At 60.0% G+C, this 57,245-nt stretch carries 52 protein-coding genes and 5 tRNA genes (1 of these 57 running past the window's edge); 12 read left to right on the top strand and 45 right to left on the bottom strand.

What is annotated here, in order from left to right:
* Nucleotides 1–1,448 carry the 5' portion of an ABC transporter ATP-binding protein gene (locus AB5758_RS03035; protein WP_368155356.1) on the bottom strand. The gene continues 145 nt to the left of window position 1, outside the view, so 1,448 of the gene's 1,593 nt are visible here — the first part of the coding sequence; the start codon lies at nt 1,446–1,448; the stop codon falls past the left edge of the window.
* A 50-nt stretch (nt 1,449–1,498) separates the two neighbouring features.
* Complete coding sequence (locus AB5758_RS03030; protein WP_368141113.1) at nt 1,499–2,386, bottom strand: energy-coupling factor transporter transmembrane component T; 888 nt, start codon at nt 2,384–2,386, stop codon at nt 1,499–1,501.
* A gap of 199 nt (nt 2,387–2,585) precedes the next feature.
* Here AB5758_RS03030 and glmU point away from each other — a divergent pair, with 199 nt between their 5' ends.
* The 5 genes from glmU (at nt 2,586) to gltA (ending at nt 8,645) form a co-directional block, all read left to right on the top strand.
* Nucleotides 2,586–3,998, top strand: coding sequence for a bifunctional UDP-N-acetylglucosamine diphosphorylase/glucosamine-1-phosphate N-acetyltransferase GlmU (gene glmU, locus AB5758_RS03025; protein WP_368141112.1), 1,413 nt, complete (start codon nt 2,586–2,588; stop codon nt 3,996–3,998).
* 192 nt (nt 3,999–4,190) lie between these two features.
* Nucleotides 4,191–5,177 carry a ribose-phosphate diphosphokinase gene (locus tag AB5758_RS03020; protein ID WP_006235790.1) on the top strand — a complete coding sequence of 329 codons (987 nt, stop codon included), beginning with the start codon at nt 4,191–4,193 and terminating at the stop codon, nt 5,175–5,177.
* A 224-nt stretch (nt 5,178–5,401) separates the two neighbouring features.
* Entirely contained in the window at nt 5,402–6,031 is a 630-nt protein-coding gene (gene pth / locus AB5758_RS03015) for an aminoacyl-tRNA hydrolase (RefSeq protein ID WP_260699060.1), read from the top strand.
* A 374-nt stretch (nt 6,032–6,405) separates the two neighbouring features.
* A complete protein-coding gene (locus AB5758_RS03010) occupies nt 6,406–7,245 on the top strand; it encodes a sulfide/dihydroorotate dehydrogenase-like FAD/NAD-binding protein (RefSeq protein WP_006235793.1) in 840 nt (279 codons plus the stop codon).
* On the top strand, nt 7,236–8,645 hold the full coding sequence (gltA, locus tag AB5758_RS03005) for an NADPH-dependent glutamate synthase (RefSeq protein ID WP_022094914.1): 1,410 nt from the start codon (nt 7,236–7,238) through the stop codon (nt 8,643–8,645). Before AB5758_RS03010 ends, gltA begins: the two co-directional genes overlap by 10 nt.
* Nucleotides 8,646–8,771: 126 nt before the next feature.
* Here gltA and AB5758_RS03000 read toward each other — a convergent pair whose 3' ends face one another.
* From AB5758_RS03000 to AB5758_RS02945, 12 genes are all read right to left on the bottom strand, one after another.
* The gene (locus tag AB5758_RS03000) at nt 8,772–9,395 is read right to left on the bottom strand and encodes a cytidylate kinase-like family protein (RefSeq protein WP_368141111.1); all 624 of its coding nucleotides are present in this window, start codon (nt 9,393–9,395) and stop codon (nt 8,772–8,774) included.
* A 48-nt stretch (nt 9,396–9,443) separates the two neighbouring features.
* Nucleotides 9,444–10,082: an amino acid ABC transporter permease gene (locus AB5758_RS02995; RefSeq protein WP_006235796.1), complete on the bottom strand. Its 639-nt coding sequence runs from the start codon at nt 10,080–10,082 to the stop codon at nt 9,444–9,446.
* A gap of 3 nt (nt 10,083–10,085) precedes the next feature.
* On the bottom strand, nt 10,086–10,832 hold the full coding sequence (locus AB5758_RS02990; RefSeq protein WP_368141110.1) for an amino acid ABC transporter permease: 747 nt from the start codon (nt 10,830–10,832) through the stop codon (nt 10,086–10,088).
* Between the two features lie 25 nt (nt 10,833–10,857).
* The gene (locus AB5758_RS02985; protein WP_368141109.1) at nt 10,858–11,733 is read right to left on the bottom strand and encodes a transporter substrate-binding domain-containing protein; all 876 of its coding nucleotides are present in this window, start codon (nt 11,731–11,733) and stop codon (nt 10,858–10,860) included.
* An 8-nt stretch (nt 11,734–11,741) separates the two neighbouring features.
* The gene (locus AB5758_RS02980; RefSeq protein WP_022094215.1) at nt 11,742–12,473 is read right to left on the bottom strand and encodes an amino acid ABC transporter ATP-binding protein; all 732 of its coding nucleotides are present in this window, start codon (nt 12,471–12,473) and stop codon (nt 11,742–11,744) included.
* Nucleotides 12,474–12,759: 286 nt separating this feature from the next.
* Complete coding sequence (locus tag AB5758_RS02975) at nt 12,760–13,203, bottom strand: GatB/YqeY domain-containing protein (protein ID WP_006235801.1); 444 nt, start codon at nt 13,201–13,203, stop codon at nt 12,760–12,762.
* Nucleotides 13,204–13,257: 54 nt separating this feature from the next.
* On the bottom strand, nt 13,258–14,478 hold the full coding sequence (locus AB5758_RS02970; RefSeq protein ID WP_195503074.1) for a peptidylprolyl isomerase: 1,221 nt from the start codon (nt 14,476–14,478) through the stop codon (nt 13,258–13,260).
* A gap of 170 nt (nt 14,479–14,648) precedes the next feature.
* Nucleotides 14,649–15,116 (bottom strand): PTS sugar transporter subunit IIA, encoded by a 468-nt coding sequence (locus tag AB5758_RS02965; protein ID WP_195246382.1) that lies wholly within the window; start codon nt 15,114–15,116, stop codon nt 14,649–14,651.
* A 30-nt stretch (nt 15,117–15,146) separates the two neighbouring features.
* Nucleotides 15,147–16,613 (bottom strand): ATP-binding protein, encoded by a 1,467-nt coding sequence (locus AB5758_RS02960; RefSeq protein WP_368141108.1) that lies wholly within the window; start codon nt 16,611–16,613, stop codon nt 15,147–15,149.
* 275 nt (nt 16,614–16,888) lie between these two features.
* Complete coding sequence (gene purN, locus AB5758_RS02955) at nt 16,889–17,587, bottom strand: phosphoribosylglycinamide formyltransferase (protein WP_195544076.1); 699 nt, start codon at nt 17,585–17,587, stop codon at nt 16,889–16,891.
* Nucleotides 17,577–18,680, bottom strand: a complete 1,104-nt coding sequence (gene purM, locus AB5758_RS02950; RefSeq protein ID WP_117655823.1) for a phosphoribosylformylglycinamidine cyclo-ligase — start codon at nt 18,678–18,680, stop codon at nt 17,577–17,579. The genes purN and purM overlap by 11 nt, the downstream gene beginning before the upstream one ends.
* A gap of 157 nt (nt 18,681–18,837) precedes the next feature.
* Nucleotides 18,838–20,508 carry an amidophosphoribosyltransferase gene (locus tag AB5758_RS02945; protein ID WP_368141107.1) on the bottom strand — a complete coding sequence of 557 codons (1,671 nt, stop codon included), beginning with the start codon at nt 20,506–20,508 and terminating at the stop codon, nt 18,838–18,840.
* Between the two features lie 296 nt (nt 20,509–20,804).
* On the opposite strand from AB5758_RS02945, the gene AB5758_RS02940 reads away from it, so the two are divergent.
* Nucleotides 20,805–22,034, top strand: a complete 1,230-nt coding sequence (locus AB5758_RS02940; protein WP_035136531.1) for a putative ABC transporter permease — start codon at nt 20,805–20,807, stop codon at nt 22,032–22,034.
* Between the two features lie 106 nt (nt 22,035–22,140).
* Here the strand turns inward: AB5758_RS02940 and AB5758_RS02935 are convergent, their stop codons facing one another.
* The 9 genes from AB5758_RS02935 to AB5758_RS02895 form a co-directional block, all read right to left on the bottom strand.
* On the bottom strand, nt 22,141–22,557 hold the full coding sequence (locus tag AB5758_RS02935; RefSeq protein ID WP_368141106.1) for a molybdenum cofactor biosynthesis protein MoaE: 417 nt from the start codon (nt 22,555–22,557) through the stop codon (nt 22,141–22,143).
* Between the two features lie 55 nt (nt 22,558–22,612).
* Nucleotides 22,613–23,617, bottom strand: coding sequence for a class B sortase (locus AB5758_RS02930; RefSeq protein ID WP_195503079.1), 1,005 nt, complete (start codon nt 23,615–23,617; stop codon nt 22,613–22,615).
* A gap of 35 nt (nt 23,618–23,652) precedes the next feature.
* A complete protein-coding gene (gene purE / locus AB5758_RS02925; RefSeq protein ID WP_006235810.1) occupies nt 23,653–24,117 on the bottom strand; it encodes a 5-(carboxyamino)imidazole ribonucleotide mutase in 465 nt (154 codons plus the stop codon).
* Between the two features lie 613 nt (nt 24,118–24,730).
* Nucleotides 24,731–25,639, bottom strand: coding sequence for an ROK family protein (locus tag AB5758_RS02920; protein ID WP_089572591.1), 909 nt, complete (start codon nt 25,637–25,639; stop codon nt 24,731–24,733).
* A gap of 24 nt (nt 25,640–25,663) precedes the next feature.
* The gene (locus tag AB5758_RS02915; protein WP_089572592.1) at nt 25,664–27,151 is read right to left on the bottom strand and encodes a glycoside hydrolase family 1 protein; all 1,488 of its coding nucleotides are present in this window, start codon (nt 27,149–27,151) and stop codon (nt 25,664–25,666) included.
* A gap of 85 nt (nt 27,152–27,236) precedes the next feature.
* Complete coding sequence (locus tag AB5758_RS02910) at nt 27,237–27,578, bottom strand: PTS sugar transporter subunit IIA (protein ID WP_089572593.1); 342 nt, start codon at nt 27,576–27,578, stop codon at nt 27,237–27,239.
* Nucleotides 27,579–27,580: 2 nt separating this feature from the next.
* Nucleotides 27,581–27,859, bottom strand: coding sequence for a PTS sugar transporter subunit IIB (locus AB5758_RS02905; RefSeq protein ID WP_368155360.1), 279 nt, complete (start codon nt 27,857–27,859; stop codon nt 27,581–27,583).
* A 66-nt stretch (nt 27,860–27,925) separates the two neighbouring features.
* The gene (locus AB5758_RS02900; RefSeq protein ID WP_161155939.1) at nt 27,926–29,188 is read right to left on the bottom strand and encodes a PTS sugar transporter subunit IIC; all 1,263 of its coding nucleotides are present in this window, start codon (nt 29,186–29,188) and stop codon (nt 27,926–27,928) included.
* A gap of 184 nt (nt 29,189–29,372) precedes the next feature.
* Complete coding sequence (locus tag AB5758_RS02895; RefSeq protein WP_233502133.1) at nt 29,373–30,176, bottom strand: ChbG/HpnK family deacetylase; 804 nt, start codon at nt 30,174–30,176, stop codon at nt 29,373–29,375.
* Between the two features lie 252 nt (nt 30,177–30,428).
* Between AB5758_RS02895 and AB5758_RS02890 the strand changes: the two genes are divergently transcribed.
* Complete coding sequence (locus AB5758_RS02890) at nt 30,429–31,250, top strand: MurR/RpiR family transcriptional regulator (protein WP_368141104.1); 822 nt, start codon at nt 30,429–30,431, stop codon at nt 31,248–31,250.
* Nucleotides 31,251–31,270: 20 nt separating this feature from the next.
* On the opposite strand, the gene AB5758_RS02885 is transcribed toward AB5758_RS02890, so the two are convergent.
* The 3 genes from AB5758_RS02885 to AB5758_RS02875 form a co-directional block, all read right to left on the bottom strand.
* Entirely contained in the window at nt 31,271–32,659 is a 1,389-nt protein-coding gene (locus AB5758_RS02885; protein WP_161155933.1) for a glycoside hydrolase family 1 protein, read from the bottom strand.
* Nucleotides 32,660–33,021: 362 nt separating this feature from the next.
* On the bottom strand, nt 33,022–33,270 hold the full coding sequence (locus AB5758_RS02880; protein ID WP_368141103.1) for a hypothetical protein: 249 nt from the start codon (nt 33,268–33,270) through the stop codon (nt 33,022–33,024).
* 203 nt (nt 33,271–33,473) lie between these two features.
* Nucleotides 33,474–34,616 (bottom strand): PDDEXK nuclease domain-containing protein, encoded by a 1,143-nt coding sequence (locus AB5758_RS02875; RefSeq protein ID WP_089572600.1) that lies wholly within the window; start codon nt 34,614–34,616, stop codon nt 33,474–33,476.
* A gap of 120 nt (nt 34,617–34,736) precedes the next feature.
* On the opposite strand from AB5758_RS02875, the gene AB5758_RS02870 reads away from it, so the two are divergent.
* A complete protein-coding gene (locus AB5758_RS02870) occupies nt 34,737–35,594 on the top strand; it encodes a DMT family transporter (RefSeq protein ID WP_368141102.1) in 858 nt (285 codons plus the stop codon).
* On the opposite strand, the gene carB is transcribed toward AB5758_RS02870, so the two are convergent.
* The 12 genes from carB to rpsF all read right to left on the bottom strand — a co-directional run bounded on the left by carB (nt 35,557) and on the right by rpsF (nt 50,286).
* Entirely contained in the window at nt 35,557–38,871 is a 3,315-nt protein-coding gene (carB, locus tag AB5758_RS02865) for a carbamoyl-phosphate synthase large subunit (protein WP_368152504.1), read from the bottom strand. The two genes, AB5758_RS02870 and carB, sit on opposite strands and share 38 nt — an antisense overlap.
* A 1-nt stretch (nt 38,872) precedes the next feature.
* The gene (gene carA, locus AB5758_RS02860; RefSeq protein ID WP_368152501.1) at nt 38,873–40,312 is read right to left on the bottom strand and encodes a glutamine-hydrolyzing carbamoyl-phosphate synthase small subunit; all 1,440 of its coding nucleotides are present in this window, start codon (nt 40,310–40,312) and stop codon (nt 38,873–38,875) included.
* 207 nt (nt 40,313–40,519) lie between these two features.
* Nucleotides 40,520–41,485: a hypothetical protein gene (locus AB5758_RS02855; RefSeq protein ID WP_006235822.1), complete on the bottom strand. Its 966-nt coding sequence runs from the start codon at nt 41,483–41,485 to the stop codon at nt 40,520–40,522.
* Between the two features lie 19 nt (nt 41,486–41,504).
* Nucleotides 41,505–43,277 (bottom strand): ABC transporter ATP-binding protein, encoded by a 1,773-nt coding sequence (locus tag AB5758_RS02850; RefSeq protein WP_225094059.1) that lies wholly within the window; start codon nt 43,275–43,277, stop codon nt 41,505–41,507.
* 184 nt (nt 43,278–43,461) lie between these two features.
* A complete protein-coding gene (locus AB5758_RS02845) occupies nt 43,462–44,157 on the bottom strand; it encodes an NUDIX domain-containing protein (RefSeq protein ID WP_225094058.1) in 696 nt (231 codons plus the stop codon).
* A 21-nt stretch (nt 44,158–44,178) separates the two neighbouring features.
* Nucleotides 44,179–45,483: a phosphoribosylamine--glycine ligase gene (gene purD / locus AB5758_RS02840; RefSeq protein WP_225094057.1), complete on the bottom strand. Its 1,305-nt coding sequence runs from the start codon at nt 45,481–45,483 to the stop codon at nt 44,179–44,181.
* Between the two features lie 118 nt (nt 45,484–45,601).
* The gene (locus AB5758_RS02835) at nt 45,602–46,888 is read right to left on the bottom strand and encodes an adenylosuccinate synthase (protein WP_347479288.1); all 1,287 of its coding nucleotides are present in this window, start codon (nt 46,886–46,888) and stop codon (nt 45,602–45,604) included.
* A gap of 93 nt (nt 46,889–46,981) precedes the next feature.
* The gene (dnaB, locus tag AB5758_RS02830; protein WP_006235827.1) at nt 46,982–48,379 is read right to left on the bottom strand and encodes a replicative DNA helicase; all 1,398 of its coding nucleotides are present in this window, start codon (nt 48,377–48,379) and stop codon (nt 46,982–46,984) included.
* A gap of 218 nt (nt 48,380–48,597) precedes the next feature.
* Nucleotides 48,598–49,137 (bottom strand): 50S ribosomal protein L9, encoded by a 540-nt coding sequence (gene rplI / locus AB5758_RS02825; protein ID WP_022094073.1) that lies wholly within the window; start codon nt 49,135–49,137, stop codon nt 48,598–48,600.
* Nucleotides 49,138–49,152: 15 nt separating this feature from the next.
* Nucleotides 49,153–49,419, bottom strand: a complete 267-nt coding sequence (rpsR, locus tag AB5758_RS02820) for a 30S ribosomal protein S18 (RefSeq protein WP_006235829.1) — start codon at nt 49,417–49,419, stop codon at nt 49,153–49,155.
* A gap of 72 nt (nt 49,420–49,491) precedes the next feature.
* Nucleotides 49,492–49,944, bottom strand: a complete 453-nt coding sequence (locus AB5758_RS02815; RefSeq protein WP_006235830.1) for a single-stranded DNA-binding protein — start codon at nt 49,942–49,944, stop codon at nt 49,492–49,494.
* 48 nt (nt 49,945–49,992) lie between these two features.
* Nucleotides 49,993–50,286, bottom strand: a complete 294-nt coding sequence (rpsF, locus tag AB5758_RS02810; RefSeq protein WP_006235831.1) for a 30S ribosomal protein S6 — start codon at nt 50,284–50,286, stop codon at nt 49,993–49,995.
* 504 nt (nt 50,287–50,790) lie between these two features.
* On the opposite strand from rpsF, the gene AB5758_RS02805 reads away from it, so the two are divergent.
* From AB5758_RS02805 to AB5758_RS02790, 4 genes are all read left to right on the top strand, one after another.
* Nucleotides 50,791–50,881: transfer RNA gene (locus tag AB5758_RS02805), tRNA-Ser, on the top strand.
* A gap of 48 nt (nt 50,882–50,929) precedes the next feature.
* Nucleotides 50,930–51,020 (top strand) — tRNA-Ser (locus AB5758_RS02800).
* A gap of 366 nt (nt 51,021–51,386) precedes the next feature.
* Complete coding sequence (locus AB5758_RS02795) at nt 51,387–52,076, top strand: trimeric intracellular cation channel family protein (protein ID WP_226812580.1); 690 nt, start codon at nt 51,387–51,389, stop codon at nt 52,074–52,076.
* A 107-nt stretch (nt 52,077–52,183) separates the two neighbouring features.
* Nucleotides 52,184–53,329: a bactofilin family protein gene (locus AB5758_RS02790; RefSeq protein ID WP_368141477.1), complete on the top strand. Its 1,146-nt coding sequence runs from the start codon at nt 52,184–52,186 to the stop codon at nt 53,327–53,329.
* Nucleotides 53,330–53,458: 129 nt separating this feature from the next.
* Here AB5758_RS02790 and typA read toward each other — a convergent pair whose 3' ends face one another.
* The 7 genes from typA to AB5758_RS02755 all read right to left on the bottom strand — a co-directional run bounded on the left by typA (nt 53,459) and on the right by AB5758_RS02755 (nt 57,245).
* On the bottom strand, nt 53,459–55,297 hold the full coding sequence (gene typA / locus AB5758_RS02785; RefSeq protein ID WP_368141476.1) for a translational GTPase TypA: 1,839 nt from the start codon (nt 55,295–55,297) through the stop codon (nt 53,459–53,461).
* A 117-nt stretch (nt 55,298–55,414) separates the two neighbouring features.
* On the bottom strand, nt 55,415–55,864 hold the full coding sequence (locus tag AB5758_RS02780) for a hypothetical protein (RefSeq protein WP_035136509.1): 450 nt from the start codon (nt 55,862–55,864) through the stop codon (nt 55,415–55,417).
* Nucleotides 55,865–55,894: 30 nt separating this feature from the next.
* Entirely contained in the window at nt 55,895–56,251 is a 357-nt protein-coding gene (locus AB5758_RS02775) for a hypothetical protein (RefSeq protein ID WP_368141475.1), read from the bottom strand.
* A 33-nt stretch (nt 56,252–56,284) separates the two neighbouring features.
* On the bottom strand, nt 56,285–56,785 hold the full coding sequence (locus tag AB5758_RS02770) for a bifunctional nuclease family protein (protein ID WP_368141474.1): 501 nt from the start codon (nt 56,783–56,785) through the stop codon (nt 56,285–56,287).
* Nucleotides 56,786–56,944: 159 nt separating this feature from the next.
* A tRNA-Ile gene (locus AB5758_RS02765) sits at nt 56,945–57,021 on the bottom strand.
* A gap of 4 nt (nt 57,022–57,025) precedes the next feature.
* A tRNA-Ala gene (locus tag AB5758_RS02760) sits at nt 57,026–57,101 on the bottom strand.
* Between the two features lie 67 nt (nt 57,102–57,168).
* A tRNA-Ile gene (locus tag AB5758_RS02755) sits at nt 57,169–57,245 on the bottom strand.

Genomic DNA, 57,245 nt, shown 5'->3' with positions numbered 1-57,245 from the left:
GCCTTCGCATGGTCACGCAGGGCGCGGGCGATGGTGCGGCGACTCTCCAGGTCCAAGCCCTTCGTGGGCTCGTCAAGCAGCAGCAGCTCGGGGCCGATCAGCAGCAGCTTTGCCAGTGCGAGCAGCTGGCGCTGTCCGCCCGAGAGGTCGTAGGGGTGGCGCGTCTCCAGGCCGTCCAGCCCCAAGCTCGCCGCGCGCTCCCGCGCCACGGTCTCGTCATATCCGCAGGCTGAAGCCCATTCCATCAGCTCGTCGCACACCGTCTCGGCAACCAGCAATGCTTTGGGATTCTGAGGCAGCAACGCCGCCGAGGCCGCTCCGCGCACCATGCGGCCGCGCTGCAGCTTGGCGGTCTTCGCCAGCACCGAGAGCATCGTCGACTTACCGCATCCGTTGCCGCCCACGATCGCATGCACCGCACCGGCCGAAAACGACGCATCGAGCCCACGCAACACCCAGCCGGACGCTCGATCGTAGCGAAACCAACCTTCCGACAGGGTGGTAGCCGACCCAGCGTGCATTTTTTGGAGTATTCTGCTTCCATCCGTGCGCGAGAAGGCTTCCAAGCCGTTCTCGAGCGACGTTTGCGCCACAAATTCGGACGATTTGTCCAATTCCAAACTTTTTTTCGCGCTCGATACGCCCCCGGGCGGCTCCAGAGAGCCCAAATTGTCCTCACGCCTGCTGAATACTCCGTTTTTTGCACATCGGATGGCACCCCACCCCAACGTGTCATCGGAAAACAGCGATTCTCGGCGTCCCAAAGATGCCATATCCGCCGCCTCGTGCACGCGGCCATCCTCAATCCGGTACGCACACGTCGCGTATTCGAGCATTGGGCGCGGCTGATGCGTCGCCACAACAACCGTGCAGCCCAGCTCGCGATTCACACGAAACAGCGCGTGCAGGAAATTCTTCTCGGCAACGGGATCGAGCTGAGACGTGGGCTCGTCGAGCAGCAGCACGTGCGGGCGCAGCGCCAGAGCGGCCGCCAACGACAGCAACTGTTTGCGACCACCCGAAAGCGTGTCAGTATCGCGGTGAAGCCAATCTTCCAGCCCAAAGAAATAGCTGGTCTCAGCTACGCGACGGCGCATCTCATCACGTGCTAGCCCCAAGTTTTCCAGGCCAAACGCCATCTCGTGCCACACGGTTTCGCACACGATCTGGTTCTCGGGATCCTGGAACACATAGCCCACGCGCTCCGCCGATGCCCGCACGTCCATGTCGGCAACGTTCTCGCCCAGCACGCTCAGTTCGCCAGTGCGCTCGCCCGCCGGAGCGATCTCGGGCTTGAGCAGCGACAGCAGCGTCGACTTACCCGATCCGGTACCGCCAACAAGCAGCGCAAATGCACCTTGGGGAACAGACCAGTCGAGCCCCTCGAGCACCGCAGCATCAGCATCGGGGTAGGCAAAGCTCAGGCTCCGCACCTCAATCGCCGGCATATCCGGGCCGCACGCAGCGCCCGACACCGGGCCCCTGTCCAACCGAGCCATCAGCCAAACCTCTTCTCATCAATCGCGTGCAACGCGCAAGGCAACACCATCCAGGCGGCGTACACGACATAGCCTGGCCACGGCGCCGGAGCCGAGAGCTGCGGATAAAACGAATACTGCGTCGTCGCGGTCCACGCCACCGCCACCGCGGCAGCGCCAAACAGTACGAGCCCGGCCAGCGCGGCAACGTCACTGCGCCCCAGCCGATACCGCGCATACGTCGTACGACGCGTCGCGGCACCCCACCCGCGCGAGCGCATCGCGTCCGCGCGCTCCAGCGAATCTTCCATGCCCCAGCCCATCAACACACTCGATGCCCGCAAGCGCGAGCGCACGGGGTCGGCCGGCGCACGCCCCGGTACATCAATCGCGTCCTGCACCGCCAGCACCGTGCGGCCGCGGCACAAAAACTGTGGGATAAGCCGCATGCACATCGAGATCATAAGCGCGATCACCGGCGCGGCGTTGCCTAACAGTGCGAGCACCTTGTCGTATTCGAGCATCGACGCCGCGGCCTCAAACCACAGCACGCTCGCCACAAACAGCCCGCCCATGCACAGGCCATATACCATGCTCTCCAGATACACCGCGCGCATACCAATACGGAACAGCTCCGTCGAGCCCGAGGCGCTAAACAGCGGATTGACCAGCGCGATAATCAAAATCACCGGCAGCTGCCAGCGAAGCGCCCCCAACGTGCGCGCAGCACCGCGCGTCGCAAGCCCGTACGCCAGCCCGCCCGCAAGCGACAGCGCGATCAGCACCGGCTGCATCGAGAACATGGTGAGCCCCAGCGTCAGCACTATATAGAGTGCCGGCACAGCCGGATGCGACATCGAGAATGCCGCGACGGGCTCGCCGCCAAACTCCTCTTGTATGTTGTCCACGGGCACCCCCGTCCCCTCGCTCAAACGGCAGCTCCGCAGCACCGCCAACGCCGCACGCAAGCAGCGCAAACGCCACGCCGGCGGCGCAAGCCTCAACCGCCGCAAACCAATCGCTACGCGCTCAACATATGCCTGCGGTATCATATTGCGCCGTGTATCGTTTCCAAACACACGTCTCTATAACGTAACAGGAGATCACATGGACGCAACCGCAATTATCCTCGCTGCCGGCGAGGGCACCCGCATGAAGTCGAACCACTGCAAGGTTTCGCACAAGATCCTGGGCAAGCCTATGGTCCAGTGGATCGTCGACGCCACCATCAAGGCCGGCTGCAGCCGCGTCGTGGTCGTCATCGGCAGCCACGCCGACGAGATGCGCGCCCTCATCGACGGCGCCTACGCCAGCAGCGCCACCAAGGTCGAGTGCGTCGAGCAGACCGAGCGCCTGGGCACCGGTCACGCCGTGAAGGTCGCGCTCGAGGCCTGCGGCATCACGCAAGGCCCCGTCGTCGTGCTCAACGGCGACCTGCCGCTCATCACCGCCGACACCGTCGCCAAGTTCGCACAGACCGTCGCTACCGGCGAGCTCGCCTGCACCGTCATGACCATGACCCCGCCCGACCCCTTCGGCTACGGCCGCATCAAGCTGGGCGCCGACGGCCAGATCGAGCGCATCATCGAGCAGAAGGACTGCACGCCCGAGCAGGCCGCCACGCTGCTGGAGTGCAACGCCGGCTGCTACGCCTTCGACGGCGCGCAGCTTGCCGCCCACATTAACGAGATCGGCAACGACAACGCGCAATCCGAGTACTACCTGCCCGACATGCTCGAAATCCTCAAGGGTCACGGCCAGGCAGTCTCCATCTTCCACTGCGACGACTACCGCGACGGCCTGGGCGTCAACAGCCGCATCCAGCTCGCGCAGCTCACCGCCATCGCGCGCGACCGCATCAACGAGCACTGGATGGCCGAGGGCGTTACCTTCATCGACCCCACGCAGGCCTGGATCGGCCCCGATGCCGTCATCGGCCGCGACACCATCGTGTGGCCGCAGACGCATCTGATCGGTCACGTCACCGTGGGCGAGGAGTGCCAGCTCGGCCCCAACAGTCGCCTCACCGACACCACCGTCGGCAGCGGCTGCACCATCGATGAGACCATCGCCATCGAGGCCGTCATCGAGAACGGCGTCGACTGCGGCCCGCGCGCCTACCTGCGCCCGGGCACCCACATGCTCGACGGCTCCAAGGCCGGCACGCACGTGGAGATCAAGAAGTCCACGATCGGCGAGGGTTCCAAGGTGCCCCACCTGTCCTACATCGGCGACACCACCATGGGCTCCGGCGTCAACGTGGGCGCGGGCTCCATCACCTGCAACTACGACGGCGTCCACAAGCACAAGACCGTCATCGGCAAGGATGCCTTCATCGGTTCCGACACCATGATGGTCGCGCCCGCCCAGATTGGCGACGGTGCGCTCGTGGCCGCCGGCTCCGTCATCACCGAGCCGGTTCCGGCCGACGCACTCGGTCTGGGCCGCGCCCGTCAGGTAAATATTGAGGGCTGGGCCGCCGATTATCGCCGCCGTCTGCACGAGGACGACGAGGCATAACGCTTTACCAAGCACAAAAGGAGCTGTTCCATGGGGACGGCTCCTTTTTCTATCGTGACCTGCGCGACCGGATGAGTGGTCGGTTCGTGTCCGTTGACGGTAAAGACGTTATCAAGACTCGATAAACCCCGCCGCACGGTTACAATGCAAAAAGGCATCTATATGGCATTCGATGTATAAAGGAGAAGGGTAATGCCGATTAATGATCCCGAGAAGTCGGAGAATATGCGCAAGTCCATCCGCGTGTATTCCGGTTCCTCCAACCGTCCCCTCGCTCAGAAGATTGCTGAGTACCTTGGGGTCGAGCTTTCGGGCCTTACGCTAAAGCAGTTCGCCAACGGTGAGATTTACGCCCGCTACGACGAGACCGTCCGCGGCGCCGACGTCTTCCTGATTCAGTCCGTGGCTGGCGGCAACGTCAACGACATGCTCATGGAGCTGCTCATCGCCACCGACGCTGCCAAGCGCGCATCCGCCCGCTCCATCACCGCCGTTATCACCCACTACGGCTATGCCCGCCAGGACCGCAAGGCCGGCCCGCGCGAGCCCATCACCGCCCGCCTCGTCGCCAACCTGCTCGAGCGCGCCGGTGTCGACCGCATCATCACCCTCGACCTGCACCAGGGTCAGATCCAGGGCTTCTTTGATATCCCGGTTAACCACCTGTCCGCACTGCCGCTGTTTGGCCAGTACTACAACGACATGCACTTCGACACCGACAACCTGGTTGTCGTCTCCCCCGACGTGGGTCGCGCCAAGGCCGCCAAGAAGCTGTCCGACATGCTCGGCTGCGACCTGGCCATCGCCCACAAGGGCCGTCCGCGCCACAACGCCGCCGAGGTCATGGGCATCATCGGTGACATCAAGGGCAAGACCTGCGTCATCAACGACGACATGATCGACACCGCTGGCACCCTGTGCGCCAACGTCAAGGAGCTCAAGGCTATGGGCGCTGGCGACATCTACGTCTGCGCCACCCACGGCATCTTCTCCGGTCCGGCCATCGAGCGCCTGAACGACGCCCCGATCGTCGAGTGCGTCGTCACCGACGCCATTCCCGTCGAGGTGGGCGGCAAGATCAAGACCATCTCGGTCGCCGAGGAGTTCGCTCAGGCCATCTCCGCCGTTTACCACGAGGAGCCCGTCTCCACGCTCGTCGGCGGCGACTTCGCGCTGTAGTCGCATCGTCCTTGCAACCCGGCGCATCGCCGTCGGAACAGAAGAAACCCCCGCGCTCCCCCTTGCTTCGCAAAGGTCGCGCGGGGGTTTCTTCTGTTCCGACGGCTCGCTCTGCCGCGGCCGCGCTTTTGTCTGGTGGGATTTCGCTGAAGCAAAGCCTCGCCTTCGGCGGGCGTGGTAGCCTTTGTCGTTGATTAAGCTTTTTATGTAACGGAAGGACAAATATGGCAGCTGCACAGCCGCTTAAGATTCGCATGGTTGCCGGGCTTGGCAACCCTGGCGAGGAATATGCCGAGACCCGCCACAACGCCGGCTTTAAGGCAATCGACGAGCTGGCCCGTCAGGCCGGCGTCACGTACTGGAAAAACCAAGCAGGCGCCGAGGTCGCGCTCATCAATATCAACGATGCTGAGGAAGAGGGTGGCAAGCGCCAGATTGTGCTGGTCAAGCCGCAGTCGTACATGAATACCTCGGGCGGCCCCATCTCCAAGCTCTGTCGCGAGTACAAGATCAAGGCCGAGGAGCTGCTCGTAATCCACGACGAGCTCGATATTCCCGCCGGCGACGTGCGTGTTAAGGTGGGCGGCGGCCATGCCGGTCACAACGGCCTGCGTTCCATCATCGACAAGATGGGCAGCCGCGACTTCAGCCGCATCCGCACCGGCATCGGCAACCCTCCCGGCAAGATGGCCGTCGCCGACTACGTTCTTAAGCAGCTGCGCGCCCGCGAGGCCGAGGATTTCCAGGACACCTGCGCCCGCGCGGCCGACGCCGCCGGCCTGGCGATCGTGCACGGCGTGGTCTATGCCCGCGACCACGTCAACGGTGCCGCCTCCGCCAACGGCAAGCACTAAAACCTACCATTTAGGGACAGGTTTATTTTGGCAGGTTTTATATGCGGAAACGCCGCGGATGCCGCGTCGCAATAAACCCTGTGCCGCCATACATATGCAACGCTCCAAAGGGGGCCGGCCTCACCGAAGCGCGAGGCCGGCCCCCTTTGCCGTTTTACCTGATAAAACCGACCAAAATAAACCTCTCCCCCTTTGGTAGGCCAAAGTGGATAAACCCTGCTCCCAACAGCCGAAGACACACGTAAGCGACATGTCCATGAGGGTATAATTTGCACCGTATGTCTGCACAACGCCTGTGCGCGTACGGTTTTATTCGGGCTACCGTCCATTTCCGTGGAGGCACGGTTCGGCGGCCCTAACAAGAGAGGGGTTCTATGTATAAGATCCTGGAGAAGACGCAGTTCTCGGAGAAGGTGTTCAAGTTCCGCATCGAGGCGCCTGCAATCGCCAAGCATGCGCACGCTGGACAGTTCCTCATGGTTCGCGCCAACGAGACGGGCGAGCGCGTCCCGTTTACCCTGGCCGGCTGGAACGGTGACGAGGGCTGGGTCGAGTTCATCTTCATGGTGATCGGCAAGACCACCGAGATGCTGTCCACCTACGAGGCCGGCGAGTCGCTGCGCGACGTCGTGGGCCCGCTGGGCGTTCCCACCGAGATGGCTGAGGGCCCCTGCGCCGTCATTGGCGGCGGCGTCGGCCTGGCAATTGCCTTCCCGGTCGCCAAGCACCTGGTCGAGACCGGCCACGAGGTGCACGCCATCATGGGCGCCCGCACCAAGGACCTCCTACTCATGGAGGACCAGTTCCGCGAGCTCCTCGACGAGGACCACATCCACATCACTACCGATGACGGTTCCTACGGCGAGCAGGGCGTTGTCACCGCTCCGCTGGAGCGCCTGCTGCAGGACAAGGCCGTGAGCCAGGTCTTCTGCGTCGGCCCCGTTCCGATGATGAAGTTCTCGACCCTCACCGCCCAGAAGTACGACACCCCCATCACCGCGTCGCTCAACCCCATCATGGTTGACGGCACCGGCATGTGCGGCTGCTGCCGCGTCGAGGTGGGCGGCGTGACCAAGTTCGCTTGCGTCGACGGCCCCGACTTCGATGCCACCCTGGTCGACTGGGATGACCTTCGTGCCCGCCAGGCCGCTTACCGTTCCGAAGAGGGCGAGTCCCTCAAGGCCTATGAGGAAAAGAGCTGCGCATGCCACTAGTTAACGGTCGTTTCGTTGCCGATATGAAGTCGCCCCGCACCCCCGATAACGAGGAGCCGGCTGCCGAGCGCGCCTGCGACTTCCGCCCCGTCGACAAGGGCTTCACCGAGGAGATGGCGCTGGCCGAGGCCGAGCGCTGCCTCAACTGCAAGAAGCCGTTCTGTGTTGAGGGCTGCCCCGTCAACATCAACATTCCCCGCTTTATCGAGCAGATCCGCGCGAAGGACTTCGGCGGCGCTCTCGATACCATCCGCGAGGACTCCATGCTTCCCGCCATCTGCGGCCGCGTCTGCCCGCAGGAGAACCAGTGCGAGGGCAAGTGCATCCGTGGTAAGAAGTCCGAGCCCGTGGCCATCGGCCAGCTCGAGCGCTTCCTGGGTGATCGCCCCGAGCTCGCTTCCACGCCCAAGATGGCTCCCAAGAACGGCAAGAAGGTCGCCGTCGTCGGCTCCGGCCCGTCCGGCATCACCTGCGCCGGCGAGCTCGCCCGCAACGGCTTTGACGTTACCGTCTTTGAGGCCTTCTTTACCGGCGGCGGCGTGCTGGTCTACGGCATCCCCGAGTTCCGTCTGCCCAAGGCAGTCGTCAAGCGCGAGATTGACGGCCTGGAGGACATGGGTGTCAAGTTTGAGTACAACTCCGTCGTGGGCAACATGGCCACGGCCGAGGAGCTGTTCGAGCAGGGCTTCGACGCCATCTACGTGGCGACCGGCGCTGGCCTGCCCAAGTTCCTCAACGTCCCCGGCGAGAACCTGCCCAACGTCTTCTTCGCGAACGAGTACCTCACCCGCGTGAACCTGATGAAGGCCAACAAGTTCCCCGAGTACGACACCCCCACCAAGCACGGCAAGAACGTCGTTGTCTTTGGTGGCGGCAACGTGGCTATGGACGCCGTCCGTACCGCCAAGCGTCTGGGCGCCGAGCACGCCATCATCGCCTACCGTCGTACCGAGGACGAGATGCCCTGCCGTCGTGCCGAGCTGCACCACGCCAAGGCCGAGGGCGTCGAGGTTCTGCCGCTCGTTTCCCCGCTCGAGTTTGTCGCTGGCGAGGACGGCTCCGTGTGCGCCGTCAAGGTCCAGAAGATGGAGCTCGGCGAGCCCGATGAGTCCGGCCGTCGTCGCCCGGTGCCCATCGAGGGCGCCATCGAGGAGATTCCCTGCGACGTCGCAATCTCGGCTATCGGTACCAACGCCAACCCCTTCGCAAAGAAGATCGGCGGCAAGATGGAGCTCAACAAGTGGGGCTACATCGTCGCCGACGAGGAGACCGGCCAGACCACCGATCCCCGCATCTGGGCCGGCGGCGACATCGTCACCGGTGCCGCTACGGTCATTCTGGCGATGGGCGCCGGCAAGAAGGCCGCCGCTTCCATCACCAAGAGCCTGCTGGGCGAGTAATCACCTACAGCGTTAGCCATCAAACGGCAAAGTCCCCGTCGAGCACACGCCCGGCGGGGACTTTTTCTATGCCGATCGCCCTACCACCGCAAAGGTGCCTGTCCCCCTTGCGGTGGTTTTGGTCGGCTAGTCTTCGAGCTGCGCCACTTTGTAGCGGTAGGCAGCGGCGATGACGTCCTTGCAGCCTTCGCGGCCCAGCTTGGCGCGGTTGACGACGATGTCCTTACCGCTCGTCATCTTCCACTTGCCGGCGCTGTAGCGCTTGTAGAACGCCTCGCGCGCCTTCTGCTGCTGCTTGACCAGCTTGGCGCCCTTCTTCTTGTTAAGACCACGCTTCTTGCGCACGATCTCGACGCGGTCCTCAAAGGGAGCGGTCACCAACACGGCAATGTGGCTGGGGTTGTTGCGCAGCAGGTAATCGGACAGACGGCCTTCGATAATGCAGCTCTCGGTCTCGCCCAGATCCAAAATCACCTGGCTCATCTTTTGGAACAACTTATCCGAGTACGAACGCGCATCGTAGCGGTCGGGCAGAAACGCCATGTTCTCCACGGCCAGACGCTCATCATAGGCGGCCATCTTATCGAGCGACTCGCCCGCGCGCAGCGACGCACGTACCAGCAGCTCGTTATCGTACAGCGGAATCCCCAACTCGTCGGCAAGCATGCGGCCAATCTCGTGGCCCTCGGCGCCAAAGTCGCGCGCGATGGTAATGACCACAGGATTCTTCTTATTCTCCAGATCGCTCATCGCGATTCCTTTCTCTATGTGACAAAGGGGCTGTCCCTTTGCCACATTCTACGCTGCCACCATTCGCCTCTGATATGCGCGAACCAGCAGCGAGATACCAAAGTTGAGCACAAAGTACATCGCAAACACCAGGCCGTAGAGCATAAGCACCTGCGACAGGTCGATCGCGTGGGCCATCACCACGTTTGCCGTGTACATGAGCTCGGCCACGTTAATGCCCGAAAGATACGAGCTGTCCTTAATGACGGTCGTGCACTGGCTAAACAGCGCCGGAATGATCGTCTTAAACGTCTGCGGCAAAATGATGTAGCGCATGGTGGCAAAGAAGCCGAAGCCCTGGCTCTGCGCTGCCTCAAACTGGCCGCGCGGAATCGAGTTGAGGCCGCCGCGCACAATCTCGGCCATAACAGCGCTGGTAAACAGCGTAAAGGCGATGGTCGAAATCACAATGTCCAAACCCTGCACCGTAAAGTAGATAAACAGGATCCACAGCAGGTTTGGCGTGCAACGGAACAGTTCGATATAGGCGCTCACCAAAATACGGAACGGGCGGGGCGCATAGCTCTTAACGAGCGCCAGCACCGTGCCAAAGATGAGCGAGAAAAAGATCGACAGCGCCGAGATCTCGATTGTCTTAACAAAGCCGCCCCAAATGTAGAGCAGGTTGGTCGCGTTGAAGATTTCCATGCGCTAGGCCTCCTCTACGTTGTCGGGCCCCAGCTCGGCCAGGCTCACGCCGCGCGGACGCTCCTTGGAGCGGCGCTCGAGCCACTGCACCAGCATGGCGAGCGGAAAGCAGATGATGAAGTACATAAGGCAGCAGACGATGTATCCCTGCAGGTAACCGTACAGACTCACAAAGTTGTCGGAACGGTACATAAGGTCGCCGCCGGCCACAAGCGCCAGCACCGACGTGTTCTTGACCAGGTTGAGTGCCTGGTTACACAGCGGCGGCAGAATGATCTTGAATGTCTGGGGCAGCACGATGTACCAGTACGCCTGCGCACGGGTGAAGCCCTGGCTCTGGGCCGCCTCCATCTGACCGCGCGGAACCGCCTCGATACCAGTGCGGATGACCTCCGAAATGTAGGCCGCGTGATACAGGCCCACACCCAAGAAGCCCAGCACGAACGGCGCGATGCGCACCGGCTGATCGGCACCGGTTATGGCCTGCAAAAACTGCGGACCGGCCATGTACATAAAGAGCACCTGCACGGGCAACGGGGTGTTCTGGTAAAACTCCACGTACACGCGGCTTATGGCGCGCAGCACGCGCGAGCGAGTGGTAGAGAACACGCCCAGCAGCGTGCCCAGTACCAGCGACAGCAGTAGACCGGCAACGACCACTTGCAGCGTCACGCCAAAGCCCTCCCAGAAGGGTCCCATATTTTGAAATGTCGTCGACCAACGGTCGGCGTCAAATAATCCTTCGAGCATTTGATTCCTTCCTTGGACGATGCGCCTATACAAGACCCCAGGTCTTGACCTCTTGGTCGAGCCAGCCATCGGCCAGGCGATCGCAAATCACCTGATCGACCACGGCCGAAAGGTCGCAGCTCTTCTTGGTCGCCACGCCGTAGCCCTGCTCGCCAAACTTGACCTCGGGCTGCAGCAGCTCAACGGTCTCGTTCATGTAACCGGCCAGCGTGGAGCGGTCCATGGCAAAGACGTCGATATTGCCGGCATCGAGCGAACTCTTGATGATGGGGTAGCCACTAAAGGCCCTAAACTCGGGCTCGCAGCTAAAGCCGTTGTCCTTGATCATCTGCTCGATCAGGCTCTGCGTGGTGGCACCCTGGCTCACGCCAATGACCTTGCCGTCCAGGTCCTCAATCGAGGTAAAGCCCGAACGCTTCTTAACCATGAGTCCCACGTAGTCGGTGCGGTACGGCGTCGAGAAATCCCAGCTCTTCTTGCGCTCGTCGGTGATGGTGTAGGTCGCCGCGACCACGTCAAGCTGGCCGTTATCGATCAGCGGGCCGCGCGTCTTGGGCGTTACGTCGGTAAACTCGACAAGCTCCTGGGCGCGGGCCTCCTTGTAGCTCACGTCAAAGACAGCAGCGGCGATCTGATAGCACAAATCGACTTCCATGCCCTCAAAGCGGCCCTTGGCGGTGTCGTAATAGCCATAGCCGGGAACATCCTTCTTAACGCCGGCATTCAGATGGCCGCGCGACTTAATGGCCGCAAGCTTGGACCCCTTGTCGGAGCCCTCGCCGCTGGTGGAGTTGCCGCAACCGGTAAGCGCGGCCCCCGTCAGCGTAAGCATACCGGCGCCCGCCAGCTGCAAAAAGTGACGGCGCGACACGGCCGCCCTCGTCATATCCGTCATGTCCATCACCGCGCCTAGTGCAGAATCTTGGACAGGAACTCGCGGCAACGCGGGTTCTCGGGGTTATCGAAGAAATGCTCGGGCGTGCCCTCCTCCAGGATGCGGCCGTCCTCCATAAAGATGACGCGGTCGGCCACCTGGCGCGCAAAGCCCATCTCGTGCGTCACGCAGATCATGGTGATGTCCTCCTGCGCGAGCTCAATCATAACGTCCAGGACTTCCTGGACCATCTCGGGGTCGAGTGCCGAGGTCGGCTCGTCAAACAGGATGATAGGCTGCTTGGTGCACAGGGCACGGGCGATGGCGATGCGCTGCTGCTGACCACCCGAGAGATTCTGCGGATACTCGCCGGCCTTATGTGCCATGCCGACGCGCTTGAGCGCAGCGATGGCGATCTCGGTCGCCTCCTCCTTGCTCTTCTTTTGCAGTTTGATGGGCGCGAGCGTCAGGTTGCCCAGCACCGTCATGTTGGGATACAGGTTGAACTGCTGAAACACCATGGAACTATACTTGCGAGCCATCTCCAGGTGATTCTTTTTGGTGAGCGGCGTACCGTCGATGACAACCTCGCCCGACGTGGGCTCCTCCAGATAATCGACGCAACGGATGAGCGTCGATTTACCCGAGCCGGAAGGCCCGATCATTACGAGCTTCTCGCCGCGTTTGACGGTGAGGTTGATATCTTTGAGCACATGCAGGTCGCCAAAGTACTTGTTGAGATGCTTGATCTCGATCATGTCTGCCATGAATGTCCCTTCCCTGCGTTTACACGAGTTGAACTATTGTACGGAAAGAATCACGTTTCCGCAGCCCACACTACATTCCCGTAAAGAACCCGCAACCTTCCACCTAGTCATTGGGGACAGACTTAAATGAGTACCTGCTCATTGGGCACTCATTTAAGCCCGTCCCCAATGAGCGTAGCCCGGGCACTCATTTAAGCCTGTCCCCAATGAGTGCCCAGCCCAGCAAAAAGGGGCGCGACCATGACGGCCACGCCCCCCTAAACATCAACTATGTACCGCTCGGCCCCTACGCGAGTTTGGCTCCGACGATCTTTGCCGCGGCCGGCTTATCGAAGTTGCCACCGGTGGCCTTGCCGAGTGCGCCCATAACCTGGCCCATCTGCTTCTTGGACGTGGCGCCCAGCTCGGCGATAACCTGCTCGATCAGGGCCTCGAGCTCCTCGCCCGAAACCTGCGCGGGCAGCAGGCTCTCCAGAATCTTGACCTGCTCGGTCAGGTTGTCGGTACGCTCCTGGTCGGTGCCGGCCTTGATGGACATCTCCAGCGTCTCGCTCGTCTGCTTGATCAGACGCTTGATCATGCTGTTGACGTCTTCCTCGGTCACATCGCGGCGCTCATTGACCTCGATATTCTTCACCTCGGCCTTAACCTGGCGAATGATGGACAGGCGAACCTTGTCCTTGGCCTTCATGGCCGCAATCATTTCCTTCTGCAGCTCTTCGTTGGTCATCTGCAAATCCTCCTCAATAGTGTGGGCGGCACTCGCGCGAGCACCGCCCCATGATTACTCAGTCGTCGACGAATCGTCGGTCGAACTCTTGGTGACACCCTTCAGACTCACGTTATAGGGTACGTCTTTGGGCATGGGGTTGACGGTGATGTCGGCATCCTTCTTGTACTGCTCCAGCCACTCGCTGTACGCGGTGCTGGCCGCTTGCGTCTTCACCACGTTGGAGACGTACTTTTTGATGTCCTTGGGCACCTGGTTGATGTCATCAACCTGATTATCGACATGGAAGTAGTCGGTGCACTTGATGATGTGGTAGCCATAGGTCGACTCGACGACTTCGCTCACGTCGCCCTTGTTGAGTCCCTCGAGCGCCGTCTGGTAGCTGTCGACAAAGGTGGTGAGCTTATCCCAGCCCACATCGCCCTTCTTCTCCTTGGAACCGGTGTCCTCGGAGTACTGCTCAACGGCGTCCTCAAAGCTCAGCTCACCGGAGTTGATCTTGTCCAGGCACTCCTGCGCCTTGGCCTTGGCGGCAGCCTTGTCCTCGTCGGAAGCGTCGGAATCAACCTTGATCAGGATGTTCGACGAGCGGCGGGCGTCGTTGTAGCTGGACAGATTTTCGTTGATGTAATCGACAATCTCGCTGTCCTTGGGCTTGCTCGTGGGCGCGACGGCATCCTTGAGTTTCTGTTGCGCCAGACTCTCCTTGAGCGAGTCCTTGTAGGTGTCCTCGGTATAGCCGTAGGTCTTGAGGGTCTTCTTAAAGGCCTTGGCTCCGCCCGCGCTCTTGCACGCGTCCTTCCAAGCCTTCTCGACCTCCTCGTCCGACACCGTCACGCCGTTCTCCTTCTGTGCCTGTTGAAGCAGAATCTGCTGCGTGTAGGAGTCGATGAGTTGCTTGCGGTACTTCTTGGGCGTGAGGTCGTTGTCAACCAGATACTGCGCCCAATCCTCATCCTTGGTGTAGCCGTAGGACGTGCGCATGCTCATGATCTGCTTGGTCACGGTGTCCTCGGTAAGGTTGGTGCCGTTGATAGTGGCAGCAACACCGCCGGTCAGCTTGTAGCCCGAGGTGTCCTCAGCCTGCGACATAAGGCCGGAGCACGCCATCGCCGAGACGGAAAGCAGCATCGCCAGCACGCCGATGACCACCAGAACGATCTTGACGGTCTTAGACACGTACGTCTTGCGCTGCTTCTTGCGAGAGCTGGAGGCAGCGCGGGCCTGCTGCTCGGGCGTCGGCGCGGCCTCGGAGTTCTTTTTCTTATTTGCCATAGTTGGCCTTTCGCATAACGAATCGAACAAACGCCATTGTGTCACAACGCAGCCCCCGCGGCACGCTTGGTGCATTGGGGACAGATTAATCTGCACCATTTTGGTGCAAAGGGGACAGCTCTGGCAGCCGGCAGTTAGGGACAGTCCCCAAGTGCCGACTCAGCCCCACCTTAGAAGTGGCGGCGGATGGCGTCGACCATGCCCTGGGGCGTGGTCTGGCCGAGCACGTCGGCTGCGGCATCGGCGCCCATAAAGATGTTCATGAGTGCCTGCAGGGCCTCGACCTGGCCGCCCGGCTCGGCGATGCCCAGATTGATGACGATCTGCGCCGGCACCGGAGCGCCCATGCCAGCCATAGCGTTAAATGTCACGGGCGCGGCGGGCTTCACCACCGCGATATAGGGCTTGGCCACAAACCCCGGATCGGTATGCGGAATGGCAATGTTTGCCGCCGGCATAGCGAGACCCGTGGGATAGGCATCCTCGCGCGTGCGGACGGCATCGAGCCAACCGGATGCAATGTAGCCATGTGGTGCAAGCTCGCCCTCAAGCCGCGCGAACACCTCATCCGGCGTCGCACACTCCCAATCAAAAAACACCAACTCAGGCGTAAACAGCGCTTCGTTATTACCAGACATAAGCCGCCTCCTTCTTTTCATTCCCTGTCTTTAGGCCCAATACGGAATATACCTTTTGTATTTGGAACCCGCGTCCTCGTCCTCTTCCTTTATCAATGCCTCTTCCAGGCACTCTTTGATTAGACGAGACATCGCCACCGTGTTTTTCTTTTCATCGGAAAGTCCAAAACGCTCTCGCAGCGACTGATTGCTCATCGACTCACCTTGGGCATACAAAAGACAGGCATGCCAGTACACGGCGTTTTTTCGCTCACTTTTTTTCATTCGAGTATACGGACAGTCGCAATAGAGCGTCACGAGCGTTCCCAGCCCGCCCTCACTCTTGATAACCGGTGAAGGCATGCCGGCTTTTTCGAGCGAATCTACGATTAAATCCCAGCCTGTACCGCCTTCTTCGCAAAGATCCATTTGGCGCATGAGGGACGCTATCATCGAATTTCGCGTTTTCGGCTGGGCGTTGAGCACTCGTTCTGCCGGAATAAGCGTTGTCCCGGGATTAGAGAACTCAATGCGATTGTCGTAAATCGCAACAAGAGGCCCCGCCGTATTGTCAGCAATGTCTTGATGAATCACGGCGTTTGATAGTAACTCGCGAATCGCCCTTTGAGGATAAGCCGTCTGAATACGTCGAAATGCGCCATCCAGTGCCTCAACAGCCGGAATCATCGACATGACCAGCTGTTCAGCCTGTGGAAGCGCCAAAGCGTAGCCCTTGTCGATTTCAGTATCCCCGACAATGTCAAAACTGCCTTTTCCCGCATATCGCACGATTCGCAGCATGCGTTTCCTGAGCTCCGGGTAGCGAGAGAGCTTTTTTCCCACCAGAAGCATTCCCAAGCGCGTCACACTATATCGGCCGTTATCTTGACGACGAATCAGCTCTTGTTCACAAAGAGCAAACATCACTCCGTCCAAATCGACAGGTCTTCTCAATCTGCACAACTCAAAATACGCATCAACATCTAGTATTTCGGCGACCTCTCGAGATGTCAGATCTCTCTCAACTACAGCGAGCTCCGCGTTCCCTGACTGTAAGCGACGCCACAGCTCCGCCTCTCGTGCACTACCGGGAACCAGTTCTGCCGTCGAAGAGCCCTCTCGAATGTAGGCTGTCTTATCAAAATAGACCGGCTGAGCGCTCGCGGCGTGCACTTTCAACACCACAAAGTGCTTTGTCTCATGATCAATAACCGCAAACTCGTAATTCGCATTGTTTGAGAGCGCAAGCTTGAGCCACATCAAAAGCTCTTGGTTTCCCTTACCCTTTGCGTGATATGGGTTGAACTGGGTGCCCACAAGCTCATGCGTACCGTCGCTCACGCCCCAGATCTTATAGGCATATGCGCGGCCGCAGTAAGCGGCAGCATTGGCAAGCGCCGAGATGTCACGCCCCGTTCTAACGGGATCGCTATTGCCTTCTTTAAATTCAAGCCACTCGGTTTCATCAGGATAACCGACGAGTGAATAAATCAGCTCCATGCCATCTGCTTCACCCATTGAGCCAGCCTCCTTGCGCTCATTTTTGATAACAAAATGTTAAATAGATGATAAATAGAATTATGCGCAATTTGAAGCCGAATGCCAAGTTTTCTGGTCGTTTTCCCAGATAATCTCATGCCGGAAGCTCGGCATTCCACATGAGAGTCGACTACTGTAATTGACAGGCAAGAAGAGCAGCCTATTCAATTCCAGCTAAATCAAGCAGCATAAAGCGCAATAAAAAAGGCGGTTAGGCGTCTTCGATATGCCTAACCGCCTTTACAAGCGGGTAATTATTTCACAGGATCCACGGCGACCTTGCCGCTCTCCAGCACGTGGACGCGGCCGTCGGCGAGCATTTGCACGACCTCGGGATACAGCACGTGCTCAATCGCGTGGATGTGCTCCTCGAGCGTGTCGACATCCCAACCTTCCTCGACAGCCAGCGCGCGCTGGGCGATGATGGGGCCGTTGTCGTAGATCTCGTTGGCAAAGTGCACGGTCACACCGGTTACCTTGACGCCGCGCGCAAAGGCATCGTCGATCGCATGCGCGCCGGTAAAGCTCGGCAGCAGTGCCGGATGCAAGTTGACCACGCGGTTGGGAAACGCCGCCAGCAGCGGCGTGTGCACCATGCGCATGTAACCGGCCATGACCACATATTCGCAGCCGCGCTCGAGCAGCTCGTGCGCGATGATCTCGTCGGCGGCGATGGGGTCGGCATAGACATCCTTGGACAGCGTGAGCGTCTGGATGCCCGCGCGCTCAGCGCGCTGCAAACCCTTAGCCGAAGGACGGCTCGACACCACAAGCTCAATCGAAGCGTTGAGCTTGCCGGCGGCGATCAGATCGATCAGCGCCTGCAGGTTGGTACCCGAACCGCTGATGAGCACACCGATCTTGAGCGGCTCGGCCGTATCGGTGCCGGTCGGACGGGTGTAGGGCACAAAGCCCAGGCTCGCGGCAGCAGCCATCTGCTCGTTAGCGCTCATCGGAGTACACGACCTTACCGGAGCCCTCGACGCACTCGCCCACGCGGAACGGCTTCTCGCCCAGCGCGACCAGGGCCTCGGTCACGGCAGCCTCGTCCTCGGGGGCGACGATCAGGCACAGGCCAACGCCCATGTTGAAGGTCTTGCATGCCTCGTTGGGCGCGAGCTCGGCCTGGCGCGACACGTAGGTGATGACGGGCGGAACGTCCCAACCCATCTCGGCGCCGTTGCGGGTGACCACGGCGTCGACGTCGTCGGCGAGCGCGCGGTTGAGGTTCTCGGTGATGCCGCCGCCGGTGATGTGGGCGATGGCGTGCACCGGAGCGCCACCGCGCAGCAGCTCCAGAATCGGCTTGACATAGATGCGCGTGGGGGCCAACAGGGCGTCTGCCAGCGATGCGCCGCCGAGTTCCTCGAGCGGACGGCTCAGCTCCTCGGCCTTAGCGGCGGCCTCGGGCGTGCCCGGCTTAATACCGTCGACGCCAATGACCTTACGCACGAGCGAGTAGCCGTTGGAGTGCACGCCGGTGGAAGGCAGGCCCAGGATCACGTCGCCGGGACGGACATTCGCGGGGTCGAGCATCTTGGGACGGTCGACGACGCCCACGGTAAATCCGGCAAGGTCGTAGTCGGCAGGAGCCATGACGCCGGGGTGCTCGGCCATCTCGCCGCCCACGAGCGCGCAGCCCGCGAGCTTGCAGCCGTCGGCCACACCCTTGATGATCTTTGCCATGTGCTCGGCCTCGATGTGGCCGATGGCAACGTAGTCCAGGAAGAACAGCGGCTCGGCACCCGAAGCCAGAATGTCGTTGACGCACATAGCAACCAGGTCCTGGCCCACCGTCTCGTGACGGTCCATGATCTGGGCGAGCACGAGCTTGGTGCCCACGCCGTCGGTACCGCTAATCAGAATCGGGTCTTCCATATCCTTAAGCGCGGCAGCCGAGAACAGGCCACCAAAGCCACCGATGCCGCCGATGACCTCGGGACGGTTGGTGTCCTTAACCATCTGCTTAATAGCGTCAACGGCGCGGCCGCCCTCGGCGGTATCGACGCCGGCATCCTCATACGTCACATGCTTGCTGTCGCTCATCTGAGCCTTCCTCTCCCACTACCGTGGCGCCGCCCGGGCGCCAAACGGTGCTCATAGTTGCGTTCATTTCGGCGCGCGCCATAACAACGCGCGCCGTCATATCAACAAAACAGCAGGTAAAACCTACCAAAATAAACCTGTCCCTTTTCGGCAGGTTTTAGGCCTCGCCGTGTTCCTCTTCCCAGCTGCGATCGTCGTATTTCTCGACCACGGCGTCGTCATCAAAGTGCAGCGGCTTGTCCAGGTTGCGGGGCTTAAAGCCCTCCATGAACTTGTCGCGGCCAAAGCTCTCGGGAATCGCCACGGGGTAGCGGCCGGTAAAGCACGCATCGCAGTAACCGCCCTTGGGCATGACCTTAAGCAGGCCCTCGACCGAAAGGAAGGCCAGCGAATCGGCGCCGATATACTCGCAAATCTCGTCGACCGTCTTGTTGGCGCTGATAAGCTGCGACTGCACGTCGGTATCGATACCGTAGAAGCACGGCCAGATGACCTCGGGCGAGTTGATGCGGATATGAATCTCCTTGGCGCCGGCGTTGCGCAGCATCTTGACGAGCTGCACCATGGTGGTGCCGCGCACGATGGAGTCGTCGATGACGACCAGGCGCTTGCCCTCGATGTTGTCACGCAGCGGGTTGAGCTTCATACGCACGCCCATGGCACGCAGCTCCTGCGTAGGCTCGATAAACGTACGGCCCACATAGCGGTTCTTGATGAGGCCCTCGCCAAAGGGAATGCCACTCTCGTGCGAATAGCCCTCCGCGGGCGGCAGGCCGGAGTCGGGCACGCCGATGACCAGGTCGGCCTCGACGGGCTCCTCATGTGCCAGCTGACGACCCATGTCATAACGGCAGGCGTAGACGCTCTTGCCGTTCATGATGGAATCGGGGCGAGCAAAGTAGACCTGCTCAAAAATGCAGTTAGCAGGCTCTTCGGCGGCAGGCACGCCCTGCTCGGACACAAGGCCCTCGGCGCTGATGCGCAAAATCTCACCGGGACGGACGTCGCGGACGTACTCGGCGCCCACGATATCGAGCGCGCAGGTCTCGGAGGCAACGACCCAGCCGCCGGCGCGCGTGACATGGGTGGTGGCGTCGACCGTCGCGGCGCCGTCCTGCGACGGCAGCTGCGAAACGGATGCGGCATCGGCCTGGTCCAGGCCCTCATCCACCAGCTTGCCCAGCACGAGCGGGCGAATGCCGTGCGGATCGCGGAATGCGTAGAGCGCCTGCTCGTTGATGAGCGTCATGGCGTAGCCGCCGCACACGAGCTCCATGGTCTTGCGAATGCCCTCGCGCAGATGGCCAGTACGCTGAGTAAAGTAGCCGATGAGTTTGGTCGCGACCTCGGAATCCGAGTTGGAGAGGAACGGTACGCCCAGCTCGATCAGCTGGCGACGCAGCTCGTCGGTGTTGACGAGGGTGCCGTTGTGCGCGAGCGCGATAATGACGCTATTGATGGTAGAGAGGTGCGGCTGAGAGGCTTCCCAGCTCTTGGCGCCGGCGGTGCCGTAGCGCACATGACCCACGGCCAGCTGACCGGAGAGCGTCGACAAGTCGGCATTGGAGAACACGCGGTCGAGCAGGCCCAGATCCTTGCGGACCATAACCGTACCGCCGTCACCAACGGCGATTCCCGCCGATTCTTGGCCGCGATGCTGCAGTGCACGCAGGCCAAAGTACGTCAGTCGAGCCACGTCGCGATCGGGCGCCCAGACACCAAAAACGCCGCATTCCTCATGCAGCTGGTCAGAGTCCGGATCATACGTCGACATGGCGTTCACCTGTCCCGCGGCACGCTCGGCCGCGCGGATGGTTTCTTGAGACATGGCATCCCCTCAGAGCCTCGTATTTTGGCGTTACCCGCCTTATTATACGCACGGCGCGACGCGCTCCCCCGCGCATGAGCAGCGCTTTTTAAAAGCCCACCGAGCTTATTATCCGTTTTGCGACCAAACATTTTATTGGGTAGTCCACTCTCAGGGGCAACGGCCTCGAAGACTTCCCGTGCGCCGTGTCTCGCCCGCGCTAGGGGCTACATTGTTGCAATTGGGACGTTCGTCCTGTCTTTTAGCTGGTCGTCGGCGTATCCTTGTAGGCTACTACAAGACGAGAAAGGTAGCGTATGGATCGAAATCAACTCGACCCCAGTGTCCCCAGCACCACGGAGGCCAAGAAGATCCCCCTTATCATCAAGGTCTACGCAGTCCTGTGCACCCTATCTGGCGTGGGCACGCTCCCGTCAGTCGCCGTCTTTATGTGGCAGGTCATCACCGCACTCATTAACGGCAACGTCGCCGCTAAGCTCGGTGATAACACCCTAGTCGCGGTTGGCCTTATCGTCGCCGGCATTATGCTCTCGGCGGCAAGCGCGATCATCTTGATCGTCTTTGGCCTGGACCTCATCAAGGACCAGCGGCGCAATGCCGCCCGCCTGTCTTACGTCCTCATCGCATTTACCGTCGTGGAGCTTTTAGTTGACGTGATGCTCCAGGGCATCGGACCCTTCCTGCTGCGCCCCGCCGTCCAGCTTGTCATCCTCATTGCGCTGTCGGCCACCGTCGACCCCACGCTACGCCAGGAGCGCGAACTGCAGCGCCGTCTGCAAGAGATGCTCGACCGCGATGCCGCCGCCGAGGGGATGCTCGGCCGCGACGAAACCGGCGAGGGCTACATCAAGCTCAACTACTTCAACCTGTTCTGGGTATTCTTCGTCTGCAGCGTGTTAGGTCTCATTCTCGAGGAAGTCTGGCATATGGTCGTCGTCGATCCCGGCGTCTATCAGGACCGTGCCGGTATGCTATTTGGCCCCTTTAGCCCCATCTACGGATTTGGCGCGGTGCTCATGACCATGGCGCTCAACCGCTTCTATAAAAAGAATCCTCTGATCATTTTCCTGGTAAGTGCCCTGATCGGCGGCGCTTTCGAGGTGTTTGTAGGCTGGTTTATGCAGACCTCATTTGGCGTGGTGTCGTGGAACTATTCACACATTAGGCTATTCGGCATGCCCGATCCCATCGCGGTATTGACCGGGGGACGCACATGCACGCCGTTTGCCTGCATGTGGGGCCTGGGTGGCCTCATCTGGATCAAGGTCTTGCTGCCGCGCCTGCTTAAGCTCATCAATATGATTCCATGGAAACGCCGCTACTCTGCTACCGTCATCCTGACCGCCGTCATGTTGATCGACGGCGTCATGACGTTGCAATCGCTCGACTATTGGTATCAGCGCGTCAACGGAACCGTTCGAAATATTCCCGTCGCACAGTTCTATGACAAGCATTTCGATAACGAATATATGGAGAACCGTTTTCAGAGTATGACCATGAGCCCCAAGGACGCCACACGCGTGTAGCAAACGCCAGAGCAAAATAGCTCCAACACATCAAAGCCCGCTGGCAGATCTACATGAACTGCCAGCGGGCTTTCGCTATAGACAGACTCGGATTGCCGACGAGGCCTTACGCCTCGCGCTCGACCTCGCTCACGCACTCGTTCTTGATGGTGCCGACGAGCGACTGCAGCGCATCGACCACATGCGGGCGAATGTCTCCGCCAATGAGCACGAGCATGATGTCGTCGCCCACGGTAAGCTCGCCGCTCGCCAGCCACACGCGCACATAGCCGATACCCGGCATCGTGCGCGTCGCCTCGATAGCGGCCTGCACCTTTTCGGCATCGAAGCCAAACACCATGCCGCCCACCTTGTGGCCTGGCGCCACGCCATCGGTCTCGACTCCGCGCACTTCGGCCTTAGGCGTCGCACGCACCACGCCGTTGTGCGTCAGGTACATCCCACAATCAGCCGCCGAAGCATCGGCCTTGGCTTCGCGCAGCCAAGCATCAACCGAAGGCATCGATTTGCCGTTCTCAAGCATCATTTCTCCTTTTGATTTCCAGGGTAGTCTTTTTGGGACGGGGCTCCCGGACACTTTATTCCTCGACCGGCGTGAGTACCATGACGGCGCGCGTATTGCTAAATGACAGCGAACGGCAGGTCACAAGCGTTACGACCTTGGTTGCCGAAGCGGCACGATCGGTGGCATCGCTCGCCACGGCAGAGGCACCGTCGAGCATCTCGGACAGATAATTCTTCAGTCCGTCATCGCCCTCAAAGTTGGGCGTGCGCGCCTTGGCATACGTGTCCTCGACCACCTTGGTCGCCAGCGGACGCAGCTTATACGTTGCATCGCGCGTGATGTAATACACGTACTCGATGCTATCGAACGTCGCTTGGTCGGTGGTGTCCGAAATCACGTTGAACATCGACCCATCGTTCATATGGTGGCCGTAGATCGTGGTCTGCTGATCCACCATGCCCGGCGCGGTGTCGTCGCTATCCAAGAAGATGGCACCGGACGCGTTAGCCGTACCGTCAAACAGCGTGTTGAGGTATTTGGAGTTGTTGTTGGTCTGCACGACGGGATAGTTGATGTTGGTGCCGGGCGCATAAATCCAACCCACAACCTCGGGATTCGTCTGGGCAAGTGCATCAAAGTCGATAATCGGCACGCCGCTGGCGTCCTTGTCGCTCACATATTGTTTTTCGATCTTTTGATACGACTCGCTCGCCTGCTTGTAGCCAATCTGGGCGTTGATAAAGATGGCGGCAGCAGCAACGATTAGGCCGATGCCAATAATAATGAGCAAGATGGGGATAACGGAGCGGCGCTTTTTGCGCGGCGGCTCGGTATAGCTCGACGGAGCAGCGCCCGACTGTTTCGTAGAACGCGATTCTTTCTTGGCCGTATCATACGACGAAGGGCGATATGCAGCCGGCGTATCCTGGCGATGATGGGACATCGGCGTTACGGGACGCGGCGCGCGCGGCTGCTGAGGAGAGGATGTCCGACCCTGCTGTGCCGCATGGGCAGCACCCGGCTTCGACGGATCGGGAATCTGAGAAGCCTTGAATCGTTTTCCCTGATAGTCGGACATGGCTCTCCTTATACTGCGGTGAAACGGCGGAACGCCTAGGCGTCGGCCATCTCCTGCTTCATCTTCTCGATAACCTTGCGGTACTCGGGGTCGCAAGCGCCCAGAATCTGCGTGGCGTAGATGGCGGCGTTCTTGGCGCCGTTGATGGCAACGCAGGCCACGGGCACGCCCGAAGGCATCTGCACCATCGACAGCAGCGAATCCATGCCGCCCAGGTCACTCGTCTTCATAGGCACGCCGATGACCGGCAGCGGCGTAAAGGCAGCCACGACACCACCCAGGTGAGCGGCCTTGCCGGCGGCGGCGATAATTACTTTGATACCGCGATCGGCAGCAGTCGAGGCCCACTCGTGGACCTTCGCCGGCGTGCGGTGTGCGCTCGCAATGACGAGCTCATAGGGCACACCAAGCGCCTCGAGCTCGGCGGTGCAGCCTTCCATAACGCCCAGATCGGACTTGGAACCCATGATGATCCCGACAACCGGCTTTTGATCTGCCATAAACAAAGACCTCCTGTTGAGAGCGGTGACGCGGCGAATCCGCGACCCTTAACTACTGAGAGTAGTATAGCTGCTCCCGTCCCTGCGGTCTGCGTGGTGCTTTGCGGGCGGGCCAGGCTTTATCTTCACTCCGGTTGCTTTGCAAAGTCGTTCAGATAAAGCCTGTCCCGCCCGCAAAGCACCCCTCGACCTACCGGGGATTGCTATGACGTACGTTGGCTGATTTGGGTTGGAATGAAAGGTTTGCGGAGGGTTGTGGACAGTTAGTTCAGATACGTATTTTTTGGCCGTGCTTCTTGGCGCTAATAGAGTGGTTTGAAGTCACTTTGAGCCCCATGACAACCTTTCTCCCCCTTATATGAGCGTCTCCACCGGTTCAGAAAGTCAAATTCAGCCCAATCGGGCTCAGGTCGGCCTTTACACACCCTCTGAAAAATACGTATCTGAACTAACTGTCCAGCGACATTCTCGATCAACAGCAAAAGGCCTCCTGGCGAATGAAAATTCGCCAGGAGGCCCCTTACAAAACGTGGGCTCCTTCGTTCGAATGAACGAAGGAGCCCATACTCTTTTTTTAGGACAGGAGGCCGCGAGTCGGGCCACCAGCCGCCAATCAATCGCACTCGCCAAGCGAGCGGCGCAGCGTGCGCACAGCGCCAAGCAAATTGGCATCGTTGCCGTTCTGTGCTGGCTTGATGCAGGGCCTCGGTATGATGGGAAGAACGTGAGCCTGATCCATCATGCGCTCAAATGCCTCAAACAGCTCGGGACGGGCGCTGATTCCGCCGCCGACCACGATGACCTCAGGGTCGATGACCGACTGCAACCCCATCAGCATGTTGTCGAAGACCAACGCGTATGCATCCAGACCGCGACGAGCGTCCTCATCCCCCTCTTCAATCCAAGAGAAAATCCGATATCCGTCGATATCATCGGTCGGATCAATCCCCTTCGCCGCACACACCTGGTCTCGGAGCGCCCGCCAGCTGGTGACATCACCGTACACCGACCCAAAGGTCACGGGCTTGCGCACATCGTTGCTCACAAAGCACACGGTGCCGGCGAGATTGTGCGCGCCTCGCAAGATGTGACCGTCAACAACGATGGCACCGCCGAGACCCGTACCGATCACCACCATCAACCCCAGGGAGACCCCCTTCAGCGCGCCGACGGCATATTCTCCCAGTGCCGCGCACATCGCATCGTTCTCGATGGTTACGGGAAGCCCCGTGCTCTCGCGCAAGATGCGACCGAGCGGATATCCGTCCAAACAGTGAAGGGCGCCGCCTCCCCCAACCACGCCATCGGAATCGCCTTCGGAAAAGACTCCGGGCATACTTATTCCCACACCCCTCACCCGGGCGCGATGGGGCTCGATCACCGAGCGGAACGTTTCGATAACCTGGTCGGCGGGCGAGGTGCATGTTGGGATACTTCCGTGCTCCTCAATGTGGTAGTCGGCGTTCACCACCGCCCATTTCACCTGAGTGCCGCCCGCATCTATACCGAAATAGCAGTCCATAATCTTATCCCCTGTCCCATAGGGTTAGTCCAGGTCCTCGCCGTTGCTCTCGATGACCTTCTTGTACCAATAGAAGCTGTCCTTGCGGCTGCGCGCGAGCGTGCCCTTGCCCTCGTCGTCGCGGTCGACGTAGACGAAGCCGTAGCGCTTGCGCATCTCGCCCGTGCCGGCGCTGACCAGGTCGATGCAGCCCCACATGGTGTAGCCCATGAGGTCCACGCCGTCGAGTTCCACGGCATCCTCCATGCTCTGGATGTTCTTGCGCAGGTAGTCGATGCGGTAGCCGTCATGGATGGAGCCGTCGGCCTTCACCTCGTCGCTCCAGCCGATACCGTTCTCCACGATCCAAAGCGGCTTGTGATAGCGGTCGTAGAGCTCGTTCAAGGCGATGCGCAGGCAATACGGATCGGTCGCCCAGCCCCAGGCGTTGGTCTCGAGGTAGGGGTTTTTCACCATGCCGAAAGCGAGATTGCCGGACGCGACCTCGAGCTCCTTCTGGCGCAACGATACCGTCGAGCCTCCGTAGCACGAGAACGACAGGAAATCTGCCGGATAGGTTGCGAGAAGCTCGAGGTCGTTCTCGCCCATTTCCAGCTTGATGCCCGCGCGCTCCATCTCCCTCAAGCGATAGGCGGGATAGTGGCCGCCCACCTGCACGTCGGCATACCACAGCGCGTCACGCTCGCGTTCCATGGCGAGCAGATGATCGGCGGGGTCGGCGGAATAGGAGTAGATGGGGTTGTACGCGAGCATCTGACCCACCATGATCTTAGGGGAGATTTGGTGCGCCGACCGAACCGTAAGGGCAGACGCCACGAACTGGTTGTGCGCCGCCTGGGCCTTCGCATGGGGGCTCCCATCCGTAAGCCCGCCCGCCATGAAGCTCCCCATGCTCATCATGTTGATCTCGTTGAAGGTGAGCCAGTACTTCACCTTGCCCTGATAGTGCTTCATGACGCAGGTGGCGTAGCGCACGAACAGGTCGATGAGCTCGCGGCTCTTCCAACCGCCGTACTTGTTCACGAGCGCGAGCGGGGTCTCGTAGTGCGAGAGCGTCACGAGCGGTTCGATGCCGTACTTAGCGCACTCGTCAAACACGGCGTCGTAGAACGCTAGACCCTCGGTGTTGGGCTCAGCCTCCTCGCCCGTGGGGAAGATGCGCGCCCAGTTCATGGACAGGCGGAAGCACTTGAAGCCCATCTCGCCCATGAGGGCGATGTCCTCGGCGTAGTGGTGGTAGAAGTCGGTGGCCGTGTGGCTGGGATAGTAGTAGCCATCAACCACCGCCACCTCCAGCCCTTCAGGAAGTCCCTCCTCGCAAACCGCATACACGGGAAGCGCGCCGGTTTCCCCTGTCGCGGTATTACGCCACGTTATCTGCCGTGACACCGTATGGCTACCGCTGGTCATGGCGTCCGAGGTGTTCGGTCCTTTGCCGCCCTCTTCCCAGCCGCCCTCATACTGGTTGGCGGCGGTGGCGCCACCCCACAGGAAACCTTCCGGAAATGCCATTGGGTACCTCCTCGATCGTGAAAACATCTTCATGAAACGGGAAGACGGGCTGCATGGCAGTCCCGGCTTCCCGTCAGATAATCAGTTAGGCGCTTGCACCCATGCGTTGATAGACCGTGATGAAGCGCTCGGCAAGGATACGGAAGCCCTCAGCGCTCATGAGCTGATCCTCCGCATGCAGCAAGATGATGCGAAACGGCAGCTCCTCGCCGCTGGCCTCTTGCTGAAGCAGTTTCATGTGAGCGTCGTGGCCTGCGTTGAACACCACGTTGCCCTCGTCGATAAGTTTCCGGGCGGCCTCAAAATCACCATTCTCGGCACAGGTTATCGCTTCGAGGTAGCAGCTGCGCGCGCTCCCCACCTGAGCGACGATAGAGAAGCACGTCATTTCAAACTGATCGATCGCTTCTTGTTTGATCTCTGACATGGCTATGCCCCCAGCAACTTTCGAGCCTGTTTGAGCACGGCCTCGGCGTTCATTGTCCCATACGCTGTCATATCAATCGGCTCCACCGGACAGTTCACTTGATTCTTCACCTTGTTGAGTTCAAAGCGAACCTGCGGTCCCAGCAGGATAACGTCGCTATCCGCATATTCCGCCGCTTGGTTGACAGGGTGCGCCTCGATGGTGCACACGAAACCGTCTTTTTCAGCCGTCTGTTGCATGCGCTGTACCAGCATGCTCGTCGAAGCGCCCGCGGCGCACATAAGTACGATATGTTTCATCCTACGCTCCCAACCTCATGGAAAATGATGGTGTGAATATGAAAATCCCTATGCGGCCGATTCCTCGAGAGCGGCCTGCTCCTCTCGCAACGCCTGGCGATCAGCCATAAGGGTGAAGGGGGTATACATGAGCACCGACACCGCCAAAACCGCAACCGAGATCACCAGGCACCCGATGCCGCCCTGCATGAATGCGATGACCGGCTGGGGAAGCACCCAGGGAAGCTGAATCGTGGGATTGAACGCAGCCCCAAGACCGAGGGCGTAAAGCGCCTGGACCACGATGGCGCAGACCGGGATGTTCAGCACGAACGGGATGAAGTACGTGGGATTCAGCACGACCGGCAGACCGAACATGAGCGGCTCGGAGATATTGAAAAGCGACGGAACAAGCGCGATGCCGCGAATCGCCTTGAAGCGCTCGGACTTGGTGAAGAGCAGCGAGATGCTGATGCCCAGGGCGTTAGCCTGGCCACCGATGGCGGTGCCGAGCGCGACGACGGCCCAAGCGCCATAGGGCAGTGCCTCGCCCGCGATGATGGCCTCGGTGTTAGCAGCGCTGCAAGCCATGATTACCGGAGCGTAGAAGTTGAGCATCACGTTGGGGTGGACACCGAAGAACCAGAAGATCGACTGCAGCGAGCACACGATGATATAGGCCAAAGGAGAGGCACCGACCATCGTGACCGGCGTGCCGATCAAGGTGTTGATCATATCGAACAGGTTGCCCCACGGGGTGAAAGAAAGACCCCACTTGGCAAACCACACCGCAGTGAATAGCACGATGGCGGCAAACATCGGCGACAGCGAGTCTGCAACCATGGGCGGAACCATATCGGGGAGCTTGATTTCAAGCTTGCTCATCAAAATGGCTGTCACCTTCGGCACGATCAGGCCAAGCAGAATGGCGACGAAGATGCCGTTCGATCCCATGTACGACGTGTTGATGAAACTCGCCATGGGAATATCCTCGAACGATTGCTGCGGCATGAATGCCAAAAACACCGCGCCGCTCACGATGCCACCGGTATAACCGCTAAGGCCGCATACCTTACCCCACCTCAAACCGATGAAGAAGGAGATGTATATACCCATCATGTTCATGGTAACGGTGAGGATGGAGTTGCCGGTCGCCATGAGACCGCTCGAAACCACCCAATCGGAGAACCCCGGAATGGGGAAGTTGATGAGAATCGCGATAACCGAGACGCCAAGGGTCATGGGCAGCGTGCACATCATGCCGCCCATGAGGGCGTCGAGCATCTTGCTGTCAGCAACCTTGCTTGCCACAGGTGCGATTGTCTTATCCATTATGTTTTGGATCTTGTCGAATACCGCCATGTTTCAGCTCCAATCTTTGCAGTGAACTCTATCGATGCCCGCGTGCGGCATCTTCCCCTCTAGATAGCGCATCCACCTCTCTTCAAAATCACAACGACGTGCTTCAGGCAGTACGCCATTCAGCGTGAATTGGCGAGATTGCCCCAGCGGAAGCTTACGTCAGGTCCGCGTACGTCACGAGCCCCACGTCCTGCTCTGCAAGCCATGCGGCGACATCAGGGTCGACAAGCATCGCGGCTTCCCGGATGCGGGCCTCGAGCATGGTCGAGTTATCTCGCAAGTACGCGTCGATATAACCTGGGTGAAACACCATGAGACGGCATATCCCTTCCGGTGTCGTTTCAAGCGCCTCTCGAAGCGCCGCAAAGGGATCCGCTTCATATGACGAGAAATCCTTGGGAACATAGGAAAGCACCGGCGTCGAGCGAAAGGTGACTGGCTCGCCCGGAGCACCCATCGCGAAATAGGGCAGGCCGTGACGCTCGGCAACGATCTCAAGGCCGCGGAAGAACATGGGGCTTGCGACCGCATGTCCCTCGAAGTAATCGGGCTCACGCCCGACGAGCTCAAGGAATCGCCGATACTGCGCCTCGATTTCGATAATGACCTCGTCAAGCACCACGAAGTCCTCCCCAGCCCGCGCGGCGGCGCGATATGCTGAGCTCCGCTTGAAATTGCCATCATCGTCAACGATGCTCGAGATGAGCGAGGAATCGCTGAGGGGCCTACCCGTGCAGATATTGGTGTGCTGGCCCAAGCAGAGATCCTTGATTTGCAGGCGCGCCAAACCGCTTTCTGCAAGCGGCATGTTGGTCATGACGCCCACCGAGCGAATGAGCCCCGCTTGGACCGCGGCCGCTATCCCGCAATTAACACCGTCGCTGTAACCTAAATCGTCGGCGCGCAGCAATAACCGCTTCATCCGATCCTCCTCAACCGATATCTCGTCGAGCGGCAAAGCAACGAAGCGATGCCCTGTGTAGAGCCGATGCCGTGTTCCGGCGGGGCGGCAAGCTTCGTCGTCTCTTCTTGCATTAAGTATGACGCCGGCTATATCCAAAATCGGTTACATGCTGTGCCACAAGGTTGCGAGATGGCTACGCGAGTTTCATAACGTGAAACTCCGCAGGAATACCGGCATGTTTGAGCTATAGTTTGGTCAAATGAGGCCCTCTTATTCGGGCCACTGAGCATAAAGGGGACAGCCATCATGGAAAAATCCATCTCGATGGGATCGGTTGCCGAACGGTTGCTTGACTACATCGACACCGCAATGCAGCACGACACCAACTACGAGATAGCGACCACGCTGGTGAAAAACTACAGCAAGCTGAGCGAGCTCTCGATTGGAGAAATCGCCGACATGTGCTTCGTCTCGAAGGCTTCAGTGTCGCGATTCTGCCGGTTTATGGGTTTCGCTGATTTCAAGGACCTGCGCAACCAGCTTGAACATGACGTCCTCAAAACCGGGTTGTTTCCACATGCCTTTGTAGAACAGCTGTCAAACGACACGGAAGGCGCTCTGGCATCCTACCGGGAGGCGATCCTGCTCAATATCGAAACGACCATCTCGGCGGCAAACATCGCGAAACTGCCCGCCATTGTCGATGATTTGCACGACAGCGGGCATGTCGCGTTCTTCTCCCACCACTTCCTCTGGGACGTGGGCCGCTACTTCCAAAGCAGGCTCACCATCATGAACCGCCCCACCGAGCTTTACCTCGATTATTCATCGCAGCTCGCCTGCGCGCAATCGCTCACCAAATCCAGCCTCGCCATCATTTGCAGCATAGGGGGAACATACCCCATTCGTTATCCAGAAATCGTCAACGCACTCGCCGCCTCCGGCTGTCGTCTTCTCGCCATCACACAAAACACCTCAAGCGCCTACTGGAACCATGCCTCCTGCATACTGAGCTGCGGAGTGACCAACAACATCGACACGGGCAAGTTCGGTGCGCTTGCCGCCATCGACTTGATAGTCATGGAATACCTGAGGCGTTATGGAGCCGATTCCGGTACTGGCGAGTAATCTCGTCGGACCACCGACGCTCAGCAGGGCAAGCCGTTTTCTCTAATCACGTCCTGATACCAGAAGAAGCTGTCCTTCCTGAAACGAGCGCATTGCTTCGCATCGGTTTCCGTGCGATCGACATACAGAAGGCCGTAGCGCTTAGTGAACCCCTGATGACTTGAGCATAGATCCATGAGGCTCCAAACGCAGTAGCCGAAGACGGGATAGCCTTCGCGAATGAGCTCCTCGACCTCGCCCAAATGTCGTGAAAGGTATTCGATGCGCACGGCATCATGCACCCTGTTCTCCTCGTCAAGTGACTCGGAAAGCGCCATGCCGTTCTCCGTGACGATCATCGGAAGCTGGTAGCGATCGTAGAGCTTGCGCATGCCCACGCGAAGCCCAAGGGGGTCGATGCCGTTCGACATCCACTCGGTCGGCGCGATCGCAGGGTTATCGCAGAGTTCGAAATCCCCGCCCGACCACGGAGGGAACCGGTCGAAGCGGATGGGCTCCGTGCGCTCATGCGCACAATTGCTGAAATAGTAGTTCACCCCAAGAAAATCGGGCCTCGTCGCGACCAGGATGTCGTGGTCCCCGCACTCAACAACAGGGTAGAAACCTTCGCGCTCCAGGTAATAGCGCGCATAAGGCGAGATGTCGCCGCGCACACTCAGGTCGAGCAGGTAGTTCTGCATCATCTCCTCGGCGTTCATGGCCGCAAGCACATCCGCCGAAGCGCTCGTCCGCGGGTTGACCACCTGCATGGCGACAACGGGGCCGATCTGCGCATCGGGGTCGATCTGTCGCAGACACGCGATGGCGCGATGCTCGGCAAGAGCGACATGATAGCTCATCTGGTAGGCGTTCTTCTGCCGTTGGCGCGGATCGGTTTCGGTGTCACCCGTGTTGCTGGGCGCGGAGGTCGCAATTAGCTGTTCATTCACGGTAACCCAGCGCTTGACGCGCCCCTTGAAGTGCGTGAAGCAGATTTCGGCATAGCGCACATAGAAGTCGATCATCTTACGGCTCTTCCAGCCGCCGAAGGCCTCGACCAACGCACTCGGACATTCGAAGTGATACAGGGTGACCAAGGGCTCGATCCCTCGCTCCAGCAGGTAGTCAATCAGCTGGTCATAAAACGCCAAGCCCTCAGGATTGGGATCCCCCGAGGCATCGGGCATGATGCGGCTCCAAGCGAAACCCATCCGGTAGACCTTGATGCCGAGCTCGGCCATGAGGTCGACATCCTCACGCCAGTGATGATAGTGGTCCGAGGCGATCTTGTTATCGGCGATGCCGGGACGCCCCGGGCCGCGATCGGTGGTTGCCGGACCTTTGCCTCCTTCATCATACCCACCCTCAACCTGAAAAGCGCTGGTGGAAGCACCCCAGAGGAAACCTTCGGGAAACCGGTGCTGAGTCATGAGTTCAACCTCTCGTCACGGATGTCACTTCTTGCAACTCCCGTTATAACGGATGTACGAACCAAAGCCTGTTACTCATTCCCGGGCAATGTTTCACGATTTGAAAACGGCCGTGCCATCATGCACCGCAAACTCTAAAGAACATGCCGTCGCGAAGGCCAAGCCTCATGCCCGCCACCGTCACGTGCCGGCGCCGCACACCGCCAAGCCGCTACTCCCCGTCGCGGAAGGTCAGGAGGTCGCGGTAGTCCGTGTCGCGCGTGCTGCCCGTCTTCGAGAACGGGTTCACCGAAGCAGGACACCTCATCCTCAAGATCTACCTCCTCGACGAAACCAAGGTCGATTTAGGAGACGCAACGTTACTACAGCGCAGGGAAAACGGCCCGCCGAATAAAATCGGATCGATCCCCCGTCTTTCGGTCGATTGCCACCACCATGGATGCCGAAAAGCGCACGGTAACTGCAACAAGCGGCTCATCAGCAACAACGCTAGGCCTGACATGGATGCGCTCAAGACGACCCGTCCAAATCTCTTGCTCAAACTCTACGCTCTCGCGCTCGATATCTTCGTCTGTCAGGACCGATCCATCAGCTAGTTTGTACTCAGTCATTATCTAGAACCTCCCTCTCAGACAAACCATGCTTGAGAGCATTGCGGTGGACAATTGCCATGGAAGTATCCTCTCCTCCAGGCAGAGTTTGTCATACTCATTGCATGACAAACTCTGCCTTGATACGTTCCCCACCCCATGCTCATCGGCAAAGCTCAAGGCCATAAGCGAAATAAGCTTCTAACACCGAACAATTCCTACCGCTACCCATCAGACCTCTCCAGCAACATCCGTAAGTCATCGATGGGCGGCAGAGCATCGAGCAACTCTCGTGGCATATCCTTCGACGTCTTATAGGTGGCCACACCCATGGGTTTTGTGAAGTCTTGGATCACATAGTCAACAAATCCCTTGTCCATGTCTTTGCAAAGCACAAGGCCTATGGAGGGATTCTCGTGCTCGCGACGCTCAAAGTCGTCCAGGATGCGTAGATAGCCAGAGAGCTGGCCGAGATAGGCCGGCTTGAAGGGGCCGCTCTTGAGCTCGACTGCAACTAAACAGTTGAGGTCGCGGTTGAAGAACAGGAGGTCGATGTACTGATCGATGCCAAAGGCGTCGAGATGGTACTGGTTTCCCACAAACGCGAAGGCTCGACCGAACGTCATGATGAACTGCTTGATATTCTGCACGATGCCTTGCTCTAACACGCGCTCGTCGACATCCTCCGCATCGCGCACCCCGAGTTCCTCAACATTGATAAAGTCGAGCAGATACTCGTCCTTGAACGTGGCGATAGCGCGCAGCGCCTGCTGACCCTTTGGCAGCGTTGAGAGGAAGTTGTTGGAGACCTCTCCTTGATGATGAAAGTCGTCCGCCTTCAGCGAGCGTTTGAGCGCCTCCACACTTAAGTGCTCAAATGCGCACTTGTGAATGTAGAAGAGCCGCTCGTCAAGGGTCTTAGCACCTGCAAGGATATACCGATGATGGGTAAACCCAATCGCTAAAAAATCATCGAGAGAACATGTGTTTGAATTCGGCACTTGCAAGTGACGAATTTGCAGAAGGCCACCGTCTGAAGATTCGTCACTCACGAGTGACGAATCGAGAAACGCCTGTTCATCGCCCGGAGCAGACCAAGCTTCAAAGAAGATTCGCATATATTTGAGACTTGTTGTGGAGAAGCCCCTGAGTCCTGGCAGCTCCTTCCGCAATTGTTCGCTGATGGTTTTGAGCGCGTTGGTTCCCCACGTGCCATTGCGCGTGTTGGCGGAGACGTAGCCTCCCACGGCGAAATAGAGCTGCAGCTGCTGAGCGTTGGCGCTCTTCGCCGCAGCATACTGCGCACGCAATATCGCCGTCTTGATGGTCTGAACTTCCTCACGATAGCCCGTAATCTCTGACATCATGGCGTTCTCCTCTTCTTACGAACTTGTGTTCCATGACGCGTTCTATGCTATCAACGCGTGCGGACACAAAATTGCGCGTACCATAGAGGCGTTTTCTGCTTCGCCTCGTTTGGGAGATGTATGTCCAAACCCTCATCCGCACTCGACGCCAGCTCTTGCGATGTTTACGCCGACTCCGCGCGCCACCCTCTCACGCGCACATGGTGCGTAGCTGCGCTCGCCCTCATCTGCTGCGCGCTCTGGGGCAGTGCGATCCCCTGCATCAAGATCGGCTACGAGCTTCTCGGCATCCAAAACGGCGACGTACCATCGGAGTTTCTCTTCGCTGGCGTGCGCTTTATGCTTGCCGGCGCTATCGCACTTGCCGCTGCAGTCATAACAAGACGTCGCTTGCCTCGCGTCTCACGCACGGGATGGCCACTCGTTATCAGACTCTCGCTTGCCCAAACTATCGTGCAGTACGCCTTCTTTTATATCGGCGTTTCAAACGCTTCGGGTGTGCGCGGCTCAATCGTCAACGCTATGAACACGTTTCTCTGCGTGTTGATGGCAGCGCTCGTGTTCCGGCAAGAACGGCTCACTGCGCGCAAAGTCCTCGGCTGCGCTATAGGTTTTACCGGAGTCGTTATCGTCAACCTCACTGGTGGCGATAGCGGCGGCGCCGTCACGCTCACAGGCGAGGGCTTCATCCTTATTGCCGCTGTCTCCTACGCTGTCTCGTCTGCCCTCATCCACACCTACTCCCAGCGCGAGGACCCCGTGGCGCTCAGCGGCTACCAGTTTATCAGCCCTAGTCATCGCTCAAAGCCCCTTCGGCAGCACACGGTGCCACCGAGTCACCGCAGGCCGGGGCGGGAGGCGGTCCTTTCTCTCGGAAAACTTCGCGAAGCCCAGTTTCCGAGAGAAAGTGTCCGGCTGCCGCCCCGGCCGGCCAGGTCAACTACACCGTGTGCTGCGGCAGGTCCTGCAGGGCGATGACGTCCATGCCCATGTCGTTGGCGCTACCGTGACCCTGCTGGTCCTCACGCACCGCCTCGATGGCACTCACGTACGTGTTGGCGGCAGACATCGCCGTCACGCAGGTCACGCCACGACGGACGGCCTCGGTGCGCAGTAGATAGCCGTCGCCACGAGAACCCGGGCCATACGGCGTATTGACGATCACCGCAATCTTGCCGTCGGCGATCAGGTCGCCGATGTTGGGACGCTCGCCATCGTGCGGGCCGCTAATCTTCTCCACGACCTCACACGTCACGTTGCCGCCGCGCAGCACGCGCGCCGTACCCTCGGTGGAGCAGATATCAAAGCCCAGGTAGCGAAGGATACGCGCGACCGAAAGGATATGACGCTTGTCGCGGTCGCACACGCTAATGAACACCTTACCGGCGCTCGGGTCGGGCAGCTTGTAATCAATCGCCAGCTGCGTCTTGGCGTATGCCTCGGGATAGCTCTTGGCGATACCCATGACCTCGCCCGTCGACTTCATCTCGGGCCCCAGGATAACGTCAGCGCCCGGGAAACGACCCCAGGGCATAACGGCTTCCTTCATGCAGAACCAATCGAGCTGACGCTCGTCGCTCGGCAGGCCCAGGCTGGCGATGGAATCGCCTGCCATGATACGCGCCGCGCACTTGGCCAGCGGCACGCCGGTGGCCTTGGAGATGAACGGCACGGTACGGCTGGCACGCGGGTTGGCCTCGATCACGTAGACGGTCTCGCCCTTAATGGCGTACTGCACGTTAACCAGGCCGCGTACGCCCAGCGCCATCGCGATGCGGCGCGTGGTCTCGCGAAGCTTTGCCTGCAGGCTCTCGCTAAAGCTGAACGGCGGAATGCAGGTCGCAGAGTCGCCGGAGTGAATACCGGCCTCCTCGATATGCTCCAGAATGCCGCCGATGTAGACCTCTTCGCCATCGCACAGGGCGTCGACATCGGACTCGATCGCGCCCTCCAGGAAGCGGTCCAGATACACCGGGTAGTCGGGGCTAATGCGCGCAGCCTCGGCCATGTAATCGCGCAGATGCTCGGCATCGTAGGCGATCATCATGCCGCGGCCGCCCAGCACGTAGCTCGGACGCACCAGCAGCGGGTAGCCAATATGCGCGGCTACGACCTCGGCCTCCTCAAACGAGGTGGCCTGGCCCGCCGGCGGGTACATGATACCCAGCTTGTCGAGCAGAGCGGCGAAGCGCTCGCGGTCCTCGGCAAAGTCGATGGCATCGGGCTTGGTGCCCATGATGTTCACGCCGCTCTCCTCGAGCATGCGCGCCAGCTTAAGCGGGGTCTGGCCGCCAAGCGTCACCACGACGCCATCGGGGCGCTCAACGTCGATAACGTCCATGACGTCCTCGTAGGTGAGCGGCTCAAAGTACAGGCGGTCGGACGTGTCGTAGTCGGTCGAGACGGTCTCGGGATTGCAGTTGACCATGATGGTCTCAAAGCCGCGGGCCGCCAGCGCATAGCTCGCATGCACGCAGCAGTAATCGAACTCGATGCCCTGGCCAATACGGTTGGGGCCGGCGCCCAGGATCATCGCCTTGGGCTTGTCCGCCGGCGTGGTCTCGTCGGGAGCCACGCACTTCTTGGCATCCGGGCTCGTGCGGTAGATGTTCTCGTACGTCTTGTAGTGGTACTCCGTGGCGCTCGAGAACTCCGCAGCGCAGGTATCGACCGTCTTCATGCTGGGAACCACGCCCAGACCCTTGCGATAGGCGCGCACAAAGCGCTCGTCCGAGCCGGTCAGCGCGGCGATCTCGGCGTCGCTCGTACCGTACTGCTTGAGCAGGCGCATCGCGTCGGCGTCGATATCCTCCACACGCAGGCCGCGGATGCTCTCCTGGACCTGCACCATATCGTTGATACGGTTGAGGTACCACGGATCGATACCGCAGATGGCATGGATGCGAGCAATGTCCCAGCCACGGCGCAGGGCCTCGACCACAAAGAAGATGCGATGCTCGGTCGGGGTGGCCACGGCCTGAGCAAGCTCGTCGTCGCTCAGCTTATCGGCACCCTCTTTGCCACCGGCGCAAATGCCCTGGTGGCCGTCCTCCAGCGAGCGCATGGCCTTGCCAAAGGCCTCCTCAAAGGTGCGGCCGATCGCCATGATCTCGCCCACGGCCTTCATGCGCGTGGTGAGCGTGGGGTCGGTTCCCTTGAACTTCTCGAAGGCAAAGCGCGGCACCTTGACCACACAGTAGTCGATTGTGGGCTCAAAGCAGGCGGGCGTAGCCTTGGTGATGTCGTTGACGATCTCGTCGAGCGTGTAGCCCACAGCCAGACGCGCGGCGGCCTTGGCGATGGGGAAACCCGTGGCCTTGGAAGCGAGGGCGGACGAGCGGCTCACGCGCGGGTTCATCTCGATGACGATCAGGCGGCCGGTCTGGGGGTTCACGGCAAACTGCACGTTAGAGCCGCCGGTCTCGACGCCAATCTTCTCCAGAATGGCGAGCGAGGCCACGCGCATGCGCTGATACTCAAGGTCGGAGAGCGTCTGCGCCGGCGCCACAGTGATGGAGTCGCCGGTGTGCACGCCCATGGGGTCGAGGTTCTCGATGGAGCACACGATGATGCCGTTGCCGGCGTGGTCACGCATAACCTCCATCTCGTACTCTTTCCAACCCTCGATGGACTCCTCGACCAGCACCTCGTGGGCAGGCGAGAGTTCAAGGCCCTGGCTCACGATGGAGACGAGCTCCTCGTGGGTGTGAGCGATGCCGCCGCCGGCGCCGCCGAGGGTAAAGCTCGGGCGCAGTACGCAGGGATATCCCACGCGCTCGGCGATGGCCTCGGCGTCGGCCACGCTGTAGGCATAGCCCGAGCGCGCGACCTCCAGGCCGATCTCGGCCATGGCCTCGTTAAAGAGCTTGCGGTCCTCGCCGCGCTCGATGGCGGCCAGGTCGCAGCCGATCATCTCGACGCCGTACTTGTCGAGCGTGCCGTCTTTCGCCAGCTCGACGGCGGCGTTCAGACCGGTCTGGCCGCCCAGCGTGGGCAGCAGCACGTCCGGGCGCTCTTTCTTGATTACGCGCTCGATAAATTCGGCGGTGATGGGCTCGACATAGGTGCGGTCGGCAAGACCCGGGTCGGTCATGATGGTCGCCGGGTTGGAGTTGACCAGGATGACCTCAAAGCCATCCTCCTTGAGCACCTTGCAGGCCTGGGCGCCGGAGTAGTCGAACTCGCAGGCCTGGCCGATGACGATGGGGCCCGAACCAATGACGAGGATGCGCTTGATGTCAGTACGTTTAGGCATGTTAGTTCTCCTCGGTCTCAGCGGTCTCGGACTCAGCAAAGTTCCAGCCAGCCAGGCGGTCCTTCGCGGTGTCGATGTCCAGGTAGTTCTCCTCGCCGTCCATGAGTCGCGTAAAGGCGGTAAAGAGATAGTGGGCATCGGTGGGGCCAGGCGAGGCCTCGGGGTGGTACTGGACCGAGAAGCACGGGGCGTCGAGCAGCTGGATGCCCTCGGCGGTGCCGTCGTTGAGGTTCACATGTGTCAGGCGAATGCGGCCAAAGCGCTCGTTCATCACGACCGGCGCGATTCCGCGGCGCACCCAGACGCGCAGATCTCCATCGGCCGCATGCTCGGTCTCGCCGCCGGAAAGCTCGGGGACAAGCTTGCCCAAGCTGGGGAACAGCAGGCCAAAGCCATGGTTTTGCGCGGTGATCTCCACGCGACGGCTTACCAGGTTCATGACCGGCTGGTTGCCGCCGCGGTGACCGAACTTAAGCTTTTCCATCTGGGCGCCGCAGGCCAGGCTGATCATCTGGTGACCAAGACAAATACCAAAGACCGGCACCTTGCCGATCAGCTGCTGCACCTGCTCGTAGGTCTCCACCACGGCGTCGGGGTCGCCGGGGCCGTTGGACAAAAAGACGCCATCGGGATTCATGTCGAGCACCTCACTCGCGGGCGTATCCCACGGCACGACGGTAAGATCGCAGCCGGCGCGCACCAGGCCCTCCAGAATGCCGCGCTTCACACCGCAGTCGTAGGCGACCACTTTGTGACGGGCAGGAGCGGCAGCCGAAAGCGCAAAGTCATGCGTGGCAGGCAGGTCGGCGGCCACAAACTCGTGAGGCGCGGGGCAGCTTACGGTCTTGACCAGGTTCTCGCCTACCAGCGTGGGCGCTGCGGCCAGACGCTCGGCAAGCTCGTCGACGTCGAAGATCTCGGTCGAGATAATGCCCATTTTGGAACCATTGTCGCGCAGATGGCGCACCAGAGCGCGGGTGTCGACGCCCTCGATAGCGACGATGCCGTGAGCGCGCAGGTACTCCGGCACGCTAACGACCGAGCGCCAGTTAGAAGGCGTGGCGCACATGTCGCGAACGATCATGCCGCGCATGGCCGGAGCGCTCGCAGGGCGCACGGCGTCGCCGGGGAAGGCCGACTGGACGTCGGTCTCGTCGATACCGTAGTTGCCGATCTGCGGATAGGTCATGGTTACGATTTGGCCGGCATAACTCGGGTCGGTCATGACCTCAAAGTAGCCCTCGAGCGAGGTGTTGAAGCAGACTTCGCCGGTCGCGGTGCCCTCGGCGCCGCATGCACGTCCATAAAAAATGGTCCCATCCTCAAGATACAGGATGCAGGGACCGCAGGTGCCCTTGCTGGTTTTGGCCAGCATGCGCTGGCAAAGCTCGCTGGGCGCGAAGGTGCGGGCGGCAGCGCCCGCGGTATGGTTGTTCGCCATAATTCTCCTTCCCGGTCTCACAGGACCGGCTTAAAGGTGTGTAGTTAGGCCTCGCGGTATTGTAACCGCAAGCATGCCTCATGGCGTTAATTTCATCGAAATGTTTACGAAATGATAATTATGACTTTCTATGCATAATGATTTCTCTGGGACGGGGATTAAAAAATCATCCCGCGGGGCTTGTGGCTCACGCGGGATGATGGTCTCTTATTTTTTCTTGTCCTGCTCCAGCAGTTCGGACGGTGTGCGATCGGGCTTGCCGCCGCGGAAAATCTCGCGGCCATGCAGACGATGTTCCAGGTCACGCTCGGCCTTTTCCTCGTCAATCTTGGTCTGGCTCACCACCGGGTCCTCAATCAACGACGACACCGAGTTCACCTGCTTCTGAATGCGCTCGGCGATGGTGTCATCCATACTCACGATGCGCATCTTCCAGTCGATACTCGTGGCGTTGGATGAGCTCTTGGTCCACACGAACGTCAAAATGGCGCTCTGGTGGCCCCGCGCGGGGAACATGCCAAAGAAGGAATCGTGCTGAATGTTGCTATCCTCGTCGATATAGGCGTGAACGTTATACACCACGCGGTCGATCTTGTCGTTGAGCAGCGCGTTGGTCGCAAGCGCCGCGGCCTGGATCTGCCCGTTGGACAGCAGCTCGAGCTCGTTGGCAGACGATGTGTCCAACACCGTCACCTCGACCGTGCCCGTACGCTCATCGGCTTCATCGACGGTAAAGTCGAGCGGGAACTGCGTAAAGCCGTTGCCCCACTCGAGTCCACCCTTGAGTGCTGTAGAAACGGTATCAACCGAAACGCTCTCGGACAGGTTGGCGGTATTCAGACGGCGCATCACGCCGTAGCCGATCTGCATGCCCACGATCAGCACCAAAATACCGATGACCACGGCCATCGCGGTCTTCGTAATGGTATGGCTCACCTGCGAGCCCGAAGGATCGTCCTCGGACAGCGGGTCGATATGTTTTGCCTGGCTCGCGCGGTCCTCGCTGCGCAGCTGTGCTAGCGCCGCTTTGTCACCGCGCTTGGCCGCAGCCTCCTTCTCACGCATGCGCTCGGTACGCTTTTTGGCAAGCGTAGGATCCAAGACGCCGGATGCATCGATTTCGGAGAATAACTCCGTCACTTCTTCCGGAGTCAAAGGGTTCTTGTCAGCCATAAACTTCCTGTCATATCAATCAGTCGAGCTCGTGCGCACGCGCACCTTCGAACTGCATTCGATAGTAACGGGCATAGGTGCCGCCACGGGCGAGAAGCTCCTCGTGCGTGCCACGTTCCACAACGCGACCATGCTCAACGGTCGCAATCTCATCGGCGTGTTTAATGGTCGAGAGACGGTGGGCGATGATGATTGTGGTACGGCCGCGTGCCAGCTCTTCGAGCGACTCCTGCACCGCCTCCTCGCTCTCGTTATCCAAAGCACTCGTCGCCTCGTCCAAGATCAGGATCTTGGGGTTCTTGAGAAACACGCGCGCGATGGCAACGCGCTGCTTCTGTCCGCCCGAAAGACGGCTGCCGCGCTCGCCCACCACGGTGTCGTAGCCCTGTGGAAGCGATTCGATAAAGGTATCGATATTGGCGCGACGGGCGGCGTCGGCGATCTCTTCCGCCGTAGCGCTCGGCTTGCCGTAGGCGATGTTCTCGCCAATCGTACCGTCAAACAGATAGACATCCTGCTGCACCAGGCCGATGGCGCGACGCAGGCTCTGCTGCGTCACATCACGCACGTCCTGGCCGTCGATGCTAATGGATCCGGTAGCCACGTCATAAAAGCGCGGCAGCAGCGAACAGGTCGTGGACTTGCCGCCGCCCGAAGGGCCAACCAAAGCGATGGTCTGCCCGGGCTTGATGGACAGGTCCATATGGTCGATAACGGGACGCTCGTCGGCATCGCCCTCGCCCAGCTCGACATCCTCGTAGTTAAAGCACACATCGTGATACTCCACGGCGCCGGCAGTCACCTGCAGATCCGTAGCGCCCGGCTTGTCCTGGATATCCGGCGCGGTCGAGAGCACCTCGTCCATACGCTTAAAGCCGGCGATAGCCTTCTGATACGTTTCGGCCGAATTAACGAGTGTCTCGAGCGGCGTGCAGAACAGCGAAATATAGAGTGCAAAGGTCGCCATATCGACCGCCTGCAGCTGTCCCTTGGCGACCAGCCAGCCGCCCAGCAGCACCACGATCACATAGAGCACACCCGAGAGCAGGCCATACGTCGCGGTATAGACGCCCATGGCGTGATACATGTTCTCCTTGGACGAAAGATAGCGATTGTTGGAGGCGCGGAACTTGAAGCGTTCGGTCTCCTCATTGGCAAAGCTCTTGACCACGCGCATGCCCGCCAGCGAATCCTGCAGCTGCGCATTGATGCCGCTGATTTTTTTGCGGTTGTCGCTGAAGACCTCGCGCATGCGCATGTTCTGCCAAAACATGATGACCGCAAACGCCGCCGTCACCACGGCCATGGCGAGCGCCAGGACCGGGGCGATGGTAAAGAGGATCACAAACGAGCCGATGATCTCGATGCCGCAGATGATGATCCACTCGGGCACGTGATGCGCCGCCTCGCAGATATCGAACAGGTCGTTGACCACGCGGCTCATCATGTCGCCCGAGCTGTTGCGGTCGAAGTACGCAAAGCTAAAGCGCTCATACTGGTCGAACAGGTCCTCGCGCATCTTGGACTCCATGCGCGCGCCCATCACGTGACCCCAATAGCTCACAAAGTAGCGGCAGGCGCAGCGGACGGCATACATCAGCACCAAGCCCACCGCGATCATGCCGAGCGCCTGCATAATGGCAGCCTGACCCTGAGTAAATAGCCCACCGGTCAAATTACGCAGAATAATAGGAAAAGCAAGGTCAATGGCGGCAAGCACCAGAGCACAAACAGTATCAGCAACAAAAAGCCCCATCTGGGGCTCGTAATACGAAAGAAACCTCTTAAACATAATCACCTTACGCGGTTTTACCAAACCGCGTTTCGTCTCGACGCTGCAAGTGCTCCATTTGGACAATCTGGCCTTCAATCGTCGGTCGCGTATATCCATACGCTTCCCTCCTCTTTTAGGCCACCTTGTCTCAAATGGAGCACTTTCGCTGACTTACACAAACCTGCGGGATCATCCCCGCTCGTTAAAGCTCCGCTCCGCCTAGTCGGTGCGCGATGCTATCGCATGCCAAGGCGCCCACGACGGTCTTGGCGTCTTCGATCTTGCCGTCGAGCACGGCATCGATCAGCTCGTGCAGCGGCACCAGGTCCACGTTGACAAACTCGTCATCATCGGGGTTGGGCGCATCAAACTCGAGCTTGGTAGCCAAGTAGATGTGGATGATCTCATCGCAAAAACCGCAGGACGTGACAATCGACGTCAAAAAGCGAATACGACCGGCCCTAAAGCCCGTCTCCTCGTGCAGTTCGCGTTTGGCGCAATCGAGCGGGTCCTCGCCTGGATCGAGCTTGCCGGCGGGAATCTCGACCGTCACGCGGTCGATGGCGGTGCGGTACTGACGCACCAGTACGATCTTGCCGCTCTCGGTCAGTGCCACAACGGCCGCCGCACCCGGATGGCGAACGATATCGCGGGCGCTGCGGTGACCGTTGGGCAGCTCAACCTCAAGACGGTGGACGTCGAGGATCTTGCCCTTCCAGGCGCATTCCTCCGAAAGAATCTTCTCGTGCAGCTCGGCATCGTGCGGGTCGTCATCGCCCAGCACCAGCGCCGGCTCGTCAGAGACCTCGCCACCAGGCTCGCCCTCGGCGTGCCCATACATGCGGCTGTCCTCTTCGACGATCTGCGCGTCCACGAGCTCTTCGTTCTTCTCGTCCATCCGTCTCATTCCTCTCGGACTTTAGGCATCCCAGGCGTCGCGGCCGCGCAGCGCGCGCAGGCCGATGTCGTGACGCAGGGTCTTGCCCTCAAAATCAATCTTCTCGCAGGCCTCGTAGGCAAGGTTGCGAGCGTTCTCGAACGTGTCGCCCAGAGCGGTCACGGCAAGCACGCGGCCACCATTGGTCACGAGCTGGCCGTCCACCACGGCAGTGCCCGCGTGGTACACGGTCACGTTCTCCATGGCCTCGGCATCGGCGATACCGGTGATGACCTTGCCCTTCTCGTAGCTGCCGGGGTAGCCCGCGCTCGTCAGGACAACGGCCACGGCCCACTCGTCACGCCAGTCGAGTTCAATCTGATCGAGCTCGCAGTTGGCACAAGCCAGCATGACCTCGACCAGGTCGTTCTTAAGGCGCGGAAGCACGACCTGCGTCTCGGGGTCGCCAAAGCGGGCGTTGAACTCCAGCACCTTGGGGCCGGCGGGTGTGAGCATAAAGCCGCCGTACAGGCAGCCGCGGTAGTCGATGCCCTCGGCAGCGAGCTCGGCCACGGTCTGCTCCATGACCGCCACCATGGTGGCGTGCTCCTCGTCAGTCACGATGGGCACCGGGCTGTAGACGCCCATGCCGCCGGTGTTGGGACCCTTGTCGCCCTCGAGCGCGCGCTTGTGGTCCTGCGAGGTGGCCATGGGGCGCACGGTCTTGCCGTCGGTAAAGGCCAGCAGCGAGCACTCGGGGCCGGTCAGCATCTCCTCGATGACCACGGTGTTGCCGGCATCGCCGAAGGTGCCGCCAAAGCACTCGCGCACGGCCTCCTCGGCCTGCTCGAGCTCGGTCGCCACGATGACGCCCTTGCCTGCGGCCAGGCCGTCAGCCTTCACGACCAGCGGTGCGCCCTGCTCGCGCACGTAGGCGAGAGCCGAAGCCTCGTCGGTGAACGAGCCGTAGGCGGCCGTCGGAATGCCGGCACGCTCCATGAGCTGCTTGGAGAATAGCTTGGAGCCCTCCATACGGGCACCCTCGGCACCCGGGCCAAAGCAGGGAATACCCGCCGCGCGCACGGCGTCGGCCACGCCCGCCACGAGCGGAGCCTCGGGGCCAATTACCACGAGTCCGCATCCGTGGCTCTGAGCAAACGCCGCCACGGCCGCAGGATCGCAGTCGTCGAGAACAACGTTCTCGCCGCAGCTCGCGGTGCCGCCGTTACCCGGCGCGATGTAGAGCTTGCCGGCGCGCGGTGATGCTGCGAGCTTAGCTGCCAAAGCATGCTCACGGCCGCCGCTGCCCAACAACAGGATGTCGATGGTTTGAGTGTCCGCCTTCAAGGGTGCCTCCTCTATGGATTAACGGCCCGCTCCGCGCGAGCCCTTTGCAAGCAAATATACCCCTCGGCCGCCCGTCCGGGCTGCAAAGGGGTATATCGCAATAACCAAATAGTCCCGATTACTTCCAGAATCGGTTGATGATCTGCTCTCGACCAGCGCCAACGCCAATGAACGTCACGCGGGTGTGTGCCAGATCCTCGATAAACGCCACGTAGTCCTGAGCCTCTTGCGGCAGCTCCTCAAAGCTGCGGCAGCCGGTGATATCGCACTTCCAGCCAGGAAGCTCCTCGTAGATGGGCTTGGCGTGCTCAAAGCGAACCTGATGCTCGGGCACGCTGGTATAGCGCTCGCCATCGACGTCGTAGGCCACGCACACCTTGATGGTGTCGAAGGCCGAAAGCACGTCGAGCTTGGTCATGGCGATATCGGTGAGGCCGTTGACGCGCGAGGCGTAGTTGGCAATGGGGCCGTCGAACCAGCCGCAGCGACGACGGCGACCGGTGGTCACGCCGTACTCATAGCCCTCCTCGGTCAGCGTGTGACCGGCCTCGGACTCATAGGAAAGCTCGGTGGGCATGGGGCCCGAACCGACGCGGGTGATATAGGCCTTCATGACGCCCAGCACGCGGTCGACGTTCTTCATGCCGACGCCGGAACCGGTAATGGCGCCGCCGGCGGTGCAGTTGGAAGACGTCACGTACGGATAGGTGCCATGGTCGATGTCGAGCAGCGTCGCCTGGGCGCCCTCAAACAGCAGGTTCTTGCCCTCATCGATCATGTTGTTGAGCAGCAGGCTCGTCTCGGTGATGTAGGGACGCAGGCGCTCGGCCATCGGCAGGTACTCGTCGCAAATCTGGTCCACGGTGTAGGTGGGCAGGTTGTAGATGAGCTCGAGCTCGGGGTTCACGCGGGCGAGAGCGGTCTCCAGCTTGTCGCGGAACAGCGCCTCGTCCAGCATGTCCTGCATGCGCAGGCCAATGCGGGCCATCTTGTCCTGATAGCACGGACCGATGCCGCGCTTGGTGGTACCGATGTTCTTCTTGCCGAGCTTCTGCTCAAAGGCGCCATCCAGATCGATGTGGTACGGCATGATGACATGCGCGTTGCCGCTAATCTTGAGGTTCTTGGTGGTGATGTCGTCGGCCTCGAACATATCGATCTCCTCAAGGACAACCTTGGGGTTGACGACGCAGCCGTTACCGATCACCGACACGTGGTCGGAATACATGATGCCGGAGGGCACCTGGTGCAGGCCGTACTTCTTGCCGTTGACGACGATGGTGTGACCGGCGTTGTTGCCGCCCGAGTAGCGCACGACGGCATCGAAGTCGCCGGCGACCAGGTCGCAAATCTTACCCTTGCCCTCATCGCCCCACTGGGCACCGACCAAAACGGTTGACGGCATGTTTACTCCTTACATTCATGGACTGTCTACGCGCCACGCCGGCACGCAGAAGCACAAAACATTCCCAGTATACCCGTGCAACGGGCGCCTGTCCTACTCCTCGGCATGTGCCCCATCAAGCTCATAGAACTTGGTGGATGCCGGCAGGAACATCAGGTCGACGTCGCCGATCGGGCCCGAACGGTTCTTGGCCACGACGATACGCGTGACGCCCTCGTCGGGTCGATCGTCGCGCGAGGCCTCGGCCTCGTCGGCGGAGCGGTCCAAGAACATAACGATATCGGCGTCCTGCTCGATGGAGCCCGATTCACGAAGGTCGGAAAGCTGCGGGCGCTTGCCGGTACGGGATTCAACCTGACGCGAAAGCTGCGACAGCGCGATGAGCGGGATCTTGAGCTCCTTGGCCATGATCTTCAGACCACGCGACATCTCCGAAACCTCGACGGTACGGCTCTCGGAGCGGCGTCCCGGCGGAGGACTCACCAGCTGCAGGTAGTCCAGGATGATGATTGCCTTCTCCTTGTTATGGAGCATGCGGCGGCTCTTGGCGCGAATCTCGGTCACTGTGGTGCCGGGCGTATCGTCAATCAGAATATCGAGCTTGGACAAGGTCTGCGTGGCCTCGTTGATATTGGCCCACTGCTCGGGGCTAATGCGGCCCATGCGGAAGTCACTGATCGAGATCATGGCGTAGGCGCAAATCAGACGCTGGGCAATTTCCTTGCCCGACATCTCCAGCGAGAAGAAGCCGACGGTATAACCGGCAGCGGCAGCGTTGAGCGCCAGATTCAGGGCGAACGACGTCTTACCTACAGCAGGACGGGCGCCGATGATGATGAGCTGACCCTCGCGGAAGCCCATGAGCATGCGGTCGAGCGATGGGAAGCCCGTGGGCACGCCCGCAGCCTGGCCACCGGCCTGGCACACTTCCTCGGCCTCGTTATAGGCCTCGACCATAAACTCAGTCAGCGTCTTGTAGCTCGACTTGACCTCGCGTGCCGTGACCTTGAGCAGTTTGCTCTCGGCCAGCTCCACGACCTCTTTGGTGTCGGTGGGGGCGTTATAGGCCAGCGCGTTAATCTCGTTGGTGGCGCCGATCAGCTCGCGCAGCATCGAGTCGCGACGGACGATGGCGGCATGGTGCTGCCAGTTCACGAGCGACAGGGTCTGACCCATCAACTCCAAAATGTACGCTTCGCCACCCACGGCATCGAGCTTGTTGATGCTTCGCAGGTAATCGATCAGCGAGATAGAGTCGATGGGAATGCGGCTGTTGTACATATCGACCATCGCGGTATAGATGGTCTTATGAATGGGGCGGTAGAAGTCATCGGGCTGCAGCTCGACCTGGGCCTCTTCGACCACCTCGGGCGATAGCAGCATAGCGGCCAGTACATTGGCCTCTGCATCTTGGTTTTGGGGAAGACCCAACTTTGAGCCGCGGTCCTCAACCGTCAGCCCGGTCTCCCTATCGTCATATGCCATGAGCATCCTCATTCATATCGCTTGCGAGCATCCATAGTATCAGCCACGGTCCCAAAACGCGCCGCGCGCCGCCAATCATCACCGAACCAAACGGATGAACGGTCCTGTATATAGGACTTCGACGCAACGTTCACCATGACACTCACTCAGCGCAAAAAACAAAAGGGCGCCCTGGTTTTCCAGAGCGCCCTTCTTAGAACAAGATTGTTGCGTTGCAGCAAATGCTACTCGGCAGCAGCCTCAGTCTCGACCTCGGCGGTCTCGGCCTCGGCGACCTCAGCGGCCTCCTCGACCTCAGCCTCGGCAGCGAGCTCCTCGGCGGTAACGCCGACGAGAACGACAACCTCGGCCTTGATCTCGCGGTACAGCGAGATGGCAACGGTGTGGGCACCGGCAACCTTGATGGGCTTACCGAGCTCGACGCGCTTGCGGTCGATGTCCATACCGAGCTGAGCCTTGATGGCGTCAGCGATCATAGCGGCGGTAACGGAGCCAAAGAGGATGCCCTCGTCGCCGACCTTGACGTCAACGGTGACCGTCTTGCCCTCGAAGGCAGCCTTGGTCTCGTTGGCGGTAGCCAGACGGACGGCCTCGCGCTTGGCGATGTTGTTGCGACGCTCGTCAAGCTGCTTGAGGTTGCCCTTGGTGGCGGCAACAGCGAGCTTCTTGGGGAACAGGAAGTTCTCAGCGTAACCCTGAGCGACCTCTACGACGTCACCCTCGCCGCCCTTGCCCTTGATCTCATCGAGAAGAATAACCTTCATGATGCGTCTCCCTTCTTAGCCGCGGTCGCGGTTGCCACGAGAGGAAACCACGGGGACGGTGTACGGCAGGAGAGCCATCTCGCGGGCGCGCTTGATGGCGTTGGCGATGTCATGCTGATGCTGCGTGCAAGCGCCAGTGACGCGACGGGGCTTGATCTTGCCACGGTCGGTCATGTACTTACGGAGAAGCTGAGTGTCCTTATAGTCGATGAACTCAGTGTTCTCCTTGCAGAACTGGCAGTACTTACGACGCGGCTGACGTGCAGAAAAATCATTAGCCATGTCAAAATACCTTTCGTTTGGCAACTTCGGCGAACCGAAGCCGCCTCTCACTCAAAAATAGGTGAACAACCCTTAGAACGGGATGTCCTCATCGTAGACGTCGACCGCGGGCGGCGTAGCCACCGGTGCGGCAGGACGTGCTGCGGGCGCGGGAGCTGCGGGGGCGTAACCGCCCTGATCGTAGCCACCCTGGCCACCACGGGAGCTCATAAACTCGATCTCATCGACGATGACCTCAAGCTTGCTCCGGCGCTGGCCGTCGCGCTCCCAAGAGCTGTAGCGCAGCTTGCCCTCGATCGCGACCTTGTTTCCCTTTGCCAGGAAACGGCTCACGGCCTCGGCGCGGGTGCCGAACATGGTGCAGTCGACAAAGTTGGGATAGTCCTCCCACTCGCCAGTCTGCGCGTTGCGGCGACGATCGTTCACGGCGACGCCAAAGGACAGAACCTGGGTTCCGCCGGCGGTGGCGCGCAGCTCGGGATCGCGGGTGAGGTTACCGGTGATGTTCACTCGATTGATGCTCATAACTCACTACTTCCTCTTGGGGCACAAGCCCAGTCCAAAACGACAGTCTTACTCCTGGTCGTCGCGACGGACGATCATGTGGCGGACCACAGCGTCGGTGATGCGCAGGACGCGATCAAGCTCGGCGATCTGGGTAGGATCTGCGTGGAAGTTGATGAGGGTGTAGTCACCATCGGTGAGGTCGTTGATCTCGTAGGCGAGCTTGCGCTTGCCCCACTCGTCAACGGAGTCGACCTTGCCAGCGCCCTCAGCGATCGTGGTATCGATACGCTTCATAACAGCGAGACGAGTCTCGGGGTCGAGCGACGGGTCAACAAAGAACAGCAGTTCATAAGCCTTCATATTGTCACCTCCTCTGGGCAAATGTGGCTTCAGGTCGTGAAGGTGCGCCTGAAGCAGGAAAAGACTTGGTAATAATATCTTTCAACCTCCCAAGCCGCAAGAATATGCAGCTACAACCTCATGACCTCCACATATGCCCATACTCGCACCACGTTTCATGCGCATTCCAACCAAATGCCGACCAAAAGCTTGACAGATCTGTGGACAAGATACGGTGCCGTGGGGACAAGCTGAGCCAAGCCGCAGGTCAACGGGCACAAGGCTGTGGTCGCAAAATGCATACCAGTGGTCCACAGCACCACCCAAAGATTTTTAAATTCATTGCCAAGTCGCTTATGAATACTCCTTTTGAACAATTGAGTTGATCAACCACGCTGGTCGGAAGCCGTTTTTTGGCACCTCAAACCCCACTGCAACGCCAAGCGCGGCCAAGCGTTTTAAAAAATGCCAACTTTTCTGTTTGCACTTTGCGATTCCTCGTGTATACTGACTTTCGCATTTAACGGAGAGTTGTCCGAGTGGCCGAAGGAGCACGATTGGAAATCGTGTAGGCGTCAAAAGCGTCTCCAGGGTTCAAATCCCTGACTCTCCGCCAGTTAATTCCAAAGCAGGCCTTCGAGCCTGCTTTGTTTTTACCCCACGCGGAGGGGTGGCAGAGTGGTTGAATGCGGCGGTCTCGAAAACCGTTTGGCCTGTATAAGGTCACGAGGGTTCGAATCCCTCCTCCTCCGCCATTTTGGTTGAGAAAGCTCCCGGGAATGGGAGCTTTTTTGTTTTGAGTCCCTAACAAGCAAATACGGCGGAGGAGGGATTCGAACCCGCCAGGGCGCGGAGCGTAAAGAAAACGCGCCCGTGGCGCGTTTTTAGCGCTGCGCGGTCGGCGCAAGCCGACCGGATAAATTTTGAGCGGAGCTCAAAATTTGGACATCCCTCCTATTCGACCACGCCCCCATCGCGTTCAGCATCAACCCGGATCCCCAAACATGGAACCTATGACCGTACCCAGTCCCGACCGTTTGCCGAGCAATAGGGTCGCAATCGGCGCCGAACATGTACTATGTACGGGCATTGTCTAAACCCACAATCCAAAGGACCCCATCTTGCCCGTCGTCGCCGCCATAACCATTACCTCACATGCCTCGGATGCCATGGTCGCTATTCCGTTTTGGCTCGAGATGTTCGCCGTTGTCGCTGCATCGATCTCGGGTGTGCTGGTTGCGCGCGAGCACAAGCTCGACCTGGTGGGCGCCGTCGCACTCGCCGTGGTTTGCGGCCTGGGCGGCGGTCTTTTGCGCGATATGACGCTGCAGGTGGGGAACGTCTACATCCTCAACCAGCCGATGGCACTCCCGCTTTCCATTGCCACGGCAGCTATCATCTACATTTTCCCGGCAATCGTCGACAAACCCGAAAAACTCATCCCCCTGCTCGATATCATCTCGGTCGGCATCTATGCCGCCACCGGAGCGGACAAGGCGCTTGTCTACGGCTTTGCACCGGCGGTGTGCATCATGATGGGCTTTTTTACCGCGGTGGGCGGCGGCATGTTGCGCGACGGCTTTATGGGCGTGGTTCCGGGCATTTTCCAACGTACTAACTTTTATGCTATCGCCGCCATCGCCGGATCGACAAGCTATGTGTGTCTCGTTATGAGCGGCATCATGAGCAATGTCGCTGCGCTGGTCGTATGCGTTGTCGTGACCATGGGTCTGCGCTGGCTCTCGCTGCGCTTTGACATCAAAAGCCCCACCGAAGAAGATATCGCGCGCTTCTTGCACCGTAAAAAGTAGACAGCACGGCACAACCCTTCGAAATGCAACCGAGAGATTCTTTTAGAGCGCCCGCGCGTTGGGTACCCTGTTAGGTATATGCCGAACACCTAACAAAAGGATCAACCATGGCTTTCAATCAAACCGTGACGGCGCCGTCACACAAGATGCGTCGCTGCCTGCTTATGGCATTCGCGCTCATCGCGCTCGCGCTCACCGCACTTCCCACGGCGTCGTTCGCCGGCACGGACACCGCTGGAAACGTACTTGCGACCGAAGCTGACTCGGATACGTCCAGCGCCGAGGGTGACCTGTACTGGGCCGGCCAAAGCCTTAACCTAGACGATGCCTCCATCGGCCGCGATATTATCGCGGCGGGCGAGAGCCTATCGATTCGCGACTGCACCGTAGGCGGCGCTATTCGCCTGGCGGCGCGCACCATCGATATCTCCAAAACCGCAATCGATGGCAGCGTGACGGTAGCCGGTCAGCATGTCGTGCTCAACACCGGTAGCACCGCCAACTGTTTCTACGCGATAGGCGAGACGGTTGCCCTGCGAGGCTCCACCAAGTCGGCAGCGCTTGCGGGCGACACGGTGACCATCGATGGCACCGTCAAGGGCGATGTCGAGGTTTGGGCCGACAAGCTCATCCTGGGCAAGAACGCCCACATCACCGGCACCGTGAACGCGCACGTCTCCGAGGACCCCGAGCGCGCCGCGGGAGCCGAGGTCGGTGCGCTCAAGATCGACCGCACCGAGAACGAGGATACTTCCACCGTTAACGATGTCATCGGCGGTATCGTCGCCGCGGCACTCTCGACCTGCTTTGTCGCTCTGCTGCTCGAGCTCATCTTTCCGCGCGCGACCGCCAGCGCCGCCGGCATGCTCCACCAGCGCTCCATGCCCCTGTGGGTGAGCGGTCTTCTGGGCACGATTGCTATCGTCCCCGCCGTCCTACTGCTGATTATCTCTATCGCTGGTCTGTCGCTTGCCGGAACCCTCTTGTGCGGCGTTATCGGCATCGCGTTGATGTCGAGTGCCTTTGCGGGGTGCGCGATCGCCCGCATGGTTGGACACAACCAAAACCGCTACGCCATGGCAGCCGTGGGCGGCGTAATCGCAGGCGCCCTCACGGGGCTTCCCCTCGTAGGTGACTTCATCAGCGGCGTGGCCTTTGTCTTTATGCTCGGTTACATCATCCAAATCATCTGGCGCAACGCCCGCGTCAAGCCGCAGCAGGCCGCCAATACTCCGGGCCTTCCTTCCGCCTAGCCGTCAACCACCACAAAGGGGACAGACACCTTTGCGGTGGTGCAGACCAACTCAATCCCTGTGCACCAAAAAGGGCACCGACCGCGATGGTCGGCGCCCTTTCTTGTTAGTCGCTATAAAGCTCGGCGCTTATTTGTTGACCTGACCGGCGCGGACTGCGGCCTTCTTGCGGTCGGTAGCATTGAGCAGACGCTTGCGCAGGCGGATGTTCTTGGGAGTGATCTCCACCAGCTCGTCGTCGGCGATATACTCCAGCGCCTCCTCCAGCGAGAAGGTGCGGGGCGGCACCAGCTGGACGGAGATATCGGAGGTCGAGGAACGCTGGTTGCCCAGGTTCTTGGTACGGGCGATGTTGACGATCATGTCGCCGGCCTTGCTGCGCTCGCCCACGATCATGCCCTCGTAGCACTCGGTACCCGGCTCAACAAACAGCTGGCCGCGCTCCTGCAGCGTGCCCAGAGCGTAGGCAACGGCCTTCTCGGTGGTCATGGAGATCATGGCGCCGTTCTGGCGGTTGCCGATCTCGCCGGCATAGGGGCCGTACTCCAGGAAGGTGTGGTAGAACACGCCCTCGCCGTGAGTGACGTTCATGATGCGGTTCTTAAGACCCATGATGCCGCGGGTCGGGATCTTAAACTCGAGGTGCGTCACGATACCCGAGGTATCCATGCTCGTCATGATGCCGCCGGAGGTGCCGAAGACCTCAACGACCTTGCCCGAGTACTCGTCCGGGCACTCGACGACGGCCTGCTCGACGGGCTCCAGCTTATTGCCGTTCTCGTCCTTCTTAAACAGAACGCGGGGACGGCCGACCTGGAACTCAAAGCCCTCGCGACGCATGGACTCCATCAGGACGGACAGGTGCAGAATGCCGCGGCCCGAGACCTCGACGCCGCTCTTGTCCTCGAGCTCCTCGATCTTCATGGTCACGTTGTTCTCGGCCTCGTTGAACAGGCGCTCCTTGAGCTGACGGGCACCCACGATGTCGCCGTCGCGGCCGACGAGCGGGGAGGTCGAAGCCTCAAAGACGATGGACAGGGTCGGCGGGTCGATCTCGATGGGTTCGAGCTCAACGGGGTTCTCGGGATCGGTGTAGACATCGCCGATATCGGTGCGGTCGATGCCCACGACGGCGGCGATGTCACCGGCGCCGACTTCCTGGCACTCGGTGCGACCCAGGTAGTCGAAAGTAAAGAGCTGCTTGACGGTAGCGGTAGCGCTGGAACCGTCGTTCTTGACGACCAGGATCTGATCGCCCTGGTGAATGGTGCCGGAGTACACGCGACCGATACCGATGCGGCCAACGAAGTTGGAGTGGTCGATGGTCACACATTGCATGGCCAGCGGGGCGTTCTCGTCAACCTCGGGCGCGGGCATGTCGTCAATGATCATATCGAGCAGCGGATACATGTCCATGTTGCCGTCGTTGGGGTCAAGGCGGGCAAAGCCATTCATGGCGCTGGCGTAGACCACGTGTTCCATGGCGAACTCAAGCTGGTCGTCGGTGGCGCCCAGGTCGGCCATAAGGTCCAGGCAGTCGTTGTAGGCCTTCTCGGGGTTGGCGCCCGGACGGTCGATCTTGTTGATGACGATCATGATCTTGAGGCCGGTGTCGATGGCGTGACGCAGCACGAAGCGGGTCTGGGGCATGGGGCCCTCAAAGGCATCGACCAGCAGCAGGGCGCCGTCGGCCATACGCAGCACGCGCTCGACCTCGCCGCCAAAGTCAGCGTGGCCCGGGGTGTCGATGACGTTGATCTTAACGTCCTTGTACTCGATAGAGATGTTCTTGGCGAGAATCGTAATGCCGCGCTCGCGCTCCTGGTCGTTAGAATCCAGGACGCGGTCCTCGACCTGCTGGTTGGCACGGAAGGCGTCCGTGGCACGCAGGAGCTTGTCGACCATCGTCGTCTTGCCGTGGTCGACGTGAGCGATGATGGCGATGTTCCTCAGATTGTCTACGCGCATGTAGTTCCCCTATCTTCTATCTATATACAACCGGCACGCGTATGCGACCCGCCCAGCAACACAACGCTCGGCGGGAATTTTGAGCCTTTTACCGAAAACTCGTTTATTTTAGCGATTTTAGATAAGAGGGGTTTCCTCGCCTGCAGGTTCAGGGTCGCTCCACATAAAACCATCGCCGGCGCCCACACCCTCGTACAGTACGTATGCCGAAAAGCCGCTCTCGAGCGTCGTCTCAAAGAAACTCACAAGCAGGGCGTCATGGTAGCCGCCATCGATTTCGACACAACCAGTGTAGCCGATGGCGTAACGGGCGATGCGACCCAGGCCCTCGTCCTTAAGGCCCATCTTGTGCTCGGAGATAAAGTTGGTGGCAGCCTCGAGGCATGCCTCCTCGCCGTCCTCGTCGAGTGCCGCCAGATAGCGGTTGGACGCGGCGTCTTCGATCGCAACGACAACGCCGGGGTTCTCACCAGCGGCCAGGTCGTCTAAAAATGCCCCGATGAGGTCGCACACCATGGCGTCGAGCTCGGCGGAGACGTTTCCGGCGTCCTGCATATCCTGTGCCATTTTTAGACCTTCCCATCGAGTCCGGCGTCGTTACATCTCTTGTGCCTCGGCAGCGATCTCGGCGGCGGCGTCGCGGGCGCGCATCATATCGGCGGCGCGCTTATCGAGTACCTTGATCTGGTTGGTCAGCATCACGGCATCGACCACGCCCCAGATGACCAAGCCCGTCGAAATCGAAAACCCAAGCGCACCAACTGTACCACGAAGGCGCGAGGAGATTGCCGCGACAAGTGCGGAGACGGCAACCATCTTGATAAAGGAGGCACGGCGCTCGCGAAGCGTACGGGCCTGCGTCACATAGGCGATGCGTGCGGCCTCGGATGCCTCCGAGCGCATCTGGGCCTCGCGGGCAATGGCGGCGGCTTCGGCTGAAACGCCGCGACCCATCAGTGCACACTCCGTCTCATGGCTACTCGTCATTTAAAAATCATCGGGCGAGAGCGTATGGACGAACTCGTCGAACTTCTCAAATTCCTGCTCGTCATCGACTTCCTCGGCAACCGGAGAGACGGTCCCCAGGCGGTTCATGATGTCGTCCTCAACAAACATGGGAGCATTGCTGCGCACGGCGAGGGCGATGGCATCGCTCGGACGCGCATCGATCCTATGCTCGTTGCTGTCGGCCAAAACAACGACCGTCGCATAGAACACGGGAGGCTCGGCACGGACAATCTCGATGCGCTCGAGTTTTGCATCCAGGGCATCAAGCGTGTCGAGCAGCAGGTCATGGGCGATCGGGCGCTCGGCACGACCGCTGTCGATACCGCGGCTAATAGCCGCAGCCTCAAACGAACCAGTTTGGATAGAAAGGGAGCGCAGCGGCGCAGGGGAGTCCGATTTGCTGCAGCGCTCGCGAAGTACGATAAGCGATGGCACGGGACCGGCGGCCATGACGATGGTCTCTATGTCGACACGAACCATGGAACACCTCCGGTACGTAGCGGTTAACACGCGGCGCCTTCGCCGCATTGAATAGCTATACTACCCAATCTTTCGCACAGCACACAAAACCAAAATGAGTTTTATCACACACAAGAAAAAAGCCCCGAGGCCATGCCTCGAGGCTCTTCACAGTTTTGATGGTGGACCTGACAAGATTCGAACTTGTGACCTCCCGGTTATCAGCCGGACGCTCTAACCAACTGAGCTACAGGTCCATCATGGTGGAGGTTAGGGGGATCGAACCCCTGACCTCAGGCTTGCAAAGCCCGCGCTCTCCCAGCTGAGCTAAACCCCCACGGAGACAGTAATAAACACCCCAGCGGCGACTCGGCTCTCGCTGGGGTGTTTATTGCGAAAGAAAGTGGTGGACCTGACAAGATTCGAACTTGTGACCTCCCGGTTATCAGCCGGACGCTCTAACCAACTGAGCTACAGGTCC

The organism is Collinsella aerofaciens, assembly GCF_040926405.1.
GTDB lineage: Bacteria > Actinomycetota > Coriobacteriia > Coriobacteriales > Coriobacteriaceae > Collinsella.
The sequence above is the reverse complement of the archived record's forward strand: the minus strand, read 5'-3'. Positions and strand labels throughout refer to the sequence as shown.

Excerpts from the sequence above, each read along its gene's own strand:
- glmU (WP_368141112.1), top strand. The coding sequence starts at position 2,586 with ATGGACGCAACCGCAATTATCCTCGCTGCCGGCGAGGGCACCCGCATG.
- AB5758_RS03020 (WP_006235790.1), top strand. The coding sequence starts at position 4,191 with ATGCCGATTAATGATCCCGAGAAGTCGGAGAATATGCGCAAGTCCATC.
- pth (WP_260699060.1), top strand. The coding sequence starts at position 5,402 with ATGGCAGCTGCACAGCCGCTTAAGATTCGCATGGTTGCCGGGCTTGGC.
- AB5758_RS03010 (WP_006235793.1), top strand. The coding sequence starts at position 6,406 with ATGTATAAGATCCTGGAGAAGACGCAGTTCTCGGAGAAGGTGTTCAAG.
- gltA (WP_022094914.1), top strand. The coding sequence starts at position 7,236 with ATGCCACTAGTTAACGGTCGTTTCGTTGCCGATATGAAGTCGCCCCGC.
- AB5758_RS03000 (WP_368141111.1), bottom strand. The coding sequence starts at position 9,395 with ATGAGCGATCTGGAGAATAAGAAGAATCCTGTGGTCATTACCATCGCG.
- AB5758_RS02995 (WP_006235796.1), bottom strand. The coding sequence starts at position 10,082 with ATGGAAATCTTCAACGCGACCAACCTGCTCTACATTTGGGGCGGCTTT.
- AB5758_RS02990 (WP_368141110.1), bottom strand. The coding sequence starts at position 10,832 with ATGCTCGAAGGATTATTTGACGCCGACCGTTGGTCGACGACATTTCAA.
- AB5758_RS02985 (WP_368141109.1), bottom strand. The coding sequence starts at position 11,733 with ATGGACATGACGGATATGACGAGGGCGGCCGTGTCGCGCCGTCACTTT.
- AB5758_RS02980 (WP_022094215.1), bottom strand. The coding sequence starts at position 12,473 with ATGGCAGACATGATCGAGATCAAGCATCTCAACAAGTACTTTGGCGAC.
- AB5758_RS02975 (WP_006235801.1), bottom strand. The coding sequence starts at position 13,203 with ATGACCAACGAAGAGCTGCAGAAGGAAATGATTGCGGCCATGAAGGCC.
- AB5758_RS02970 (WP_195503074.1), bottom strand. The coding sequence starts at position 14,478 with ATGGCAAATAAGAAAAAGAACTCCGAGGCCGCGCCGACGCCCGAGCAG.
- AB5758_RS02965 (WP_195246382.1), bottom strand. The coding sequence starts at position 15,116 with ATGTCTGGTAATAACGAAGCGCTGTTTACGCCTGAGTTGGTGTTTTTT.
- AB5758_RS02960 (WP_368141108.1), bottom strand. The coding sequence starts at position 16,613 with ATGGGTGAAGCAGATGGCATGGAGCTGATTTATTCACTCGTCGGTTAT.
- purN (WP_195544076.1), bottom strand. The coding sequence starts at position 17,587 with ATGAGCGCTAACGAGCAGATGGCTGCTGCCGCGAGCCTGGGCTTTGTG.
- purM (WP_117655823.1), bottom strand. The coding sequence starts at position 18,680 with ATGAGCGACAGCAAGCATGTGACGTATGAGGATGCCGGCGTCGATACC.
- AB5758_RS02945 (WP_368141107.1), bottom strand. The coding sequence starts at position 20,508 with ATGTCTCAAGAAACCATCCGCGCGGCCGAGCGTGCCGCGGGACAGGTG.
- AB5758_RS02940 (WP_035136531.1), top strand. The coding sequence starts at position 20,805 with ATGGATCGAAATCAACTCGACCCCAGTGTCCCCAGCACCACGGAGGCC.
- AB5758_RS02935 (WP_368141106.1), bottom strand. The coding sequence starts at position 22,557 with ATGCTTGAGAACGGCAAATCGATGCCTTCGGTTGATGCTTGGCTGCGC.
- AB5758_RS02930 (WP_195503079.1), bottom strand. The coding sequence starts at position 23,617 with ATGTCCGACTATCAGGGAAAACGATTCAAGGCTTCTCAGATTCCCGAT.
- purE (WP_006235810.1), bottom strand. The coding sequence starts at position 24,117 with ATGGCAGATCAAAAGCCGGTTGTCGGGATCATCATGGGTTCCAAGTCC.
- AB5758_RS02920 (WP_089572591.1), bottom strand. The coding sequence starts at position 25,639 with ATGGACTGCTATTTCGGTATAGATGCGGGCGGCACTCAGGTGAAATGG.
- AB5758_RS02915 (WP_089572592.1), bottom strand. The coding sequence starts at position 27,151 with ATGGCATTTCCGGAAGGTTTCCTGTGGGGTGGCGCCACCGCCGCCAAC.
- AB5758_RS02910 (WP_089572593.1), bottom strand. The coding sequence starts at position 27,578 with ATGTCAGAGATCAAACAAGAAGCGATCGATCAGTTTGAAATGACGTGC.
- AB5758_RS02905 (WP_368155360.1), bottom strand. The coding sequence starts at position 27,859 with ATGTGCGCCGCGGGCGCTTCGACGAGCATGCTGGTACAGCGCATGCAA.
- AB5758_RS02900 (WP_161155939.1), bottom strand. The coding sequence starts at position 29,188 with ATGGATAAGACAATCGCACCTGTGGCAAGCAAGGTTGCTGACAGCAAG.
- AB5758_RS02890 (WP_368141104.1), top strand. The coding sequence starts at position 30,429 with ATGGAAAAATCCATCTCGATGGGATCGGTTGCCGAACGGTTGCTTGAC.
- AB5758_RS02885 (WP_161155933.1), bottom strand. The coding sequence starts at position 32,659 with ATGACTCAGCACCGGTTTCCCGAAGGTTTCCTCTGGGGTGCTTCCACC.
- AB5758_RS02880 (WP_368141103.1), bottom strand. The coding sequence starts at position 33,270 with ATGACTGAGTACAAACTAGCTGATGGATCGGTCCTGACAGACGAAGAT.
- AB5758_RS02875 (WP_089572600.1), bottom strand. The coding sequence starts at position 34,616 with ATGATGTCAGAGATTACGGGCTATCGTGAGGAAGTTCAGACCATCAAG.
- AB5758_RS02870 (WP_368141102.1), top strand. The coding sequence starts at position 34,737 with ATGTCCAAACCCTCATCCGCACTCGACGCCAGCTCTTGCGATGTTTAC.
- carB (WP_368152504.1), bottom strand. The coding sequence starts at position 38,871 with ATGCCTAAACGTACTGACATCAAGCGCATCCTCGTCATTGGTTCGGGC.
- carA (WP_368152501.1), bottom strand. The coding sequence starts at position 40,312 with ATGGCGAACAACCATACCGCGGGCGCTGCCGCCCGCACCTTCGCGCCC.
- AB5758_RS02855 (WP_006235822.1), bottom strand. The coding sequence starts at position 41,485 with ATGGCTGACAAGAACCCTTTGACTCCGGAAGAAGTGACGGAGTTATTC.
- AB5758_RS02850 (WP_225094059.1), bottom strand. The coding sequence starts at position 43,277 with ATGTTTAAGAGGTTTCTTTCGTATTACGAGCCCCAGATGGGGCTTTTT.
- AB5758_RS02845 (WP_225094058.1), bottom strand. The coding sequence starts at position 44,157 with ATGGACGAGAAGAACGAAGAGCTCGTGGACGCGCAGATCGTCGAAGAG.
- AB5758_RS02835 (WP_347479288.1), bottom strand. The coding sequence starts at position 46,888 with ATGCCGTCAACCGTTTTGGTCGGTGCCCAGTGGGGCGATGAGGGCAAG.
- dnaB (WP_006235827.1), bottom strand. The coding sequence starts at position 48,379 with ATGCTCATGGCATATGACGATAGGGAGACCGGGCTGACGGTTGAGGAC.
- rplI (WP_022094073.1), bottom strand. The coding sequence starts at position 49,137 with ATGAAGGTTATTCTTCTCGATGAGATCAAGGGCAAGGGCGGCGAGGGT.
- rpsR (WP_006235829.1), bottom strand. The coding sequence starts at position 49,419 with ATGGCTAATGATTTTTCTGCACGTCAGCCGCGTCGTAAGTACTGCCAG.
- AB5758_RS02815 (WP_006235830.1), bottom strand. The coding sequence starts at position 49,944 with ATGAGCATCAATCGAGTGAACATCACCGGTAACCTCACCCGCGATCCC.
- rpsF (WP_006235831.1), bottom strand. The coding sequence starts at position 50,286 with ATGAAGGCTTATGAACTGCTGTTCTTTGTTGACCCGTCGCTCGACCCC.
- AB5758_RS02790 (WP_368141477.1), top strand. The coding sequence starts at position 52,184 with ATGGCTTTCAATCAAACCGTGACGGCGCCGTCACACAAGATGCGTCGC.
- typA (WP_368141476.1), bottom strand. The coding sequence starts at position 55,297 with ATGCGCGTAGACAATCTGAGGAACATCGCCATCATCGCTCACGTCGAC.
- AB5758_RS02780 (WP_035136509.1), bottom strand. The coding sequence starts at position 55,864 with ATGGCACAGGATATGCAGGACGCCGGAAACGTCTCCGCCGAGCTCGAC.
- AB5758_RS02775 (WP_368141475.1), bottom strand. The coding sequence starts at position 56,251 with ATGGGTCGCGGCGTTTCAGCCGAAGCCGCCGCCATTGCCCGCGAGGCC.
- AB5758_RS02770 (WP_368141474.1), bottom strand. The coding sequence starts at position 56,785 with ATGGTTCGTGTCGACATAGAGACCATCGTCATGGCCGCCGGTCCCGTG.